Here is a 57,046-nt window from a genome sequence, read left to right as displayed (position 1 = left end):
ACCTGATGGGTGATGGCGCGGATATCCTTGAAAGGCTGCCAGGGGTCTATCAGTTCGGGAAGCTTTGTCGCCTCCACGCTGCCGTCCGTATGCTCGACCTTGACCGGGCTGCCGGCGAGGTCGGCGATCGGGTGAAGGATGCAGAAGCCGCAGCGGTTGGTTTCGAAATCGCTCTCGGGAAGGGCGCTGACCTCGAAGACCAGACGGCCATCGGCGGAGCCTTTGATGGTGGCGCGGAAGCCGAGCCGGGTTCCATCGGGGGCCAGGCAGCTTGCCGAATAGCTGACCGAAAAAGCGTCGGCAGCCTGGTCGATGATCAGGTCCATCAAATTTGGCTCATAGGTGCCCCAGTCGCGGTCACGCACGATATAGGCGACGGCGCGCAGCACTTCGGTGCCGCCATGGCGGATGGTGCGCAGGTTGCCGTTGACGAAGTCGGCGCTAAGCGCGCCCGCGCGCAGCCTGACCGGCTCGGCTTCGACCGTACGCGTGCCGTAGAGCAGGAAGGCGTCGTCGGTCATTTCAGCAAGGCGTCGAGTTGCACCGGTTGCCGGCTCGCGGCACCGGCGTAAGCCGCCTCGACCAGCGCGAACGTTTTGAGATTGTCCGCTCCCGAGGTCGCCGGTTCGATCCCCTTTGCCAGGCAGTCTACCCAGTGCTGCTGGATGGCGACAACGCTTTCCTGGATGTTGTGCCAAGGACGCGACGCCCATGGCAGCAGCGGCGGCGAGACGTCGGTGACGACCGTGCCGTTCTTGCCGGTGACGGTCAGCCGGTATCCCTGCGCCAGGCGGATCGTGCCGTCGCTGCCATCGATCTCGATCAGCGTTTCGGGAAACGGCTCCGTGGCGAGCTTCGTTGCGTAGCTGCAATCGACCACGGAGGTCGCGCCGCTCTTGTGGTCCATCAGCATGGTCGCCACATCCTCGCCCGCGATACTAGGATTGATGCGGGCGGTTCGCGTCGTGATGGTCGAGACGTCGCCGAGCAGGAAACGGGCGATGTCGAGGACATGGATGCCGAGATCCTCGATGATGAAACGCTTTCCGGTCGCCAGATAGGGTTGGCCGGAAAACACGTCATAGGCGGAGCGGAAGGAGATGCGCCCGAAGAAAGACGTGCCGATCTCGCCGCTGTCGAGCACGGCGCGCACCGCTTGGATCGGCGACTGCCAGCGAAAATTCTCATGCACCATCAGCGGCACGCCTGCTTGCGCGCATGCCCGGACCATGGCCTTGGCGTCGGCCAGCGTCGGCGCGAACGGCTTTTGGCAGATCACCGGAACGCCGTGGGCGGCCGCCATTTCGACCAGCGGACGATGGCTGGGCGCGGTGGTGGCGATATCGACGAAGTCGAGGCTTTCGCCGGCAAAAAGTTCCGCCGCATCGGTATAGCGCTTCGCAATGCCGAATTGGTCGTCGACGATCCGCAACCGTTCCGGGTCACGGTCGCAGATGGCGACGATCGAGGCGCCCGCTATGTCGCGCCAGGCATGCATCTGGTTGACGGCAAAGAAGCCGCAGCCGATCAGCGCTCCCCGCAGCTCCGCCATGCTCAGCCTGCCTTTGCCATCTGCATCAGCGTCACCCGGCTTTGCAGCCGGCGCTGCGCCTGGTCGACGACGACGGCAACGATGATGACGAGACCCTTGATGACCATTTGCCAGAACGAACTCACACCCATCATCACCAACCCGTCCGAAAGAATGCCGATGACGAACGCGCCGACGATAGTGCCGCCGATCGTGCCGCGCCCACCCGACATCGAGGTACCGCCGAGCACCGCCGCCGCAATGGCGTTGAGCTCGAAACTTTCGCCTGTCGCCGGATGCGAAGCCATCAGCTCGGACGAGATGATCAGGCCGACGATCGCCGCGCAGAAACCGGAGAACATATAGACGAACATCTTCACCATGTTGACACGGACGCCCGAAATCCGCGACGCCCGTTCATTGCCGCCGACAGCGAAGATGTGGCGGCCGAGCGGCGTGTATTTGGCGAGATAGGCGGCTCCCAGCGCAACGACGATCAGGATCCAGATCGCCACCGGCAGGCCGAGCAGCCGGCCGGCGCCGAGGAAACCGAAGCCGGTGGTTCCCAGTTCCGGCTTGCCGACTAGGTTGGGGAACGTGCGGCCATCCGACGACAGCAGCGCCAGCCCGCGCGCGACATAGAGCACGCCGAGCGTGGCGATGAACGGTGCAACGTTCAGCCTGGTGATCAGCAATCCGTTGACGGCGCCGATCAATATGCCGACGGCCAGTGTGATCAGCGCGATCTCGAAGACGTTGAAATAGATGGTGTAGCCGATCTGCAGGTCGATGCCGTTGAGCACGAGATAGCCGGCCACCATACCGCACAGGCCGACGATCGAGCCGACCGAAAGGTCGATGCCGCCAGTGATGATGACGAAGGTCATGCCCATCGCCAGGAATGCGTTCAGCGCCACGTGCTTCGACATCAGGATCAGATTGGCGGTCGACAGGAAATTCGGCGCCGCGATCGAGAAGAAGATCAGCACGGCGATCAGCGCGATGAACGTCCGAAGCTTCATCACGGTCAGCAGCACCGAGCCGCTGGAAGTGGAGGGAGCGGCCGCCTTGGCTGGGATGTCAGTCATGGGCGGTGCTCTCCGTGCGTGGGGCCGGTCCGTGGCCAAGCGCGGATGCAGCCACGAGTGCCGCCTCCGTCGCTTCGGCGCGGTCGAACATGCCGGTCAGTTTTCCGTTGCTCATCACCGCGATGCGGTCGGACAGCGCCATGACCTCGTCGAGATCCGAGGTCGCGAACAAAATCCCCAAACCGTCGCGGGACAGTTTGCGCATGGTGCGGAAGACGTCGGCCTTGGCGCCGACATCGATGCCTCGGCTGGGCTCGTCCATCAGCAGCACCTTGGGTTCGGTGAGCAGCGCCTTGCCGATCACCACTTTCTGCTGGTTGCCACCCGACAGCGACGACACCTCCTGCGCCGGGTCGGCGACCTTGATCGCCAGCTCCCGCACCGTCTGCGTCACCGCCTGCCTTTCGTCGGCGCCACGGATATGGAACAGGCGGGCAAATCGCAACAGGCTGGCCAGCGTCAAATTGCTGGCGACCGAGAGGATCGAGACCAGCCCTTCGCGCTGACGGTCTTCGGGGATCAATGCCAGGCCACGCCGGATGCGCCGCGTCGTATCGCGCTCCTTGACCTTTATACCGCCAATGAAGATCTCGCCCGTCGAATGGCCGTGACGGCCCATGATGCAGTCGAACAGCTCGCTGCGCCCGGCGCCCATCAGGCCGTAAATGCCGAGGATCTCGCCGGCACGCAGCGACAGTGAGACATGGTCGACGGCAAGTCCGCCGGTGGCGCGGGGCAGGCAGATCTCCTCGGCACGAAAAATCTCTTCTCCCGGAAGATGGCCGTCGGCCTTGGCGAAGTCCTTGGCGTCGGAGCCGATCATCTGGCGAACGATCCATTGCGTGTCGACGTTCTTCATCTCTTCCTGGCCGGTGATGCGGCCGTCACGCAGCACGGTGATGTAGTCGCCGATGCGGATCAGCTCTTCGAGCCGGTGCGAGATATAAACGATCGCCACGCCGCGTGCCTTGAGGTCGGCGATCACCTTGAACAGGATCTCGACTTCCGCAGCGCTCAGCGCCGAGGTCGGCTCGTCCATGATCAGGATGCGCGCGTCGAGCGAGACCGCCTTGGCGATCTCGACCAGCTGCTGCTGACCGATGCGCAGATCCTCAACCAGCATGTCTGGCCGTATGCCGGCTTGCAGGCGTTCCAGAAATTCCGCAGCGCGGTTTTCCTGTTGCTCGCGGTCGATCTTGCCGAAGCGGTTGGTGATCTCCCGGGTGGCGAAAATATTCTCGGCGACGCTCATATTGCCGAACAGGTTCAGCTCCTGGAACACCATGCCGATGCCGCGGTTCACCGCGTCCGCGGACGAGGAGAAGGAAACCTCTTTACCTTCCAGCAGGATGCGGCCGGCGGTCGGCCGTTCGACACCGGCGATGATCTTCATCAGCGTCGACTTGCCGGCGCCGTTTTCACCGACCAGCACGTTGACCGCGCCCTTGCGCACCTCGAAATTGGCGCGCTTGACCGCAACGGTGCCGGAATAGACCTTGGAGACGTCCTCGAGCTTCAGGATGATTTCGCGCTCAGTTGTCGCGCTCATGGCTTCGGCCCGATCTCTGCCTCCGCCGGCGTCACCAGCGGCAGGTCCTGGCCGCTCCCCAGCGTATAGGCGCCGAGCACCTTGGCGCTGCGGCCTTGCAGCGCATCGCGTGGCAGCTTGGAGAGCACCGTCTTGTCGGCATAAGCGTTGAACGCCTTGCCGAACTGGGCGAAGTCGATCTGGTTGGTGAAGTCGTTGAACTGGATGAAGTCCAGGCTGTCGCGCAGCGCGGTACCGCGCACCGCCGGTCCGATCTGCACTCGTGCATCGGCTTTGCCGTCGCCGTCGACATCGACGTCGACGGTTGCTGCCCGCGACTGCGTGTTGGCCGCGACGATCTTGCCTTCCAGGCGAACCGCGAAAGTCCAAGGCGAATTCGCCTGCTTGTTCGGATTGCCGTATTTGGCGCCGGCAGCCGATGGATCGGTTGTCGCCAGGGTGTGAACCTGCGCAAACGGTCCGGCTTTCTGCTGGAGATAGGGCACGACCTTTGCCGCCCATGTCTCTTCGACCATCTTGTCTGGATTGAAGGCGGGAGCGTTGTCTCCGGCTTCCGATTTCGTAGGCAGGATCTTGCAGGCGGTCAGGCTGATGCCGACCATTACGGTAAGGGTCGGCCAGTTCGGCTTGGTGTTCAGCATGGCGGCCTGTCGTTCAGCATCGTGGGCGGCCCACGGAAAATGGCGGCGAGGGGCGAAAACCGATGTTCGCCCCTCGCTATTGAAATCACGCTGGCTCAGTTCGTCAGCGCGAAGGTCTCCAGCTTGGCGGCATTGTCGCCATTGATCAGAACGCAGTCCATCAACTGCTTTTCCTTGGCCGGCGACTTCTTGTTCTTGATGAAGTCGTTGGCCTGCTCGACCGCCATCTGCGCCTGCGCGAAGGCCGGCTGCAGCACGGTTGCCTTGATACCGCCCGACGCGATGGAGTCCCGTACGTCGTTCGATCCGTCGAAGCCGACGACGATGACGTCCTTGCGGTTCGCCGCGGCAAGTGCCGCATAGGCGCCCATCGCCATCGTATCGTTGCCGGAGATCACGCCCTTGATGTCGGGGTTGGCCTGCAGGATCGATTCCATCTTGGAATAGGCTTCCGTCTGGCTCCAGTTGGCCGACTGCTGGGCAACCATCTTCAGGTCCGGATAGTCATCGATGACGTCGTGATAACCCTTGGAACGAATGCCGGCATTGGTGTCGGATTCCTTGCCGACCAGTTCGACGAAATTGCCCTTCTCGCCCATCAGCTTGACGAATTCCTGCGCGCCGAGCTGGGCGCCCTGGTAGTTGTTGGAGACGATCTGCGCCACGGCCACGCCGGTGGCGTTGATCTCGCGGTCGATCAGGAAGGACGGAATGCCCGCATCCTTGGCCTTCTGCACGGCGGCGACGGTGGCGTCCGCGCCGGCATTGTCGAGGATGATCGCCTTGGCACCGCGGCCGATCGCGGTGTCGATCAGCTCGGACTGCTTGTTGGCGTCGTCGTCATGGACCAGCACCAGCGCCTCATAGCCGAGTTCCTTGGCCTTGGCTTCCGCGCCGACGGCTTCCGCCTTGAAGAACGGATTGTCGTGTGAGGGCGTGATAATGGCGATGAGATCCGCCGCATAGGCGGGCACTGCCGTGCCAAGCGCCAGCATGCCGGCGAAAGCCGCAAGCGTCATTCTGCGTGTGAGTTTCATGAAGTCCTCCCGTTTGAAAAATTGCCTTGATCGGCCAATGGCTTTGTCTGCATCCGAATTCGTCAGGCAGCCCGGGCCGCGGATCGCTTGGGTCGAAAACCGTTGCCGGCTTACCCAGGACGGATCGTTGCTCCCCAGCCATCCTCCACTTGCCCAGGCATCGTGCTCCCTGCGAAACCTTGTCGATCCGAGCCATGAACAGCTAAGCCAACTGGTATGATGAGTCAACCACAAATTCAGGTGACATGTACCTGATGAGCTACCAAAACCGAGGATCGGCAATGGCATGCCGGGCCCTTGAGGTGCTGCGTCAAGCACCTGTCGTCTCTCAGGTGATCCGCTGAATGCTGGCGGCGATCTCTTCGGGCTCGAACACGCGCTTCCAGTCGTCACGCATCAGCACCGGCTTGCCGAACTCGATCGCCTTGTTGCAGGCGTCCGAGAAAACGCCCTTGGTCTCGCCGAAAATGACGGCACCGAGCACGTTCATATGGCCGAGCAGGAAGTCGAGTGCCGCCTGCTGGTCGACGCCGCGCGCCACGACCTCGTCGACGGCTTCCTTCATGACGACCAGCAACGAGGCGCACACCGTCTCTGAAAGGCCAGGCTCGAGGAGCGCCATCTGGTCGACGGTGACGCGGTGCGAGCGCATGACCGGCGCCCAGATGATTTTCGCAATCGCCTCGCCCTTGGCGTAATCCTCTTCCGGCCCCTGCATCAGGGCGCTGACCATATGTTGCTTGGCCTTGACGCCGCCGAAATAGTCCTTCTTGGCGGCCATGTCGGTCTCGTCATTGAAGATCGGCGGATGGCAGGGGTGGGTAACGAAATAGGTGAGGTCCGGCCGCTTCGGCAGATGGCCGGCAAAGGGTGCCGCCGCGTCGAGCACCACCACCATCGTGCCTGGCGCCAGCTTGCTCTCGATGCTGGCCGCGACCTTGCCGATATGCGTGTCGGGGACGGCCAGGATCACCACATCGGCGTCCTTGAGCGCCTCGTCGGCACTGACCGTATCGAAACCCAGTCCGGTCTTCAGCCGTTCGCGGCCGGCATCGCTGACCTCGACATGGCGTATCGTGTAGGGCGACCCGCGAAAATTGGTCGACAGGCGGTAGCCCATTTTCCCGCCAGCCCCGAACAGCGCAATCGTTGTCATCTGGTCACCACTCCTGTTCTTCGCCGACGGCACCGCCCGTCGTCAACTGATCAACTGGTATAATCACGCTACCAGATTTTGGCAATCCGATAATGACCATGCGTGCGTTCGCCGCGTCATCGGCTGCCGCCGGCAAGCTCCAGCGCGCTTGCCCGCTGAGTGCGCATGAGTGCTGCTCTGCCATCCCCAGAAATAGGAGGCATGTGATAGGGGTCGGAGGCCGGGCCGGGCGCTACTTCAAAAGATCGACCAGCATGTCGAAAGCCGCATCGATATCGCCGCGAACCGCCGCCTGAACTGCCTGCTCGTCCCGGTCGCGCAGGGCCGCAAACATCTGTTGATGGTATGTGTTCGCGGTCGAGTAGGACCCATGCAGCATATTGAAATAGGGGCTGATCTGCAGCCATAGATCCTTGATGATCTTGAGCAGGGTTTCGGATCCCGCTGCTCGGTAGATTGCGAAGTGGAAGGTGTAATTCGCTCTGAGATAGGCCTTTACGTCGTCCGCGCCATTCGCGCGTTCCAGCGAGTCCAGATCGCGCGCGAAAATCGCAAGATCCGCATCACTCCGGTTCTGTGAGGCCCAGCCGGCGGCGATGGCCTCTATCTCAAAACGTACATTGCGCAAATCGGTGAGCCGCTCGCGGCTGAGCGCCGGAATACCAATGGAGCGTCCGGATACCACAGTGAGCGCGTTGGCTGCCGTCAGGCGCCGCAGCGCTTCCCTGACCGGCATCGGGCTGACGCCAAAGGCGTCGGCGAGGCTCTGAACCGTGACCATCTCGCCCGGTACGATGCTGCCGTCGAGGATCAGTTCGGTGACCTGATTGTAGACCCGGTCCTGCAGAGTTTCCTTGGACAGTGGAATGATCTCGACACCAGGCTTCCTGAACGCCGATCCAGCCATCTCCGGTCAACCTTCCCGCCCAAGGGCGACACTATTGCTTGTCTGGGAATGCAAGGTTCGTGGTGCCACGTCAAGCCGCCGACATAGCCCGTTTTGATATAAACGATTTCATCATTGATATTTGATCGAACCATGTTACGGTCGCTGGCATCGAATGGCAAGGGTTACGTTTTGTGCCCTTGGGAGGCATTCGGTCGTTCTGTTTGGGAGGAGTTTCACATGGGTATCGGATCGAAAGTCCGGCGGCTCGCGCTGCTGGCTGGGATGGCTGCATGCGCCTTCGGCCTGTCCGCCGCGCAGGCAGCCGAGAAGCACAAGATCTTTCTCAGCATGAGCTACATCGGCAATGATTGGCAGGCGGAGGCGGCCAACATGGTCAAGGCCATGGCCGCCCACAAGAGCCTGGCCGACAAGGTCGACCTGCAGGTCCAGGTCGCTGGCCCCAACGCGCAACGCCAGATTCAGCAGATCAACGCAATGGTGCAAAGCGGCGCCGAGGCCATCGTCGTATATCCGATCTCGCCGACCGCGCTCAACCAGGTCGTCAAGAATGCCTGCGACAAGGGCGTGAAGGTCTTTGCCTACGACGCCGAGATCACCGAGCCTTGCGCCTACAACGTCCACATCGACCAGCTGGAAGCCGGCAGGGTGACCGCCGAATGGCTGGTCAAGAAGCTCAACGGCAAGGGCAACATCATCGCCATCACGGGTGTCCCGGGAACATCCGTTGACGATCAGCGGACAAAAGCCGCCAAGGAAGTCTTCGCCAAATATCCTGATATCAAGATCGTCGGTGAGGCTGTCGGCATGTGGAGCCAGGCGGTCGCCCGCACCGAGCTTTCGAAAATCCTGGCCACCCGCAATTGGGACGACATCAACGGGCTGTGGATGCAGGTCGGCTGCTTCACCGCCAACTCGATGCAGCTCGAGGCCGGCAAGAAGACCAGCGAACTCCTGCCTTGTGCCGGTGAGGGCTCCAATGGCGGCCGCATCCAGATGCTGCCGGAGGGCACCGCAGTCGAAGGTGCGGCCCCGCCCTACGCGCCGGCCGGCGCACAACGCATTTCCTATGCCTCGCCGCCTTATTCGGGTGCGCTGGCGCTGAAGCTTGCCGTCGAGGCGATCGAAGGCAAGGACGTGCCGAAAACCACCATCCTGCCGCTGCCGGTCGTCACCAATGAGACGATCAAGCTGTGCGACGAAGGCACATGGGCGGAGATGAAGGCCGGCTGCAACGCCTTCAAGCCGTCGCTGGTCTCCAATCCGGGCTGGTTTGCCTCGATCTTCTCGGACCAGACACCCGAGGTCGGCCTTAATGCTGCCCTCGTCGGACAACCGGAGAACTAAGCCTCCCAAGGCGCGTGTGACGATGCACGGACAGTTGTCCGTGCATCGTCAATCCATGCCAAGCCGGCGATCGAGGACAATGACAGAACATTCCGAGCTCCCCGCCATCGAGATCGACGGCATCAGCAAGGCGTTCGGCCCGACCGTCGCGCTGGACGGCGTGTCGTTTGCGATCGCGCCCGGCAGCGTCCATGCCCTGCTCGGTGAAAACGGAGCCGGCAAGTCGACACTTGTGAAGCTGCTGTCCGGGCTGGTCCGGCCGAGCCAAGGCCATGTCCGTGTCTTCGGCAAGGAGATCGCTTACGGCGCACCGCGCGCAGCACATGCACTCGGCATGCAGACTGCATTCCAGGAGATGACCCTGGTGCGCGACCTCTCCGTCCTCGACAACATGATGCTGCCTTACGCCCCCGTGGGCGTCTCCGGCCTGATCCGCCGCGGTGCTGCCCGCAAGGCCGTCCGTCGCCATATCGAAGATCTCGGTTTTTCCGTCGATCTCGATGCCGAGGTGGGTGAACTTGAGCTTTCGGTGCGCCAGAAGATCGAAATCGCCCGTGCCGTCTACCGTAAGCCGCGCATCCTTTTGCTTGACGAACCGACCTCGACGCTCGCCGGCCGCGACGTCGACTGGCTGGGCGCGATCATCGCCAGGCTGAAGACGGCGGGCACCACCATCGTCTTCATCACCCATCGCATGCGCGAAGTCCGCGCCTTTTGCGACACGCTGACGATCCTGAGAAACGGCCGCCACATCGTCACCGCGCCGGTCGCCGATGTCTCGGATGCCGACGTCATCGAAAAGATCATCGGCCGCAGCATCGAACAGACCTTCCCGCCTAAGCCGGACAGCGCCCAGGCTTTCGGGCCGCCGGTTCTGGGCGTGCGCGACCTCAAGGTCGGGCGCAAGCTCGACGGCGCCGACTTCGATCTGCGCAAAGGCGAGATCCTCGGCGTCGCCGGGTTGCAAGGCATGGGCCAGCAGGACCTGTTCCTGGCCTGTTTTGGCATGGCCGAGATCGAGCGCGGCCACATACTCGTCGACGGCCGCAAGGTCTGGCTCGGTTCGCCGGCCGATGCTTTGCGCCCCAACATGGCCATCGGCCTGGTGCCGGAAGACCGTAAATCCGAAGGCCTGTTCCTGAAACTGTCGGGCAGCCAGAATGCCACTCTGCCGGTGATATCGCGCTTCACTCGGCTAGGCCTTGTCGACGCGCAAGCCGAGACCCGCTCCGTCGAGGCGGCATTCGACACTGTCGAGGTCGACCGCCGCGCGCTTTGGACGCGGGCCGGTGCGTTTTCCGGCGGCAACCAGCAAAAAATCGCCATTGCAAAATGGCTGGTGGCGCAGAGCCGCATCCTTCTGTTGTTCGATCCCACCCGAGGCATCGACGTCGGCACCAAGCACGAGCTTTATGTGATGATGCGAAACTATGTGGGTTCGGGCGGTTCGATCCTGCTGCACTCGACGGAGATCCCCGAACTCGTTCACCAATGCGACAGGGTCCTGGTCCTCTATGACGGGCGCATCGCGGCCGAACTCGAAGGCGACGCCATCACCGAACCGGCCATCATGCGCCCGGCGCTCGGGCAAGCCGGGGAAGCCGCCGCATGAGCAGCGCAGCATCCTCATCCCCTGTTCCCGGCCGCTTCGGACTGCGCCATGCGCTGGTGCGCAATCGCGGCGCGCTGATCGCCGCGGCCGTCCTGGCGATCCTGCTCTTCGTCGTCGACTGGATCAGCGCCGGGCCGCTGACCTATTTCGACGTGTCGTTCCTGTCGAGCGGCGGCGCCACCTCGGCGCTCGCGGCGATCGGTCAGACCATCGTCATCCTGTCGGGCGGCTTCGACCTGTCCGCCGGGGCGGTGATATCGCTAGTCAATGCCGTGCTGGCATCGAGCATGGACCCGATGGCGCCAGGCGCCAGCATCATCCTGTGGACCGCCGTCGGCATCGGCGTCGGCATGGCGGTGGGCGCCTTCAACGGCTTCTTCATCGCCGTGCTGCGCATGCAGCCCATCGTGGTGACGCTGTCGACCATGTTCATCCTGCAAGGCGTGACGCTGCTGGTGATGGACAAGCCCGGCGGCTTCGTGTCGCCCGATCTTGGCACGTTTTATCTCGGCGACGCGATCACCGGCTGGCTGCCGATGCCGCTGGTGGTGATCGGCGTCGTCCTGCTCGCCTGGTTCTGGCTGAAGGGAACCCGCTTCGGCACAGCACTTTATGCGGTCGGCAGCGATCCGGACTCGGCCGCTTCCGTCGGCATCAATGTCGTGCTGGTGCGCTTTGCCGTCTATGTCATCGCCGGCGGTTGCTATGGCCTTGCCGGCGTGTTCATCAGCGCCCAGACCGGCAGCGGCGATCCGCTGGTCGGCAATCCGCTGCTCTTGTCAATGTTCGCGGCGGTCGTCGTCGGCGGCACGCGCCTCGGTGGCGGGCAGGGCGGCCCGGTGGGCTCTGTCTTCGGCGCCTACATCCTGATGATCGTGGTGAACATCCTGCTGGTGCTCAACGTATCGGCCTATTATTCGACCATTGCCGAAGGCACGATTCTGGTGCTGGCGGCACTTGCCGGCTCGATCTCGCATGCATCGGTGCTTGCCGTGCAATTGCGCGCCGCGCGCGCCCGGCTTGCCGCCTGGCGCGCCGGCATATTGCCCTCGCAACTCGAGCGCGTGGACCGGCGTCTCAAGATCGCCGAGCCAGCCCATGCCCAGCGCAGTCCGGCATCGCCGCGCCCTGCCTTCCATCTGCGCAATGCGGAAACGCTGCGCTATGCGCTGCCCGCCTATGTCTGCCTGCTGCTCATCGTGGTCGTCACGCAGGTCTGGCTCGGCCGCGCCATCCTCAATCCGGGGTACTGGAATTCGCTGCTGGTGCTGTCGTCCTTCCTAGCCGTCCTGGCGCTCGGGCAGGGAACCGTCATTCTGACCGGAGGCCTCGACCTCTCCGTGCCGTGGACGATCGGCATCTCCGGCATCATCCTGGCAGGCATGGTCAACGGCTCCGACGCCGCCCTTGTCTACGCCTTGCCGGTCGTCCTGGTGATGGCCTGCGCCATTGGCTTCGCCAATGGTTTCGGCATCGTCTATCTCGGCATCTCGCCGATCGTCATGACGCTCGCCACCAACGGTATTCTGCAAGGCTGTGCGCTGCTCTATTCGCAGGGAACGCCGGCCGGGTTTTCCTCGCCGATGCTGCGCTGGGTCATGACGGCCAAGCTTGCCGGCCTGCTGACCCCAATCGTCCTGCTGATGGTCGTCTTTGTCGTCACGGCGGTACTGCTGCTTGGCCGCACCCCATTCGGACGACGCGTCTACGGCATCGGCAATGGGCTGCGCGCGGCGCGCTTGTCGGGCATCGGCGTCGAGCGCACGCTGATCCTGGTCTATATGCTTTCGGCCGTCTGCGCGGCTGTTGTCGGCATCATGCTGACCGGCTTTTCGGGTCAGGCAAGCCTTGGCATGGGCGACGACTATCTGTTGCCGTCGATCGCCGTGGTGGTGGTCGGCGGCGCGCTGATCACCGGCGGACGCGGCCACTATCTCGGCATGCTCGGCGGCGTGTTGTTGCTGACCGCACTGCAGATGCTGCTCGCCGGCACCACGCTTCCCTATGCCACGAGGGCAATTCTTTACGGACTGGTCGTTCTGGGCGCCGTCATGGCGTTGCGCGAACGGCGGCTGCAATGAAAAGGACAGGACCATGAGCACAAGGGCGCCGGCATCGGCGGACGAATTTCTGACCGGGCTGAAAGGCCAGCGCGTGCTGGTCACGGCGGGCGCCGGCGGCATCGGGTTTGCCATAGCCGACACGCTGTCACGCCTCGGCGCTCGCATCGTCGTCTGCGATGTTTCCGACGAGGCGTTGGCCGCTGCTCCCGGCAAGATCGACCTGGTCGCTGCGGTCAAGGCCGATGTCTCGCGCGACGAGGATGTCGACCGCCTGTTCGAGGCGGTCGAGAAAAAACTCGGCGGGCTCGATGCGTTGATCAACAATGCCGGCATTGCCGGGCCGACCGGCGGTGTCGACGAGATCGACCCTTCCGATTGGCGGCGCTGCATCGACATCTGCCTGACCGGCCAGTTCCTGTGCGCCCGTCGCGCAGTGCCACTGATCAAGGCGGCGGGCGGTGGTTCGATCGTCTCGATGTCGTCTGCCGCCGGCCGCCATGGCTACGCGTTCCGCACACCCTATTCGGCGGCCAAGTTCGGTGTCATCGGTTTCACGCAGAGTCTCGCCAAGGAGCTCGGGCCGCACGCCATCAGGGTCAACGCCATCCTGCCCGGCATCATCGAGGGGCCCCGCATCGAAGGTGTCATCTCGGCGCGCGCCAAGCAGGTCGGTATCAGCCACGAGGAGATGACCGGACGCTATCTGCAGAACATCTCGCTGCGCCGCATGACCAGCCCCTATGATGTCGCGTCGATGGTCGCCTTCCTGCTCTCCGATGCGGGGATCAACATTTCCGGCCAGTCGCTCGGCGTCGACGGCAATGTCGAAACACTTTGAGGAGCCTATCCATGGCCAATGTCGCAATTGTCGGAAGCGGGTTCATCGGGCGGGCCTGGGCGATCAGCTTTGCCCGCGCCGGCCATGATGTGCGGATGTGGGACCAGTCGCCCACTGCCACCGGCGGCGCCCGCGACTACATCGCCGGCGTGCTCGGCGATCTCGCCCAGAACGACCTGTTGCGGGGACAGGCGGTCGACACCGTGCTCGGCCGGATCACCATTGTCGCCGAGCTGGCAGAGGCGCTGGCTGGTGCCGTCCATATCCAGGAGAACACGCCTGAAAACCTCGAGGTGAAGCGGGAGGTGTTCTCGCTGATCGACAGCCTTGCCGATCCGCAAACAGTCATCGCCAGTTCCACCTCGGCGCTGTTGCCGTCGAAATTCACCGACCATCTGCAAGGGCGGCAGCGCTGCCTGGTCGTGCATCCGATCAATCCGCCCTATCTCATTCCGGCGGCCGAAGTCGTGCCGGCGCCATGGACCTCCGCCGAGACGGTCGAGAGAACCCGCGCCTTCCTCATCGACGCCGGTCATGCGCCCCTGGTGATGAACCGCGAACTCGACGGCTTCATCATGAACCGCCTGCAAGGCGCATTGCTGGAGGAGGCTTTCCGGCTTGTCGCCGACGGCTACGCCAGTGTCGAGGATGTCGACATCGGCATCCGCGACGGGCTGGCGCTGCGCTGGTCGTTCATGGGTCCATTCGAGACCATCGATCTCAATGCGCCTGGCGGCGTGCGCGACTATGTCGAGCGTTATCAGGGCATCTATTCCAACATCTTTCCCCAGACGCAGCGACGCGTCGACTGGGCCGGCAAGGTCATCGACACGGTCGAGGCTGATCGCCGCAAGCGACTGCCACAGCAAAGCCTGGGCGACCGGCAGGTGTGGCGTGACCGCCGGCTCATGGCGCTCGCCGCCCACAAGAAAAAATCGGACCAGGAGTACGGACAATGACCGAAACGAGCCGCAAGCCGGGTGCTGCGCAGACCAGGGGCAAGGTCATCATCACCTGCGCGGTGACAGGTGCCATCCACACGCCGACGATGTCGCCTTATCTGCCGATCACGCCAGACCAGATCGCTTCGGAGGCGATCGCGGCTGCCGAAGCCGGTGCCGCAATCCTGCATCTGCATGCGCGCGATCCGGAAACCGGCAAGCCCGACCAGACGCCGGAGGCCTTCGCTCGCTTCCTGCCGCGCGTCAAGCAAGGCACCAACGCCGCCATCAACATCACCACCGGTGGCAGCCCGTACATGAAGGTCGAGGAGCGCGTGCGCCCGGCCGCCCAGTTCAAACCGGAAGTCGCCTCGCTCAACATGGGCTCGATCAATTTCGGGCTCTATCACCTCGCCGACAAATACGAGACCTTCAAGTTCGACTGGGAAAAGCCGCATCTGGAAGCGACCCGCGACCTCGTCTTTCGCAACTCGTTCAAGGACATCGAGTACATCCTGGCGACCTGCTACGACAACGGCACGCGTTTCGAGTTCGAGTGCTACGACATCGCCCATCTCTACAACCTTTCCCACTTCGCCGACCGCGGGTTGGTGAAGCCGCCTTTCTTCGTGCAGTCGGTGTTCGGACTGCTCGGTGGTATCGGCACCCATCCCGAAGACGTCGCCCACATGAAGCGCACTGCCGACCGGCTGTTCGGCGACCAGTTCCGCTGGTCGGTTCTCGGCGCTGGCGCCAGCCAGCTCCGCATCGCCGCGCAATCGGCAGCGCTTGGCGGCAACATCCGCGTCGGGCTGGAGGACAGTCTGTGGGCTGGCAAAGGCAAGCTTGCCAAATCGAACGCTGAGCAGGTCTTGCTGGCCCGCAAGATCATCGAAGGGCTCGGCATGGAGGTCGCGACGCCCGACGAGGCACGCGAGATCCTGTCATTGAAAGGCGGCGACAAGGTCGCTTTCTGAGGCGGCCCGAGCAATCGCCGCGAGACGCAAAAACGGAGGAGGACGGCATGGAGATCGAAGTCGTGGTGGACGTGAAGACCACACTGGGCGAGGGGCCGCTGTGGGACGTCGAACAGGAACGACTCTACTGGATCGACAGCTTCGACGGGCGCGTGTTTCGGGCGACCGCCGACGGACGCGAGATCCGGTCATGGGACGTGCCGATGAAGATCGGCTCGATGGCGCTGCGTAAGGATGGCAGCGGCGCCGTGGTGTCGCTGCAGCGCGGCTTCCATCTGCTCGATTTCGCCTCCGGCGATGTGACGCTGATCCACGATCCCGAGCCGGACAAGCCGATGAACCGGCTCAACGACGGCAAGGTCGACCGGTACGGCCGTTTCTTCGCCGGCTCCATGGATACGATGGAAGAGGGGCCGTCCGGCGGGCTCTACAGGCTCGATCCGGACTTCTCCGTCACCCGGATCGATTCCGGCATCATCTGTTCCAATGGTCCATGCTGGAGCCCCGACGACCGCACCTTCTATTTCGCCGACACCTGGACCGGCGAGATATGGGCCTACGACTACGACATCGCGACCGGTGCCGCCACCAACAGGCGCACCTTCGTGCGCGTCGACACCAGCCGGGGCGGTGCGGCGGACGGCTCGACCGTCGATGCCGAGGGCTATCTGTGGAATGCGCTGGTCTATGACGGAAGACTGGTGCGCTATGCGCCCGATGGCAGCATCGACCGTGTCATCGACATGCCGGTCAAGAAGATCACCAGCGTCATGTTCGGCGGGCCGAAGCTGGACACCCTTTACGTCACCTCGATGGCCAAGCCGCCGCTGCCGCGTTTTCCCGGCGACGGCGTTTTGCGCGGCAGTCTGTTCGCCATCACGGGCCTTGGCATCACGGGCGTCGCGGAGCCGCGCTTCGGCGGTTGACGCCAGGCAAGCGAAGCGCCCGTAGCATACGCGGATCAGGCCTTGGCACCAGGAATTCCTCATCAAAAATGTGGCAGCACGCCCGCGGCGCTGCTCTTCACCCAATGAGCGGTCAATGGATCATTGGCCAAAGAGGTCCGGGCGGGCCACGTTGAGCCGTTGAACCGTGCGAAGCACTTCGCGCAGATGCGCCGCCATACGCGCGCCTGCCTGCTTTGCCTCGCCGGTCTCCACAGCCTCGAAGATCGCCACATGCTGAGCGAGCAGCGTTTCAAGGTGGCCGGGTTCGGGCAGGCTCAGATAGCGCACACGGTCCATCTGCAGCTTGACCACTTGGATGACCCGCCAGCTCTTGGGCAGGCCGGCCTCTTCGCAAAGGCTGCGATGGAAGCCCTCGTCGAGCTCGAGAAAAAGCTCGCGGTCGCCCTCGGCCACTGCCTTGGCCTGCTGGGCAAGGTTCACCCTGCCTGCCGCGATGAAGGCGCTCGAACCGTGTCCGGCCAGCTTCTGCACGACGGAGACTTCGAGCGCCTCGCGAATGAACTGCGCTTCCTCGACGTCACTCAGCCGGATCGGCGCGACGAAGCTGCCGCGTTGCGGCAGGATGTCGATCAGCCCTTCATCGGCAAGCCGGATCAGCGCCTCGCGCACGGGTGTACGGCTGACACCGAGCTGCTGGGCAAGGTCCTGTTCGCTGAGCGCTTCCGACGGCAACATCGCCAGCGTCGTGATGGCGCGGCGCAGGCGCTCGTAGATCTGCGGCGAGATCGGCATGCGATTGTTGACCGGCTCCAGCACCCGCGAGGGGTCGCGCTGACCGGCGTTTTTCAGCCTGGCAGCATTGCCTGAAAACCTGGTCGCCCCCGAAAGCTTGGTCCCCATGACGAATCCGTTGCTGTGAATGGCGCTGCACTGCTCCGGTCATGACACCACGCACGTCCCAACTCAAGCGGCAAGCAGGATTGACGCTGTATTGACATACTACCATGGTAGTGTGTATGACGCCAGCAGGCTAGGGGGAGAGGAGCCGGCATGAAGATCACGGACATCAAGGCGACCACCATCACCGTTCCGCTGGAAGCAGCATTGCGGCACAGCAACGGTACGCATTGGGGACGCTTTGTCCGCACCGTGGTCGAGGTCGAGACCGACGAAGGCATTGTTGGGCTCGGCGAGATGGGCGGCGGCGGCGCCGGCGCCGAACTCGCTTTCGCCGGGCTGAAATCCTACCTTGTCGGCCACGATCCCTTCGATCTCAACCGCATGCGCTACGCCATCTGCAATCCGACGGCGTCGCTCTACAACAATCGCACGCAGCTCCACGCAGCGCTGGAATTCGCCTGTCTCGACATTATCGGCAAGAAGCTCGGCGTGCCGGTCTACCAACTGCTTGGCGGGCGTGTGCGCGACCGGATCGGCTTTGCTTCCTATCTGTTCTTTCGCTATGCCGACCGCCGCAGCGGCAAGGGCGAGGTCCGCACCATCGATCAATTGCTCGAACATGCCCGCGCGCTCAAGGCCGAGCATGGTTTTCACGCCCACAAGCTCAAGGCCGGCGTGTTTCACCCCGACTACGAGTTGGAATGTTTCAGGGCGCTCGCCGCCGAATTTCCTGCCGACACGCTGCGCTATGATCCGAACGCAGCCCTGTCGGTCGAAGAGGCGCTGCGTTTCGGCCAGGCCATCTCCGATCTCAGGAACGACTATTTCGAGGACCCGACCTGGGGCCTTGCCGGCATGCGCCGCTTGCGCGAGAAGCTCTCCATCCCGCTGGCCACCAACACCATCGTCATCGATTTCGAACAGCTCGCCACCAATGTGCGCGATCCTGCGGTCGACGTGATCCTGCTCGACACCACCTTCTGGGGCGGCATCCGCGCCTGCGTGCGCGCGGCGCAGATCTGCGACACGTTCGGCCTCGGCATTGCCGTGCATTCCTCTGGCGAACTCGGCATCCAGCTCGCCACCATGCTGCATCTTGGCGCTGTGCTGCCCAACCTGGTCTTCACCGCCGACGCGCATTATCACCACCTTGCCGACGACATCATCGTCGGCGGCAAGATGCGCTACGAGAATGGTGCGATCGCGGTGCCGGAGGCACCGGGCCTCGGTGTCGAGCTCGATCGCGACAAACTCGCCACCTATGCCGAGCTCTATCGCTCGCTGGGCGGCTATGCCTACGACCGCGATCCCGGCCGTCCGGGCTGGTATCCGCTGCTGCCCAACACGAATTTCGCCGACCATTTGAATGATGCCGTGCCCGATCTCGGGCTGGGCTGACATTTTTCGTTCGAAAGGATCGGCGGGAGGACGCTATGACTTTCAACCGGAGGAGAACAACAATGAGCAGGACCACAGCCTTATTCCTTGCAGCCATGCTCGGCTGCACCAGCTTTGCAACGCTGGACGCGCGCGCCGATGACGGCGTCGCCAAGGGCGACACTTCGGCCAAGAAGATCGCCTTCAGCAATTCCTACGCCGGCAATTCCTTCCGCCAGGTGATGATAAAGAGCTTCGAGGAAATGGGCGCCAAGGCCGTGGCCGACAAGCAGGTCGCCGCAACAGCCGTCGTCAGCTCGAACAATTCGGTGACCGAACAGGCCAGCCAGATCGAGAACCTGATCCTGCAGGGCTACGACGCGATCATCGTCCTTGCCGGCTCCGACACCGCACTCAACGGCGCCATCAAGGATGCCTGCAATGCCGGTATCACGGTCGTTGCCTTCGCCAGCGGCGTCACCGAGCCTTGCGCCTATGTCGTCGACTACAACCTTGACTCCTATGCCAAGGCAGAACTGGATTTCATCTCCAGCAAGCTCGGCGACAAACCGGCCAACATCCTCGAGATCCGCGGTATGGCCGGCGACGGTTTCGACAAGCGCCTGCATGAGGGCGTCGAGAAGGCGATGAAGGCGCACGCCAGCTACAAGGCTGTCGGCGAGGTCTATGGCCAGTGGACGGCGACCGTGGCACAAAAGGAAGTGTCGGGCATCCTGCCGTCGCTGCCTCAGGTCGATGCGGTGCTGACGCAGGGCGGCGACGGCTATGGCGCGGCGCAGGCATTCAAGGCCGCCAACCGGCCGCTGCCGATCATCATCATGGGCAACCGCCAGGACGAATTGGCGCTGTGGAAGCAGGAGCATGATGCCGGCGGCTACGAAACTTTCTCGCTGGGCGCCACGCCCAGCGTCTCGCAGGTCGCGTTCTGGGTCGCGCAGCAGATCCTGGCCGGCAAGCAGGTGCCGAAATTCGTCGAGGTGCCGCTCCTGCAGATCAATCAGCCTGACCTCGACGCCTGGCTGAAGACGGTTCCCGCAGGCGGCGTTGTCAATGCCGAATATCCGCAGGAGCTGGTGGCCAAGATCATCGACGCCAACGTAAAGAAAGAACCTCTGCCCGGCGTACCCGCGCCGAAATGAGCAGCATGGCCGAATGATGAACGATCCCACGTCGCCCAAAAAGGACGCAGCAGAGAGAGGCGATGCTGACAGCCCTCTTGTCGAGGTAGGCAATGTCCGCAAGAGCTATGATGCCGTGCATGCCTTGGGCGGCGTGGATTTTCATCTGAACCCCGGCGAGGTCGTTGGCCTGGTCGGTCACAACGGCGCCGGCAAGTCGACGCTGATGAACGTGCTGGCCGGCACCATCGAGCGCAGCAGCGGCAGCTTTCGCGTCGGCGGACGTGAGATCGGTGCCTGGAGTGCGGCCAGTGCCCAGCAGGCCGGTCTGCGCTGTATCTTTCAGGAACTGTCGCTCTGCGCCAATTTGACGTCGGCGGAAAACACCCGCATCGTGCACAGGTCCTTGCGTGGGTTGGGCTGGCGGCGGCGCGCGCGCCAGGTAATCGGTCCGGTGCTGGACGAGATCTTCCCTGGCCACGGAATCGACCTCGACAGGAAGGTCGCCGACCTGCCGATCGGCGAGCGACAGATGGTCGAGATCGCTCGCGCCTTCACGCAGACCAGCATCAAATTGCGCGCCGTCATTCTCGATGAGCCAACCTCGGCGCTCGGCCATGAGGCGACGGAGCAACTGCTCACCCACATTCGTCGTGCCGCCGGACGTGGTATCGCCTGCATCCTGATCACCCATCGACTGAACGAGATCCTCGCCGTCTGCGACCGCACCGTCGTCATGGTCGACGGCAAGGTCGTCGCCGAGCGGGCGACCGCCGGCCTGTCGCGCGCCGCGCTTGTCGAATTGATGGGCAGCATCGAGCGGCCCCGCGATCGCTCCGCAGGCAAGGCGTCGTCGGTGCAAGCTCCGGTTATCCGGCATGCCGGCCGCGACACCGCTGATCTGACCATCGAAGTCGGCAAGGGCGAGATCATCGGTTTCGCCGGGCTCGACGGCCACGGCCAGCGCGAGCGGCTGCGCGCGATGTTCTATGCCGCGCGCCGGCAGCGCGAGGCCTTGCCGGGTGCCTATGTTGCCGGCGACCGCGGCTCTGAAGGCGTGTTCTCACTGTGGTCTATCGCCGACAATCTGACCATCCGCAGCCTGAATGCGCTGACGCGGGGCGGCATGATTTCAGGCGCCGCCGCTCGCAAGCTGGCCGAGACCTGGTCGGAGCGGCTCAAGGTAAAGGCGCCTTCGATCGACACGCCGATCATGTCGCTGTCCGGCGGCAACCAGCAGAAGGTGCTGTTCGCTCGTGCGCTGGCGTCGGACGCCGAGGTGATCTTCCTCGACGATCCGATGCGCGGCGTCGATGTCGGCACCAAGCAGGAGGTCTACCGGCTGATCCGCGCGGAGGCCGAGAACGGACGCGCCTTCGTCTGGTACACAACCGAACTCGAAGAGCTGACCAATTGCGAGCGCATCTATGTCTTCCGCGAGGGCCGCGCCGTGACCAGGCTGGAAGATGAGGCCATCGAGACCGGCCGTATCCTGCAGGCGTCGTTCGGAGGCGAGCATGTCTGACGCCGTAGCCCGTCCTCCCGCCCGATCGTCCTCCAAGGCGCGCCCGGCCTTGCTCAATGCGCTGCAGGTCGGCCTGCCGGCGATCGCGCTGCTGGTTATGCTGGCCATCATCTTCAGCATCCGCCCGGCGGCGATGAGCTATTTCGGCTTCCATCTGCTGTTCAAGCTCTCGGTGCCGCTGGTCTTTGCCGCGCTGGCGCAGATGATGGTGATCATGCTGGGCGACATCGACCTGTCGAACGGCGCCTTTGTCGGGCTGATCACCTGCGTCACGGCGCTCTATCTCGGGGACGCGCCGGCAATCGCGGCGCTGTGCTACATCGTCCTGATCGCCGCCTATGCCGGTTTCGGCCTGCTTATTCATGCCCGGCAATTGCCCTCGATCATCGTGACGCTGGGCATGTCCTTCATCTGGCTCGGCATCGCCGTCATCCTGTTGCCGGCACCGGGTGGCTCGGCACCTGCATGGCTTGCCGCCTTCATGAGCTGGCAGCCGCCTTTGCTGCCGCTGTCGATCTGGCTGGCGGCACTGGCGGCACTCGCCGGCCATCTCGTCATCTCACGCTCCTCCTACGGGGTGGTGCTGCGCGGCGCAGGCGGCAATCCGCGCGCCGTCGAGCGCGCCGGCTGGTCCGTTATCGGCATCCGGGTCGCGGTCTATGCGGTCGCCGGCCTGCTCGCCTGTCTGGCCGGGCTGACGCTGACCGGCCTCACCACATCGGGCGACGCCAATGTCGCGCCGGCCTATACGCTGCTCGGCGTCGGCGCGGTGATCCTCGGCGGCGGCGCTTTCACCGGTGGCGTCGTCTCGCCGGTCGGCACGGTGATCGGCGCTCTGACGCTGTCGCTCGCGGGCTCGCTTCTGTCTTTCCTGCAGGTGCCGCCGACATGGCAGATCGGCGCCCAGGGCGTCATCCTGTTTCTCGTGCTGGCCGGGCGCGTGCTTTTGTCGGAGCGGACGCGATGACCCGAAGATTGAGCCTCGCCCCGTGGACCTACGGCTTCATCGTGGCGCTCGCAATGTGGCTGGCGACGACAGCCTATTCGGGCATCGGCAGTGCCGGCGCCACGCTGTCGGGCGCGCTCGCCTTCGGTGCCTTCAGCGTGGTGGTGGGAACCGGGCAGATGTTCGTGGTCGCCTCCGGGCCGGGCAATATCGACCTGTCCGTGCCATCCGTGCTGACGCTGGCCGCCTATGTGTCGATGACGGTCATGCAAGGGTCCGACGGCATGCTGCTGCCTGGCCTGCTTGCAGCACTTGCCGTCGGCGCTGTCGCGGGTGCCGCGAACTTCCTTGCCATCGTCGCGCTCAGGCTGCCGCCGATCATCGCGACGCTCGCCTGGAGCTTCGTCTTTCAGTCGCTTGCCTTCAATTTCGGCGGCCAGGCGACGCTGAAGCCGCCGGCAGGCCTTTCCCGGTTCACCTCGATGAGCCTTGGCGGTGTGCAATTCATGCCGATCGCGGTGATGCTGCTGACGCTGGCCGCCATGATCGCTCTCAAACGCACGGTCTGGGGCCGGCAAGTGCTGGCCACCGGCCAGAGCGAACCGGCGGCACGGCTTGCCGGCATCAACGTCGCACGGGTGCGGTTGATTGCCTATATGCTGTGCGGCACGGCGGCGGCGCTCGCCGGCTTCCTGCTTGCCGGCTTCAGTGGCGGGGCAGCACTCAACATGGGTGACGCCTATCTGATGGAATCGATCGCCGTGGTGGTGCTTGGCGGCACCAGCGTCGCTGGTGGGCAGGCCAACGCGGTCGGCATATGGGGGGCTGCGTTGTTCTTCAACCTGATGTCCACCATGCTCAACACCTTTGGCATCCAGGCAGGCGTGCGCTTCCTTTTGACCGGCGTGCTGATCATCCTGATCGTCGCTCTCGTGCCGAGGCCTCGCGTCAGATGACATCCGCCACTGACACGCTCGCCAAGCTGTTCGAAACAGAGGCGGTTTCCTTCGTCGATCTGACGCATCCGATGAAGCCCGGCATGCCGGTGTGGCCGACGCACCCGCATTACTGCCAGGAGATGGTGGAATCCTATGACCGCGGCGACGTCGCCTGCAACCATGCGTTGGCTATGAGCGAGCACACCGGCACGCATTTCGACGCGCCGGTCCATTTCATCCGCGGCGGTGCTGCCATCTCCGGCATTCCGGTCGAGCGTTTCTTCGGCCGCATGGTGACGATCGATGCGCGTGGCTGTCGTCCCCGGCAGGCGGTCGAGCCGGATGCTATCTTCGCTTTCGAGGCCGAACAGGGCCGCGTACGGCAGGGCGACGCCGTGTTCTTCCATTTCGGCTGGGACCGGTTCTGGGACGATCCGGCCACGTTTCTCGCCGACTGGCCCGGCCTGTCGCGGCAGGCAAGCGAATTGCTGGTCGAGCGCGGTGCGCGCATCGTCGGCTCGGACTGCCTGTCGATCGATTGTTTCGGCAGCGAGGATTTCCCGGCGCACAATACGTTGCTTTCAGCCGGCATCCTGATCGGCGAGAATTTCGCACGGCTTGGTGACTTGCCGCCTTGGTGCTTCCTGATCAGCTTGCCGCTGGCGATCGAAGGCGGTACCGGATCACCGCTGCGCGCCGTCGCGCTGGTCGAGGGCTAATTCCGGCTTACGAGAAGTCCAGCTGAACCTTGAGCGTTCGCTCCGGTTCCTTCTCGATCAAGTCGAAGGCTGCGCGTGCATCGGCCGCCGCGAACACCTGCGTGATCATGCCTTGCGGATCGAGCCGCTTGTCGGCCAGCCATTCGACGACGCGCGGCAACAGCCGGCGGTTCAGGCGCGAGCCGACGATGGTCAGTTCCTTGCGCACCACTTCCTGCTGGCTGAGGTTGGATGGGGCGTCCGAAAAGCCGAGCAGGCCGATGCGGCCCGCCGGGCTGGCCAGCCGGCAAGCCTCGTCGAGAAGTGCGGGAATGCCGGCGCCGTCAATGACCAGCGTCGGGCCAAGACCGTCATTTTCACCGCGCACCGCGGCCGGCACGGGATCGCGCACGGAGTGGATCACCCTGTCGGCACCGAAGCTGAGCGCTCGCTCCAGGCGGGCTTCGTCGATATCGGCAACGATGCACCGTGCGCCCTTGAGCTTGGCGACCTGCAGGACAGTGACGCCGACCGTGCCGGCGCCATAGATCAGCGCTGTGTCCTCGGGTCCGCAACCGGTACGATCGAGCACATTGGCGGCGATGGAAAACGGCTCGGCCAGTGCCGCCAGCCCAAACGGCATATCCCTTGGAACCGGTATGACATTTGCCGCCGGCACCGCGACGAAGGCGCGAAAACCGCCGTCGCGGTGAACGCCCATCACTTCGAGGTTGGCGCAGACATTGGAGCGGCCGACCCGGCAGGGATAGCAGTGGCCGCACGACACCACGGGATCGACCACCACACGGTCTCCCGTCGCAATGCCGGTCACATTGCGTCCGAGCGCTGTTACGGTGCCGGCGAATTCATGGCCGATGATACGTGGATAGACGGCGAACGGATTGGAGCCATGCAGGATGTGAATGTCGGAGCCGCAGATGCCGGCACGGCTGACATGAACGACGACTTCGCCTGCCCCGGGCTGGGGTATCGTGCCCTGCCGGACTTCCAGCGACTGCGGCGCGCGAACGAGAACTTCAAGCATGGCCTCACCACTTGTATACTAGTCGACAAGTGGCTCAATCTCGCTGCTTCGTCAAGCGCTCATGGCGGCTGTTAGACAGCCTCTTACCCGACACGTTGCGACACGAAATCGGAACTGGCGTTCACTGAAACGCAAATGCCCTGGCGTCCGCAGTTTGGACGCTCAATGCGCTGTCTTGCCGGTCTCCTCTCGAAGGGGGGCAGTCAAAATTTGTTGACTTCCATCAAGGAGGAAATGACTACCGCTTGCCTATCCGTCGGACCATAAGACAGGCTGTGCGATCGGGGCCTCGGCCGGCTTGCCGCACGGAAGGCGACCTTGCCTTTGAACGCGGACGCGCCATCTGGAATGGGGCAGCCGCCTGCATGACGGAATGGCAACAGCATTGGAACAGCCTCAATTTGCCACCGAGCGCGACCCGAGGCTGAGACTGATTATTCCAATCATCGTCGCCATCGCCTTTCTGATGGAGCAGCTCGATTCCACCATCATCACCACCGCGATCCCCGCCATCGCGCGCAGCCTCGACACGACGCCGGTCAGGCTGAACCTGGCGATCACCACCTACATCCTGACGCTGGCCGTATTCATTCCCGTCAGCGGCTGGTTCGCCGACAGGTTCGGCGCACGAAAAGTGTTTGCGCTGGCACTTTTCACCTTCACCCTCGGCTCGGCGCTGTGCGGCATGGCCAACAGTTTCGGCATGCTTTTGGCGATGCGCGCCCTGCAGGGGCTGGGCGGCGCCATGATGACGCCGGTCGGGCGGCTGATCCTGCTGCGCAGCTTTCCGCGCAGCGGGTTGATCACCGCCATGACCTACATGACCTTGCCCGCCATCATGGGGCCTGTGATCGGGCCGCTGCTCGGCGGCCTGTTGACCACCTATGCATCGTGGCGCTGGATATTCTATGTCAACGTGCCTTTCGGTTGTCTCGGCATTCTGGCGGCGCTGCGCTTCGTCGACGATTTCCGCGAGGAAGCGATGCAACGCTTCGACTTCGCCGGGTTCCTGATGGTCGGATGCGGAGTCGCGCTGCTGCAGTTCGGACTGGAAAGCATCGGTAGGCCGATCATCTCCGTTTCGGCGACAGCGTTGGTGTTGGCCGCGGCGATCCTGCTGCTGCTCGCCTTCGGGCGCTATGCGCGCCGCGTCGTTGCACCGGCAGTCGATCTGACACTGTTTCGATTTCGCTCGTTCTGGGCCGGTACGCTCGCAGGCGGCCTGTGCCGCGTTGGCCTCAATGGCGTGCCTTTCCTGTTGCCGCTGATGCTGCAGGTCGGCTTTGGCATGAGCCCGGTCACCTCGGGCTCGCTGACATTCGTCGGCAGCTTCGGCGCCTTGCTCATTCGGCCGCTGCTGTCGCCGCTGTTGCGGCGCTTTGGCTTCAATGTCGTGCTCATCGGCAGCGCGGTGGTCGGCTCCGCCGCTGTCGGGGGCTTCGCCTTGATCGAAGCCGATACGCCGCACTGGATGATCGGCCTTTACGTCTTTGTCTTCGGGGTCATCCGGTCGGCGCAGTTCATGACCTCCAACACGCTGTCCTATGCCGACCTGCCGGACGACAAGCTCAGCCGCGCCACCAGTCTCGGCGGCGTCCTGCAGCAACTCAGCGTTTCCCTGGGCGTTTCGATCGCCGCCATGGTGCTGGGCCTTGTCGCAGGAGAAACCCACATCGTGACAGCGGAACGCTTCCACCAGGTGTTCCTGCTGACCGCGGTCATCCCGCTGCTGTCCGTCCCCGGCTTCCTGTACCTGCGTGCCGAGGACGGCGTGCAGGTCAGCGGCCATGTTCGACCGGAAAAATCTCTCAAATGAAGCAGAATGTGTGCGTATACGGGCATACATATATCCACATGGGGAGTCTTCAATTAGGCTGGCACCATGTGAGCGGGAGCTTCGATTGCAAAGATTTGCGGAAAGCGTGATGCAGGGGCCGCGAACCGTGGCCGAACAGGTCGCCAATGTCCTGCGCGAAGCGATTGCCAGTGGGACCATCAAGGCGGGCACTTCGCTGCGCCAGGATGAATTGGCCGAGCAGTTTGGCTTCAGCCGCATGCCAATCCGTGACGCCCTTCGCCAATTGGAAGCCGAAGGCGTTGTTTCCATCCATCCGACAAAAGGCGCGCAGGTCGCCCGGATGGACGGCGCCGAGATCGGTGAAATCTACGCACTGCGCGAACTGCTTGAATGCGAGGCGGTGCGGCTTTCGCTTCCCAACCTCGCCGGCGCGAAGCTCGACGAGGCGGAACAGGTGCTCGACCAGATCGACGCGGAGCGCAATGTCGGCCGATGGGGTGCGCTGAACCGTGCCTTTCATCTGGCTCTCTACGACGCCTGCGGTAACCGTCGATTGCTCGGCCTGATCGAGGCGCACCACAATGCCGCAGATCGCTACGTCCGCATCCTCCTGTCGAACCTGGATTATCGCAGCCGCTCGCAGACGGAGCACCGCGACCTGCTGGCCGCCTGCAGGGCGCGCAAGGAGGACAAGGCCATAAGCATTCTGAGGCAGCATCTTCGCGAGGGAAGCGAGACGCTGGTCAGCGCGATCAGGGAAGATGGCCTGTCGCGAAAATCCTGACGGCGTGGCTTGAGCTCCGGTTGCCTCTGCGCGCGATCACTGCCACATGTTGCAACATCGATACTCGATCCAGGATCATCATGTCCCCCGACAGCAGCCTGCCGGCGCGCGCCCTTGCTCCACGTCGCCACGAAGAGATCCTGCGGCGGCTGGGCGCTCACGGGTCTGTCAGTGTCGCCGAGCTGGCCGGGTTCTTCGATGTCTCACGCGAAACCATCCGCCGCGACCTGAAACTGCTGTCGGATAAGGGGCAGCTCGGCATCGTCCATGGCGGCGCTGCCCGTTTCGAGCCGAGCGAACCGGCAATGAGCCTGCGCAGCCAGGAGAATGCCCGGGGCAAGGCTGCGATCGGCAGGATAGCTGCCGGTCTTGTGAAGGACGGCATGGTGGTGTTCCTCGATTCCGGCACCACCACATTGGCCGTCGCACAAGCCATGACCGACCTGCGCGATCTCACCATCTGCACGGCGAGCCTGAAGATTGCGCTTCTGCTGTGCCACGTCTCAGGCATGCGCGTACATATGCTGGGTGGCGAAGTCGATCCCGGCGAAGAAGCAGCCTCCGGCATCGACATGCTGGAAGCCATGTCGCGCTTTCGCGTCGACGTCGCCTTCCTTGGCGGGGGCGCTCTGTCGCCCGACGGCGAGGTCACCGATTTCACCCGCGCCGGCGCCGAACAGCGCAGCCGCATGATCGCGCTTGCCGCCAAAACCTACTTCGTTCTCGACAGCAGCAAGTTCGCAAAGCTGACGCCGCTCAGGATCCCGAATTTTCAACGCGCCGCCGGCGTGATCGTCGATGCGAAGCCGCAGGCCGACATCGCCGAAGCGCTTGCGCGCAAGGGGCCTGAGCTGATGGTTGCATCTTGATGTGATATTTTGTGGCATTTTGTGTTGATATTTGGAATTCGACTGCTATGATCCGGCTCGTGTCAAAACGGCAGGATCTCCCATGACAAACCAATTCCCCACGCAGGCGCGCGTCGTCATTGTCGGCGGCGGCATCATCGGCTGCTCGGTCGCATATCATCTGACGAAGCTCGGCTGGACCGATGTCGTGCTGCTCGAGCAGGGGCAACTCAGCGGCGGCACCACCTGGCACGCCGCAGGGCTTGTCGGCCAGTTGCGCAGTCATTCCAACATGACCAGCCTGATCAAATACTCCACGCAGCTCTATGGCGAGCTGGAAGCCGAGACCGGGCTTGCCACCGGCTGGAAGAATTGCGGCTCGCTGTCGGTGGCGCGCACCGCCGACCGCATGACGGTGCTGAAGCGCACGGCCGCATCGGCACGCGCCCAGGGCGTCGACATCGATGTGATTTCGCCCAAGGAGGCGGCTGATCTCTGGCCGGTCATGGCGACCGACGATCTGGTCGGCGCCGTCTGGCTGCCGGGCGACGGCAAGGCCAATCCGACCGACCTTACGCAATCTCTGGCCAAGGGCGCGCGCAATGGCGGCGCGAAAATTATCGAGCGGGTCAGGGTCACCGGTATCAGCCAGAGGAATGGTGTCGCCTGCGGTGTCGAGACGGATCGCGGCAACATTGCCGCCGAGATCGTCGTCAATTGCGCCGGCCAGTGGGCGCGCAAGGTCGGGCTGATGTGCGGTGTCTCGGTGCCGCTGCATTCGGCCGAGCACATGTACATCGTTACCGGCAGGATCGAGGGCGTGCACCCGGACCTGCCCGTGATGCGCGACCCCGACGGTTTCATCTATTTCAAGGAAGAGGTCGGCGGCCTGGTCATGGGCGGCTTTGAGCCGCACGCCAAGCCGTGGGGCATGAATGGCATTCCCGAAAATTTCGAGTTCGCGCTGTTGCCGGACGATTGGGATCAGTTCGAAATCCTGATGGAAAACGCGCTGGTCCGCGTGCCGCAATTGGCCGAGGCCGAGGTCAAGAAATTCTACAACGGTCCCGAGAGCTTCACGCCGGACAACAATTTTCTCCTTGGCGAGGCGCCGGAGTTGAAGAATTTCTATGTCGGCGCCGGCTTCAATTCGATGGGCATCGCCAGCGCCGGCGGTGCGGGTAGGGCGCTGGCGGAATGGATCGTCAACGCCGCGCCGACCATGGATCTATGGCCGGTCGATATCAGGCGTTTCGCCCCCTTCAACAACAATCCGCGCTGGCTGCATGACCGTGTCAAGGAAACGCTCGGCCTGCACTACGCCATGCCGTGGCCGAACCGCGAACTGGATACCGCACGGCCGTTCCGCCGGTCGCCGCTCTACGACCGGCTCGCCGCCAGGGGCGCCTGCTTCGGTTCCAAAATGGGCTGGGAGCGCGCCAACTGGTTCGCGGCACCGGGAGAAAAAGCCGAAAACGACTATGCCTTCGGCCGTCAGAACTGGCACGAGGCGGTCAAGCGCGAGATGAAGGCGACACGCGAAGCCGTCGCCGTCTTCGACCAGACCTCTTTCGCCAAGCTCCTCGTGCAAGGCCACGATGCCTGCGCCGCGCTCAACTGGATCTGCGCCGGAAATATCGACGTACCGGTCGGTACATCTGTTTATACGGGCGTGCTCAATGCACGTGGCGGCTATGAAAGCGATTTCACCGTGATGCGGCTTGGCGTGGAGAAATTCCTTATCGTCACCGGTTCGGCGCAAGCCATCCACGATGCCGACTGGATCGTCAAAAACATCCCGTCCGACGCGCATGCAATCTTGACCGATGTCACCTCGTCCTACGCGGTACTGGCATTGATGGGGCCGCGCTCGCGCGATCTGCTGGGCAAACTCTCCTCGGCCGATCTCTCCAACGCCGGCTTTCCCTTCGCCACCATCCGCGAGATCGATATCGGCTATGCCACCGCCTATGCCAACCGCATGACCTATGTCGGCGAACTGGGCTGGGAACTGATCGTGCCGACCGAATTCGCCGTCGGTGTCTATGAGGCACTGCATGAGGCTGGCAGCGAGTTTGGCCTGATCGATGCCGGTTACTACGCGCTCGACGCCTTGCGTATCGAAAAGGGTTTTCGCGCCTGGGGTCGTGAACTGACGCCAGATATCAGCCCTTGGCAGGCTGGGCTTGGCTTTGCTGTGGCGATGGACAAGCCGGGTGGCTTTATCGGCCGCGACGCGCTGGTTGAGACGAAGCCATCAGCACCGGCAAGACGCGTCGTGCTGTGCACGCTCGATGATGCCGAGCCGATGCTGGGGGGCGGCGAACTGATCCTGCGCGACGGCAAGCCGGTCGGCGAAGTCCGCTCGGCCGCCTACGGCCACACGCTTGGCCGCTCGGTGGCGCTCGGGCTGATCGAGAACGAGGCGGGCGTCGATGCTGCGTTTCTCACCGGTGGTCGTTTCGAGATCGACCTTGCCGGCGTTCGCCATGCCGCGACAGCACATCTGCGCAGCCCCTACGATCCGAAGTCGGAGCGGGTGAAGGCTGATGTGGTGGAGGTTCGCGCTGCCGCCTAATCCGCCGACATGGACCTTGCCATATCCAGGAACGCCCGCACCAGTTTGCCGCCGCTGCGTTCACGCAGGCAGATCAGCGCTTCGTCCATCAGGGTCTCGGGAGCATCGATGCTGATCGGCACCAGCCGCGAATCCTGGCCGAATTCGGCCGCCGAGACAAAGCCGATGCCGGCGCCCGATGCGACGATCTCGCGGACCGCTTCGCGGCCCTCGGCTTCGATCGCCGGCCTGAGTTCGATTTTCGAGACGGCTGCGAGATCTTCGAGTTTCTGACGCGTCTTCGAACCGCGCTCGCGCATGACCAGCGATTCCTGCGCGAGTTGCTTGAGGGTGAGCGACTTTTTCGCGGCCAGCGGGTGGTCGACGGATGCAAACGCGATGATCGGCGTCGAGTTGAGTTTCAGCACCTCGAAATCGCGCCCTGTCGGCACCTCGCCCAGCACGCCGATGTCGGCATCGTAGCTGTAGAGGCTGCTGATCACCGTCTCGGTGTTGCCGGCGCGCACCGAAACCTGGACGCCGGGGTAGCGAGCCCGGAAGCTGCCGAGAATGTGAAGCAGATGATGTGCAGCATCGGCGACGATGCGCAGCGTGCCGGAACGCAGGGCGCGGGACTCCGTCAGGAGTTCGAGCGCCTGTTGCTCGGTATCGAACATGCGGTGGGTTATTTCGAGCAATTTCTGGCCCGAATGCGTCAGCGTGACCTGCTTCTTGTTCCGATTGAACAGCAGCACATCATACTCTTCCTCGAGCTTGCGCACCTGGTCCGAGATCGCCGGCTGGGTCAGGAAGAGCGCCTCGGCGGCGCGAGAAAAGCCACCGCAGATGGCCACCTGGTGAAAGGCTCGCAACTGGACGTAGCGCATCTCCCGTGCCTCCGACACTCCTGAAATCGCCGGCATCTTATCATAAGGATTGCTTAGGAAAAGATCGAAAGGAACGATTTGACTTATGTTTTGCCGACCCTCAGCCTGAGCATGGGTCGACATCCCTGCCGGCCGTTGGCACCGGAGGCGTCGCCATGCAATTTTCCATCATCCTGCTGCATCTGGCGGGTGCGGTCATGCTGCTGCTCTGGGCCGTGCATATGGTGCGTACGGGTGTCGAGCGGGCCTGCGGCCCCGCTTTGCGTGATGCCCTGAGGCAAGCCCGGGGTGCACGGATCAGGTCGGCGGGCGTCGGCACCGTGCTTGCCGTGCTGCTGCAAAGCTCGACCGCAGTCGCGATCCTGGCGGCCGGGTTTGCCGCCAGCGGCATGGTTTCGGTGTCATCAGGGCTGGCGATCCTGCTGGGCGCCGATCTCGGTTCCGCCCTGGTCGTGCAGGTGCTGTCGTTCGATCTCAGCTGGCTGGTGCCGGCGCTGATCCTGGTCGGCGGCGCGATGGTCCTGAAGTTCGAGGTGGCTGGCATCAGGCAGAGCGGGCGAATCCTGATGGGGGTCGCCTTCGTCCTGTTGTCGCTGCATATGATCGGCGAGGCGACCGCTCCGATGCGGCAGAGCAATTTGCTGCCACTGGTGATTTCCTATCTGCGCACGGACTATTTCACCGCCTTTGCCGCAGCTGCCCTGTTCACATGGCTGATCCACTCCAGCGTCGCGGCGATCCTGCTGTTCGTCACGCTTGCCGCGCAAGGCGTCTTGCCGGTCGAGGTCGGCCTGCTCTTCATCCTCGGCGCCAATTGCGGTGGTGCGCTGATTGCGGTGTGGCTGACACGCGGCGATGCCGTCGAGGCGCGCCGTGTCCCGCTTGGCAATCTGATCTTTCGCGGCACGACGGCGCTCGCCGCCTTGTTTGCGCTTCAGGCCGTGACCTTCCCGGCGCATCTGTTCGGCGCAACCGAAGGCCGCCAACTGGTCAACCTGCACCTTGCCTTCAATATGGTGCTGGTCATCTGCTGCTTGCCGTTCACCGGCACGATGGAAAAGCTCGCCACCTTGCTGATCCCCGACAGGCCAGCGGCAAAGGCAGGGGAGGCTGGGGACCTGATGTCACGCCGCACCAGCGCGCTCGACCGCACCGTCATGCGCACACCCGGTCTCGCTCTGGCCAGTGCGACCCGCGAGTTGCTGCGCGTGGGCGAAGTCGTCGAGGTGATGCTGCGCCCGGTGATGGATTTCTTCGACGCCGGCACCGCCGACCAGATACGCCAAGCCCAAAAACTTGATGAGGAGGTCAACCGCGCCCACACCGAGATCAAGCTCTACATTGCCGAAGTCAATCGCGGCAGCATGAGCGCGGCCGAGGCGCAGCGCGGCATAGAACTCACCGACTTCGCCATCAATCTCGAACGCGCCGGCGATATCGTCGCCAAGAACCTGCTCGTGCTCACCCAGGAGCTGCGTGACAAGAACCTGCGCTTTTCACGCGACGGCTGGAGCGAACTGGCCGGGCTTCACAACCGTGTCATGGCCAACATGCAGCTTGCACTCAATGTGCTGGTGTCGAGCGATCTCGAGTCGGCGCGGCAACTCGTCGTCGAGAAGGAGCGGATGCGCAGACTGGAACGCATGAGCCATGACCGTCACCTCAAGCGCCTGCAATCAGGAATGCCGCAGAGCATCGACACCAGCGACATCCACCTGGAGGCGGTGCGGGCGCTGAAGGAGATCAACTCGCTGATGGCCTCGGTCGCCTATCCCTTGCTGACGCAGAGCGGTGATCTGCTCGAAAGCCGGCTGGCGAGAGGGGCAGCGGAAGCGATGGCTCCGGCGCTCGCCTGACGGGCGACATTCTCCGCTGGCGAGTGGCAATCCTTGCCATCGTTAGAATCGATACATCGATACAAAATAACGATTTTACAAATAGATCATTCAGGCCAAGAATAAGGCCACATCGAACGCAGATCGAGCGGAGGACAACATGCTCGCCGAGACGAAATTTGCCGCGGAGCCGCTGGCCAGTCCGGCGCTGGGCGAGCCGTATCTTCTGACCCCAGGGCCGCTTACCACGGCCTATTCGGTCAAGGAGGCGATGTTGCGCGACTGGGGATCGTGGGACGGCGACTTCCGCGCCATGACATCGGATATGCGTCGCCGCCTGCTGGCGCTGACCGGGGACAGGAACGATGAGTTCGACTGCGTGCCGATGCAAGGCAGCGGTTCCTTCTGCGTTGAAGCGATGCTGGGTTCGTTTGTGCCCAGAGATGGCAAGGTTCTGGTGCTGGCCAACGGCGCCTACGGCCTGCGCGCCGCGCAGACCATGCAGTATCTCGGCCGCGCCTACACGCTGATCGACAAGGGCGACTATCTGCCGCCGCGCGGCGACGAGGTGGCGGCGGCCCTCGCGGCCGACCCTGATATCACCCATGTCATCGCCATCCATTGCGAGACCAGCTCCGGCATCCTCAATCCGGTCGCCGAGATTGCGCAAGCCGTCCATGCCAAGGGTCGCAAGCTGCTGGTCGATTCCATGAGCGCGTTCGGCGCCGTAGCGCTCGACGTCAACGATATCCGCTATGAGGCGATGGTCTCGTCCGCCAACAAGTGCATTGAGGGCGTTCCGGGCTTCGGCTTCATCATCGCCCGCAAGAGCGAGCTGGAGGCTGCCAAAGGCAGGAGCCATTCGCTGTCGCTCGATGTCCACGCCCAGTGGGCGCACCTCAACAAAACCGGCCAGTGGCGCTACACGCCGCCGACGCACGTCGTCGCTGCCTTCCTCGAAGCACTGCGCCAGCACGAGGCCGAAGGCGGCGTCGCCGGCCGTGGCGCTCGCTATACGAGGAACCGCGACGTCATGGTGGCCGGCATGCGCGACCTCGGTTTCGAGACACTGCTCGGGGATCGCTGGCTGTCGCCGATCATCGTCACCTTCTTCAACCCGGCCCATGCCAGTTTCGCCTTCGACCGCTTCTACGATCTGATGAAGGACAAGGGCTTCATCATCTATCCGGGCAAGCTGACCGCCGTCGATAGCTTCCGCGTCGGCTGCATCGGCCAGATGGACGAACATGTCATGCGCCGCGTCGTCGAGGCGGCGGCCTTCTCGCTTCATGAAATGGGCGTCGACACCGCCGCCCCACCCGCCGCGGCACTCGCCGAACGCGCCAAACTCGCCGCCTGAAGCGGCCGATCTCGAGGATATCAGATGAACCAGATGTCTCCCATCAACGTCGCGGTCAACGGCCGCACCTACGCCTGGCCGCGTGTGCCGGCCATCGCCATCTGCCTTGACGGCTGCGAGCCTGCCTATCTCGACGAGGCGATCGAGGCCGGGCTGATGCCGGCTCTGGTCAGGATCAAGCAGAAGGGCACGGTGCGTTTTGCGCACTCGGTCATTCCGAGCTTCACCAATCCCAACAATCTGTCGATCGCCACCGGCCGGCCGCCGTCGGTGCACGGCATCTGTGGCAACTATCTCTATGAGCGCGAGACCGGCAAGGAAGTGATGATGAACGACCCGCGCTTCCTGCGCGCGCCGACCATCTTCCAGGCCTTCTATGATGCCGGCGCCAAGGTCGCCGTGGTCACCGCCAAGGACAAGCTGCGTGCTTTGCTTGGCAAGGGCCTTGCCTTCGATGAAGGCCGCGCGCTGTGCTTCTCGGCGGAAAAATCCGACACCACCACCAGGGCCGAGCACGGCATCGACAATGCCTCGAAACATTTTGGGCTGCCCGTGCCGGAGGTCTATTCGGCCGAACTTTCGGAATTCGTCTTTGCCGCCGGTGTGCAGCTGCTGAAGGAGTTCCGTCCCGACATCATGTACCTGACGACCACAGACTATGTGCAGCACAAATACGCGCCGGGCGTGCCGCAGGCCAACGCCTTCTACGAGATGTTCGACAAATACCTGACCGAGCTTGATGCGCTGGGCGCGGCGATCGTCGTCACCGCCGACCATGGCATGAAGCCCAAGCACAAGGCGGACGGTTCGCCCGACGTCGTCTATGTCCAGGACCTTCTCGACGAGTGGCTGGGCAAGGACGCCGCCCGCGTCATCCTGCCGATCACCGACCCCTATGTCGTGCATCACGGCGCGCTCGGCTCGTTTGCCACCGCCTATCTGCCTGATGGCGCAGATCAGGCCGGCATCATGGCCCGGCTGGCGAAGATCGACGGCATCATGCTGGTCGTCGACAGCCCGACGGCGTGCGAGCGCTTTGAGCTGCCGGCAGATCGCATCGGCGACATCGTGCTGATCTCGACCGAGAACAAGACGATCGGCACCTCAGAACATCGCCATGACCTGGCGGCTCTGAACGAACCGCTACGGTCGCATGGTGGGCTGACCGAGCAGGAGGTGCCGTTCATCGTCAATCGTGTGCTGCCGGAATTGCCTGATGAACCTGTGTTGAGAAACTTCGACGCCTTTTACTACGCCACAATGGCGGCGGCACTGGCGGGCTGAGCGCTAGTGTGGACCCCCCACTCCGCCTCGCTACGCTCGGCACCTCTCCCCCGATCGACGGGGGAGAGGAAGGCGCCAGGGTTAGCCGCGGCTTAGCCGGGAAACGTGGGGGCGCCGACTTCGCCTGATTTCCTCTCCCCCGTCGATCGGGGGAGAGGTGGCCCGGAGGGCCGGAGTGGGGGTCGACCCCGCGACGTACCCAAGAATCTGCTGGAGCAGAACCCATGACCAAGCTCGACCCAGCCATCACAGTCCGCCACGAGCCGATGCGCATTGCCGGCAAGAAAGTTGATGCCGACGGCGTCGTCGAGGTGCGCTACCCCTGGAACGACACCGTCATCGGCACCGTGCCGGCCGGGCGTGCCGAGCACGCGCGAAAAGCATTCGAGATCGCCGCCAGCTACAAATCGAAGCTGACGCGCTACGAGCGTCAGCAGATCCTGTTCCGCGCCGCCGAGGCATTGGCGTCGCGCCGCGAAGAAATCTCCGATCTCATCACGCTCGAGCTCGGCATCTCCAAGACGGACTCGCTCTATGAGGTCGGCCGTGCCTATGACGTGTTCACGCTGTCGGCGCAGATGTGCATCCAGGACGACGGCCAGATCTTCTCCTGCGACCTCACCCCGCACGGCAAGGCGCGCAAGATCTTCACCACCCGCGAGCCGTTGAAGGCGATCTCGGCGATCACGCCGTTCAACCACCCGCTCAACATGGTCTCGCACAAGGTGGCGCCGGCGATCGCCACCAACAATTGCGTGGTGGTCAAGCCGACCGAATTGACGCCGATGACGGCGCTTCTCCTGGCCGACATTCTCTATGAAGCCGGTCTGCCGCCCGAAATGCTGTCGGTGGTGACCGGCTGGCCCGCAGACATCGGCAACGAGATGATCACCAACGACAATATCGACCTGATCACTTTCACCGGCGGCGTGCCGGTCGGCAAGATGATCGCCCGCACCGCCGGCTACAAGCGCCAGGTGCTGGAACTCGGCGGCAACGACCCGCTGATCATCCTCAACGATCTCTCCGACGAGGATCTGGCCAGAGCCGCGGATCTGGCCGTCGCCGGCGCGACAAAGAACTCCGGCCAGCGCTGCACCGCGGTCAAGCGCATCCTGGTTCAGGAAAGCGTCGCCGACCGCTTCGTGCCGCTGGTGCTGGAGCGGGCGAAAAAAATCCGCTTCGGCGATCCGATGGACCGCTCGACCGACCTTGGCACCGTCGTGCACGAGAAGGCGGCGGCGCTGTTCGAAGCCCGCGTCCACATGGCCGCCGAGCAGGGCGCCGAAATCCTCTACAATCCGGGTCGTCAGGGCGCGTTGCTGCCGCCGATCGTCGTCGATCGCGTTCCTCACACATCCGAATTGGTGATGGAGGAGACGTTCGGCCCGATCATCCCGATCGTTCGCGCGCCGGACGACGATGATGCGCTGATCGCACTGTCCAACTCGACCGCCTTCGGCCTGTCGTCGGGCGTCTGCACCAACTCTTTTCCGCGCATGCAGAAATACATCGCCGGCCTTCAGGTCGGCACCGTCAACATCTGGGAAGTGCCGGGCTACCGCATCGAGATGTCGCCCTTCGGCGGCATCAAGGATTCGGGCAATGGCTACAAGGAAGGCGTCATCGAGGCGATGAAGAGCTACACCAATGTGAAGACATTTTCGCTGCCCTGGTCCTGACCGGGCGGCATTGACGGATAAACAATGGAGGGAGCGTTCGCCGCTCCCTCATTCGCGTTTCGGAGACCATGATGGCCGCGATCAAAGAGCTTGTGCACACCGAAGGCGATTCCAACACCACAGCGGCTCGCGGCCGATGGGATGCCGGGCAGGACGATCCGCGGATCCGCGGCTTGCTCGATCGCGACGCGGCTGCCTTCATGCACCAGAGTCTGTCCAGCCCCTGCCTTTCGACCATCGCGAAGGCGCAAGGCATCTGGATCGAGGACACCGCTGGCCGCCGCTTCATGGATTTCCACGGCAACAGCGTGCATCACCTCGGCTACGGCCATCCAAGGCTGGTCACGGCGATCAAAAAGCAGCTCGATGAGCTCTGCTTTGCGCCGCGCCGCTTTACCTGCGAGCCCGCCGTCGAGCTGGCGGAGAAGCTGGCGGCATTGGCGCCCGGCGATCTCGGCAAGGTGCTGTTCACCACCGGTGGTTCGGATGCCATCGAGGTCGCGCTGAAGATCGCCCGCGCCGCGACCGGCCGCTTCAAGACGGTGTCGTTCTGGGATGCGTTCCACGGGGCCGGCTTCGGCGCTGCAAGCGTCGGCGGCGAGGCGACCTTCCGCTCGCACATATCAGGCCCGATGATGACCGGCACCGAGCACGTCGCACCCTGGGACGGCTATCGCTGTCCCTATGGCCACGATTCCCTCGAAACCTCGGGGCTCGCTTGCGCCAACATGATCGCCTATGTGCTCGGCCGCGAACAGGACGTGGCGGCGGTCGTCGCAGAACCGATGCGGGCGACGCCCAACCCGCCGCCGCCCGGTTTCTGGAAGCGGGTTCGCGAAGCCTGCGACCGGCACGGCACGCTGCTGATCTTCGACGAGATCCCGACCGGGCTGGGCAAGACGGGAAAATTCTTCGCCCACGAGCATGATGATGTGACGCCCGACATCGTCGTCCTCGGCAAGTCGCTCGGCGGCGGCATCCTGCCGATCGCCGCCGTCATCGCGCGCCGCGACCTCGACGTCACCGGTGGCTTCGCGATCGGCCACTACACCCACGAGAAGAACCCGGTGACGACCCGCGCCGCACTGACGACGATCGACATCATCCTGGAGGAAGGATTGGTCGAACGCGCGGCCGAACTTGGCCGGCACATGCTGGAGCGTATGCAGCACCTGATGGCGCGCTCGCCCCATGTCGGCGACGTCAGGGGCAGGGGACTGATGGTCGGCGTCGAGCTCGTCGAGGATCGCGATACGCGCGAGCCGGCGCGCGATCTCGCCGAACGCGTCTTCTATGCTTGCCTGGGGCAGGGGCTGAGCTTCAAGGTCAGCCAGGGCAATGTGCTGACGCTGTCGCCGCCGCTGGTCATTTCGAAAGCTGATCTCGATCGTGCGCTCGACATCCTCGAGACCGCCGTGCTGGCGGCCTGACCATGAAGGCCGTGCGCACCGACCGCGAGCTCGCATGCCCCGGCATCGACGCGGGCTTACGGGCAAGGGGCGTCGATCTGGTGGTGACTGTCCGCTCGTCCGACCCGCGTTTGCGGGCACAGACAACGGGCGTTTCGTTCGGCTGACCATAACCGTCTCCGTTGCCAATCGTGGGCTTTCGCAGCGCGAAATCGCGGCCGCAACAGGTATGCGACAGTTCCATGACAACTATCAGGAGAAGTTTGCCTGTCATAAAATAAATAGATTTTACTTATCGATCACCAATCCCCAGAGTTGACCCAACGACGACATTCACAAGCGCTACAGGGTCGCAAGGTCCACCGGCGAGATCGTCACAGTGCATCGCAGAATGTGCCAACAATCAAAGGGGAACTGAGCATGAAATCGCGCAACGCAACTATCGCAATGGCCTTCGCCGCGGCATTGATGTCATCCGCCGCCTTTGCCGAAACCTCCGAACTGACAGTCTATACCGCCATTGAAGCCGAAGATCTCGCCCGCTACGCCGAGACTTTCACAAAGAGCCATCCCGACATCAAACTGAACTTTGTCCGCGACTCCACGGGTGTCGTTACCGCCAAGCTGTTGGCCGAAAAGGACAATCCGCAGGCCGACGTTGTCTGGGGCCTTGCCGCTACATCGCTTCTGGTGCTGAAGACCGAAGGCATGCTTGAGCCCTACGCGCCAAAAGGCGTCGAATTGCTCAAGCCGAAGTTTGTCGACAAGGACACGCCACCGGCCTGGGTTGGCATGGACGCCTGGGCGGCTTCGATCTGCTTCAACACCGTGGAGGGCAAAAAGCTTGGCCTCACCGAGCCGACCAGCTGGAAAGATCTTACCAAGCCGGAATACAAGGGTCACATCGTGATGCCGAACCCGGCCTCGTCCGGCACCGGCTTCCTCGATGTATCGAGCTGGCTGCAGTTGTTCGGCGAGAAGGATGGTTGGGCCTATATGGACGCCCTGCATCAGAATATTGATGCCTACACGCATTCTGGTTCGAAGCCGTGCAAAATGGCCGCCGCCGGTGAAACCGTAATCGGCATCTCGTTCGAGTTCCGCGCCGCGAAATCGAAGAAGGAGGGCGCCCCCCTCGATATCGTCATCCCGTCCGAAGGCATCGGCTGGGACATGGAGGCATCCGCGATCGTTGCGGGAACGAAAAATCTCGAAGCCGCCAAAACGCTGCTCGACTGGTCGATCAGCAAGGAGGCCAACGAGATGTACAATGTAGGTTATGCGGTTCTGGCTATGCCGAATGTCGCCAAGCCGGTCGAATTCCTGCCCGCAGATATCGAGTCCAAGATGATCGATAATGACTTCGAGTGGGCGGCCAACCACCGCAAGGCCATTCTCGACGAGTGGACGAAGCGCTACGACGCCAAGTCTGAGCCCAAGAGCTAGACGCAGAGCATTTCGACAGGGCGCCGTCAGAGCGGCGCCCTTCTCGTAACTCTTCCCGGATGGTCAAAATGAGACACGAACCCGTCGCTGATCTATCGGCAACGCTGGCCGAGGTGCATCCCATGACCGCTGCCGGCAACACGGCTTACCTGCGGATCGAACATCTCTGGAAGGCCTTCGGCGAGTTCCATGCGCTGAAGGACATCTCGCTCGACATCAACGAAGGCGAATTCATCTGCTTTCTCGGCCCTTCGGGTTGCGGCAAGACCACGCTGCTGCGCGCCGTCGCCGGCCTCGACCTGCAGACCAGAGGCGTCGTCCGCCAGGGGGGCACGGATATCTCAACGCTGCCGCCGTCAAAACGCGACTACGGCATCGTGTTTCAGTCCTACGCGCTGTTTCCCAATCTGACGATTGAAAGGAACATCGCCTTTGGCCTGGAAAACACCAAACGGCCGCGCGCCGAGATCGATGCCCGCGTCAAGGAATTGCTCATGCTGGTCGGCTTGCCCGATCAGGCGAAGAAATACCCAGCGCAGCTTTCCGGCGGGCAGCAGCAGCGCATCGCGCTCGCCCGGGCCATCGCCACCTCGCCCGGCCTGCTTCTGCTCGACGAGCCGCTGTCGGCGCTCGACGCCAAGGTGCGTGTGCACTTGCGCCACGAGATCAAGGGGCTGCAGCGCAAGCTCGGCGTCACCACGATCATGGTTACGCACGACCAGGAAGAAGCATTGTCGTTGGCCGACCGCATTGTAGTCATGAACCATGGCGTCATCGAGCAGGTCGGCAGCCCGACTGAAATCTATCGCCATCCCAGGACGCTGTTCGTCGCCGATTTCATCGGCGAGACCAACAAGTTCGATGCGACGGTAGGAGCAGATTCGGTAGGCTTCGGGACGAAGGCTTTCAGATGCGCGCCGCACAGCTTTGCGAACGGCGAAGCAGTCGTCGCCGCCATTCGGCCGGAAGACGTGATTCCACACGGGCCGGGCTCGCGCTCGCCTGGAGCACCCGATGTGGTGAAGACTTCGGAAAACCTGATCGAAGTGACCGTCGGTGAAATGGAATTCCTGGGTTCGTTCTGGCGCACCCGGCTGCGCGGCGGAGAGCTTGGAGACGAGATTCTGATCGCCGATTTCTCGGTCAACGCCACGCGGCGTCTCGGCCTCGCCGAAGGCGGAGCGCTAACGGTGGAACTGCCCGCCGACCGACTGCTTGTCTTCCCGCAAGGAGAGCGCCATGGCGGCGGCAACTGATATCCTGATGCCGTCCGGTCGGGCGCTCCGACAGTCGCTCGACAAGGACGAGTTGATCAAGCGCGGCCTGCTGGTCGTCATCTCGTTCTATCTGGTCCTGTCGCTGGCAGCCCCGCTCTACGTGATGCTGTCGAAATCGTTCTCGACCTACAGCTTCGATCTTGGCGCGTTCGAATTCCAGGTCAGCGACAAGCTCGGCAATTTCGGCGAGCCAGTGACGGCCGCCGCTCTGAACGAGAAACTCGCCGCGGTCCCGCCAGAAAAGCTTGCGACCAGTTCCGATGGTCGGTTGCCGGCCACCAGCTTCTTTCCGGATTTCAGTTTCCGCAGCCCGGTCAAATACAAGGTCCGCGGCACGACCGATGACGCTTATTTCCTGATCGGCACGCAACTCCACCGCGGCACCGAATGGCAGGAAGTCGATTCGAACACCTTTCGGCGCATTATGCTGAGGCCCGCGCGCGAGCTTGGGTTGGACAACTACACAACCTACTTCTCGACGCCAACGCTGTTCCGCTCGATCCAGAACTCCTTCCTGATCGCGCTGATCAGCACCATCATCACGGTCGGCATAGCCTTCGGCTTCGCCTACGCTTTGAACCGAAGCAAGATGCGCTTCAAGGGCCTATTCAGGCTCATCGCCATGGCTCCCATCCTGGTGCCGTCGCTACTGCCCGGCATCGCCCTCATCTATCTGTTCGGCAACCAGGGCCTGTTGAAAAGCCTGCTTGGCGGCATATCGATCTACGGTCCGTTGGGGATTGTCGTCGGCTCGATATTCTTCACCTTTCCCCATGCTCTGATCATTGTCTCGACGGCACTGGCGATCTCCGACCAGCGCCAATATGAAGCCGCCGCTTCGCTGCGCGCCAGCAAGTGGCGGACGTTCTGGGTCGTTACCATTCCGGGCGCGCGCTACGGTTTGATCTCCGCGGCGTTTGTCGTGTTTACGCTCGTCATCACCGATTTCGGCTTGCCGAAGGTCATCGGCGGCCAGTTCAACGTGCTCGCCGTCGATATCTACAAGCAAGTGATTGGTCAGCAGAATTTCGAGATGGGGGCGGTGGTCTCGGTCATCTTGCTGATCCCGGCCATCGCCGCCTTCGTCGTCGACCGCCTGGTCCAGCGCAGGCAGGTTTCGCTCCTGTCGGCCCGCTCGGTGCCTTACGAGGCAAAACCCAATCGCCGCTTCGACCTGGTCTGTCTGGCTTATTGCAGCCTGGTCGCGTTGTTCATCGCCGGCATCATCGGCATTTGCCAGTACGCAGCGCTGGTCAAGTTCTGGCCCTACGACCTCAGTCTCAGCCTGAAGAATTTCGCGTTCGGTCGCATGGATGGCGGGGGCTGGGCCTCTTACTACAACTCGATCACGCTCTCATTGCTCACTGCTGTGTTTGGAACCGTCATCGTCTTCGTCGGCGCTTACATCGTCGAAAAGACCGAAGGCTTCAGGACCGGACGGGCAGCCTTCCACTTCCTCGCCATGCTGCCGATGGCGGTGCCGGGGCTTGTGCTTGGCCTGGCCTATATTTTCTTCTTCAACAATCCGGCCAATCCGCTGCACGCGATCTACGGCACAATGGCGATCCTGGTCGTCTGCACCGTGACGCACTTTTACACGGTCGGTCATTTGACGGCCCTGACGGCGCTGAAGCAGATCGATCGTGAGTTCGAGCCGGTCGCGGCCTCGCTGAAGCAGCCTTTCTATCGCCTGTTCACGCGGGTGACAGTGCCGATCTGTCTGCCGGCAATCCTTGACATCTCGATCTATCTTTTCGTCAACGCCATGACGACGGTTTCCGCGGTGGTCTTCATCTATACAACACACACGGCGCTCGCCTCGGTTGCAGTGCTCAACATGGACGACGCTGGCGACACCGCGCCTGCTGCTGCCATGGGCATGATGATCTTCTACACCAACGCATTCGCGCGGATCATTCACTTGGCTGTTTCGAAAGGTATCCTGAAAAGAACTCAGGGTTGGCGGGTACGATAATGAAATGCTCTAGGACTTTCCCAAGTCTCAGCCCTGCGTCGGCCTGCGTTCGACGATGTAGATGTGGTCGGCCGCCAGCACCACTTCCCCGCGCTGGTTGATCACCTCGCAGCGTTCGATCACCCGTCCCGACCCCGGCCTCTTCGGGTCGTCTTCCCTGGCCGTAATTGTGGTGCGCGTCCGGATCGTGTCGCCGATGAACACCGGCTTGATGAAGCGCAACCGGTCGTAGCCATAGGAAAAGGCGACAGGGTTGATGACGGTTGCCGTCAGCCCGATGCCGACCGAGAACACCAGCGTGCCGTGCGCGATGCGCTGGCCGAATGGCGTCGTCTTCATGAACTCGGCGTCCATGTGGTGCGGGAAGAAATCGCCGGTGTGGCCGGCATGGACGATGAAGTCGGTCTCGGTGATGGTGCGGCCGCTGGTCAGGCGCGACGCGCCAATCTCATAGTCTTCGAAATACTGGATCTGTTCCATCAGGGTCTTTCCGCAATCGGCGTCGCCGGTGCCGCACTCGACTGATACGCCGCCTCGACCAGAGCCATCGTGCTCCAGGCATCCTCGACCGGACTGATCAGCATAGCATCTTCTCCGGTGGCAAAACGCTGGACATTGGCCATGCGGCCGACGAAGGCGTCTGGAAACCACTCGCCGGCCAAGGGCACCGCGACCCAGTCCGTTCCACCCTTGGGGTAAATCTCCAGCACATCCGGTTCACCTGTGGGATAATCGAGGTTGAGACCCAGCTTGAGATAGGCGGCACCTTCTGTGCCGCAGATGCGGAACTCGCAGGCCTGGTGCCGGCGGCCGAACTTATGGTCGTGGTTGATCGACAGCGCGCAGCGCACGGTGTCGCCATAGTCGAGAATGGCGCTGGTGCGTGTCTGCGCCACGCCATGGTTGGGATGGCCGAGCGTCTTGGCGTTCACACCCCTGGGGTCGCCGAGCAATTGCCTGATCAGGTCGAGATAGTGGATCGAATGCATGGCGATCTCGACGCGCGGCGCCTTGAGCAGGAATTCCCAAAGCTGCCACGGTGTCGCCAGCGCCAGCCAGGCATCGAAGTCGACGATCTCGCCGAGCCAGCCCTTGCCGACGGCATCCTTGAGCGCCAGCATCATCGGCGCGAAGCGCAATTGGAAGTTCACCGCTGCGTGCAGCTTCCGGGCGCGGCAGATCTCGAGGATCGCGGTCGCCTCGGCAAGATTGCTGCCCATCGGCTTCTGGATCAGCGCCACCGCGCCATCAGGCAAGGACTTCAGCACATCGGCATGACGCGACGGCGGGGTGGCAAGATCGAAGATCGCGCCCTCGACGGCAGCAGCTTCTTCGACCGAGCCAAAGGCCGTCACGCCCCATTGGCTGGCCAGCTTTTCAGCCCTGGCATGATCAGGATCATAAAGCCCGGCTACTGGAAAGCCGGCCTTCCTGTAGGCCGGGAAATGCGCGTCGCCGACGATCGATCCGGCGCCGAAAGTGACGATCGGCCGGGGTTTTGAGGGTTTTGGCCAGGATTGAACGAGCAAGGCAGGGTCGAAACCGCCTTCAATCATGATGGAAGACCTCGTCCATCTCGGCCCACCACTCGCCCTCCTTGCGCGTCGCCAGCGGCTCCTGGCATGGCATGCAGACCGCCCACCATTCCTGCGTCTTCGGATCGGCCGCCATCTTCGCCATGTCGGCCTCGTAGTCGCTGCCGTGGTATTCGAAGGTGCTGAACAGCAGGTTCTCCGGCCGCTTCAGGTAGATCGAATAATTCTTGATGTTGCAGGCGGAGATCATGGCCAGCACGTCGGGCCAGACGGCGGCATGGAGGCGGACATACTCATCGACCTTTTCCGGCTTCAGTCCCAGAACCATCCCCATCCGCTGCATATCAGTCTCCTATTTCGTGATCGCCGTGGTGAATTCGGCGATGCTCATGGCCTTGACCGCGTCCCAGTCCCAGTCGATGCCGATGCCCGGTTCGTCGGGCGCCAGCGCCTGGCCATCCTCGATGCGGAGGCGCTTGCCGGTCAACTGGTCGAGCTGCGGAATGTACTCGACATATCGGCCGTTCTGAACAGCGCAGGTCAGGCTGACATGCAGTTCCATCAGGAAATGCGGGCAGACCGGAATGTCGAAGGCCTCCGCCGCGTGCGCGATCTTGAGCCAAGGCGTGATGCCGCCGATGCGGCCGACATCGACCTGCACGATCGAGCAGGCGCCTTTCTGCATGTATTCGCGAAAATGGCGAATGGAGTAGAGCGACTCGCCGATCGCGATCGGCGTCGGTGTCGAGTTCGACAACCGCACATGCCCGTCAATATCGTCGGCCGGCAGCGGCTCCTCGATCCAGGCGAGGTCGAGTTCGCGCAACCTCGCGGCGCGCCGGATCGCCTCGTCGACCGAAAATCCCTGATTGGCGTCGGTCATGATCTCGTAGCCGTCGCCGACCGCCTTGCGAACCGCCGACAGGCGGGCAAGATCTTCCGACCCGTGCGGCTTGCCGATCTTCACCTTCGAGCCGCGAAATCCCTTGGCCTTGGCGGCCAGCGCATCGTCGACAAGTGCTGCCGTCTCGATGTGCAGCCAGCCGCCTTCGGTCGTGTAGAGCGGGCAGCGATCCTTGGCGCCACCGGCCAGCTTCCACAACGGCAGGCCCTGCTTCTTTGCCCGTAGGTCCCACAGTGCTGTATCGATGGCCGCGATGGCGATGGCGGTGATGGCGCCGATGGTCGTGGCATGCGTGGCGAATTCGAGATCGTGCCAGATCGCCTCGATCATGTCGGGGTCGCGGCCGATCAGGCGCGGCACCAGATGGTCGGACAACAGCCGCATCACCGACGAGCCGCCGGTGCCGATCGTGTAGCTGTAGCCGGTGCCGACCGCACCGTCGGAATCGGTGATGGTGACGATCGGCGTTTCCTGGCTGACGAAGCTCTGGATCGCGTCGGTGCGTTTGACCTTGGGTACAAGGTCCACCATGCAAAGGTCGACTTTCTCGATTCTGGTCATGCCGATCAGCTCCGCAATGTCTTTCCGGTCTCAGTGGCAAACAGATGCGCCTGCGACATGTCGAGGCTCATGGCGACGCGCTCGCCCGGCCGGAGTGGCCTCGGGTTCAGCATGCGCGACACCCAGTCCGTACCGTTGAATTCGACGAACACCAGCGTCTCGTTGCCGAGCGGTTCGGTAACGGTGATCGGCAGCTCGACCTGGTGGACGTCTGCCGCGCCACCGGAACTGATGCCATGGCCGGTTGGATAGATGTCGTCCGGCCGTAGCCCGAACACAACCTTGTCGCCGGTCGTGACATTGGCCTTGAACTGAGCGGGCAGCGGCAGCTTTTCGCCGTTGGCGAAAACCATCTGGCCGTCATCGATCGTGGCCTCGTGCAAATTCATCGGCGGCGAGCCGATGAAGCCGGCAACGAAGCGGGTTGCCGGCCGCCGAAAGACCTCGTCGGGCGTGCCGACCTGTTCGATATGGCCGTCGCGCATGATAACGATGCGGTCGGCCAGCGTCATCGCTTCGACCTGGTCGTGGGTGACGTAGATCACCGTCGACTGCACCTTGGCATGCAGCTTCTTGATCTCGGTGCGCATCTGCGTGCGCAATTTGGCGTCGAGATTCGAAAGCGGCTCGTCAAACAGGAAGACGTCAGGATCACGCACGATGGCGCGGCCCATGGCGACGCGCTGGCGCTGACCGCCGGACAGTTGTGAGGGGCGGCGATCGAGCAACGTGTCGAGGCCGAGGATGGCCGAGGCTTCGGCGACACGGCGCTCCATGTCTTCCTTGGCGGCACCTGCGATCTTCAGAGAGAAGCCGAGATTTTCGCGCACCGTCATGTGCGGATAGAGCGCGTAGGACTGGAACACCATCGAAATGTTGCGCGAGCGTGGCGGCAAATCGTTGACGATGCGCCCGCCGATCTTGATCGAGCCGGCGCTGATCTCTTCCAGTCCGGCGATCATGCGCAGCGTCGTCGACTTGCCGCAGCCGGACGGGCCGACCAGCGCGATGAACTCGCGGTCGGCGATGTCGAGATCGATGCCGTGCACGATCCCGACAGTGCCGTAGCGCTTGGTCAGCTTGGTGAGGGTAACGGTTGCCATGGTATCAGCCTTTCACCGCGCCGGAGGTCAGGCCGCCGACAAGGTGTTTCTGGACGACGTAGGTGAGGGTGAGCGCCGGGATGATCATCACCACGGCCAGCGCGCACATGCCGCGCCAGTCGATGGTGAACTCGGCCGTGTAATCGAGCAGGCCGACCGGCAGCGTCTTGGCGCTCACCGAACGGGTCAGCTGCGAGGCCAGAGCGAACTCATTCCAGCAGGTCAGGAAGGCGAAGATCGCGGCCGACGCGATGCCCGGCCCGGCAAGCGGGAACTCGACCTGCCAGAACGCCTGCCAGCGCGTGCAGCCATCGATCTGCGCGGCCTCCGCGAGGTCCTTGGGCACCTGACGGAAGAAGCCGTCGATCAGCCAGATCGTGAACGGCACGTTGAGCGCGACGTAGGCAAGGATCAGTCCGAAATGCGTGTCGATGATGCCGAGCCGCACATAGAGGAAGAACAGCGGCAGCGAGAGTGCAATGCCCGGCACGGTGCGCGTCAGCATCAGCCCGAGGAAGACGCTCGATTTGCCGCGGAAGCGGTAGCGCGCGAACGCATAGCCGCCGGCCATGCCGATGGCCACCGCAATGACCGTCGAGGTCACCGAGATGATCAACGAGTTGCGGAAATATTCGATCACTGGAATGCCGCCTTTGCCGATACCGCTGAACATGGCGACATAGGCGTCGAACGAAATCTCCTGCGGGATCCAGACCGGCGGCTTGGCCATGATTTCGACCGCCGGCCGCAGCGACGAGAGGACGATCCACAGGCCCGGCAGGCAGATCGTCAGCATCGCCAGGAACAGGCCAATGCGATAGACGATGCCCAGCAGCCGGCGCTTCAGGCGGGCGGAAGAATTCTCGTCCATCTTCACCACTCCGCACCAATCTGCGTGCGCGCCGCGGCGAGCTTGTTGAAGAAGTAGACGGTGAAGGCGATCGACAGCAGGATCGAGAAATAGGCCATGGCGTTGGCCATGCCCATGCGCCCGTCGCTGTAGGCGGTGCGGGCCACCAGGGTCCATAGCAGTTCGGTGCGGCCCGCCGGTCCGCCATCGGTCATGATCTTGACGATGTCGTAGGCGCGCGCCACGTCGAGCGAACGGATAGTCATGGCTATGTAGGCGAAAGGCATGACGAACGGCCACGTCACATAGCGGAATGTCTGCCACGGCGTGCAGCCGTCGACACGCGCCGCCTCGATCGGCTCCTTGGGCATGGCGAGCAGGCCGGCGAGGATCAGGATGGCGAAGATCGCCGTCGACGACCAGATCTCGGCGATCGAAATGGCGATGAAGGCGAGATGGCTCTCGATCAGCCACGGTATGGCGTCTTGCGTAATGCCGAGCGACTGCAGCGCATTGTTCACCAGGCCGATATTGTCGTTGAACATGAACTTGAACTGGAAGCCGACCAGGATCGGCGAGAACATCATCGGAAACATCATCAGCGTGCGCAGGATGCGCTGGCCGCGTGTCGCTTTCTCGACCAGCATGGCAAGCCCAAGGCCGAGCAGCATTTCGAGATTGAGCGCGATGGTCAGCAGCAGCACCGTGCGGCCGAACGCCCACCAGAAATCGGTGTTGGACAGGATCGAAAGATAGTTCCGGATGCCGATGAAGACGTAGAACGTTTCGGGCCGCGTCAGGCGGAACGGCGTGAAGCTGGAGTAAAGGGACAACAGCAACGGCACAACGACAACCGCCGCCAGCACGATCATGGCCGGAAGCAGCAGCAGGAATGGCGCGGATGGCTTGAAGCCCTTCATCAGAATCCTTGAGGTGTTTGCATTTGGACGGCGGTGCGTGGGCCGGGGGCGATGGGTTAGCGCAAACCGCTGGCCGCGAAACGCGATCGCCTCCCCCATTACCAATGGGGGAGGCAGCCCTGGGAGCCCGTTTCTAGAGCTTGCCGGCGTCCTGGAGGATTTGCGTCGCCTTGGCGGCCGCACCGTCCAGTGCCTGCTTGGAGGTCTTGTCGCCGAGGATCGCCGCCTGCAACTCGGGATAGACGGCGTTCGAGATCTCGATCCATTCAGGCGTCTGCGGCACGGCAAAGGCGTGCTTGGCCTCTTCCTGGAAGGCGGTAAGAACCTCCTTCTTGTAAGGATCGTTTTCGGCCTGCTTCAAATCCCAGTCCCACACCGCGGTGCGGGTCGGCAGCGGGCCGGCGGCGGCCTCGAGCTTCTGGCTGTCTTCGTTGGTCAGCCACCACACCAGGGAAGCTGCGGCCTCCTTGTTGGGGCAATTCTCGGTCACCGAGAAGCCATGGAAACCGGACCAGCCGGTGCGCTTGCCGGACGAGCCCTTCGGCGCAACCTTGACGCCGACATTGCCCGCGACCTTCGACGACTTCGGGTCGTTGAAGAAACCGGCCCAGCCCGGCCAGTCGAGGTTGATGGCGACGGTGCCGGAGGCAAAGCCCTGGCCGAGATCGTCCCAGAGGTAGTTGGTGGTGCCGGCCGGCACGGCCTTGGCCTTGTAGAGGTTGACGAACCAGTCGAGCGCCCGAATGCCGGCCTCGGAGTTGAAGACCGGCTTGCCGTCCTTGTCGAGGTATTCGCCGCCCTCGGCGACCACCATCTCGTAGAAGCGGCCGTTGATCGCCTCTTCCTTGCCGGCGAACTGCGTGCCGTAGAAATTGGGCGGGTTGGCGAAGAACTCAGCCTGGTCGGTGACTTCCTTCCAGGTATCCGGCGGCACCAGATCATAGCCGTATTTCGCCTTGAACTTGGTCTTGTTGTCGGCGTTCTCGTACAGGCTCTTCTGGTAGTAGAGCGCCGAAACGTCGAACTGCGCGCGCGGCAGCATCTCCAGCTTGCCGTCGATCGTCGCCGACTTGATGGTCGACGGAACGAAGGCGTCGATCTCTTCCTTTGGCAGCAATTTGCTGAGGTCGGTGTAAAGGCCCGTATATTGCGGCGCGAAGGACGAGTGGTTCCAGCCGACGCACCAGTTGGTGCTGCCGGAGGCGATGTCGGACTTGAGTTCCTTGTCGATGTCGAAGCCGTTCTTCTTGGTCAGGATGTTGACCTTGGCGCCGGTCGCCCTCTCCCATTCGGGAATGCGCTCGTAGAGCTTTTCATACTGCTGGCCGCCGATCAGCTTCACGTCGACGGTCACGCCTTCGAACTTGCCGGGCAGGTCGCCGGCAAGGGCAGCGCCCGTACCTGACGCGAGCAACAATGCACCGGCGCACACGCCGGAAAGCAGTCTGTTCATTGGTATCCTCCCTTGGTGCCGCCTCCGCGGCGACCGCAACTCGTCTGATGACAAGAAGTGCTACATTCATATACAAACAAAACATTCATAGACACGTCAAGGCGAAATTTGTTTCCGCCGCGCACGTTCCTGCGTATATGAAGGGTGAAATTCACTGGAGATGAGCCCATGGACGACAGCGAAGACGAGCGCTATCGCGCGCCGGCGCTCGACAAGGGGCTCGATATCCTCGAACTGCTGGCGGGCGTCGACGGCGGCCTGACCCAGGCCGAAATCGCCAAGAAACTCGACCGCAGTCCCAACGAATTCTATCGCATGCTCGACCGGCTGGTGCGGCGCGGCTACGTCACGCGCCTCGACGGCGACCGCTATTCGCTGACGCTCAAGCTGTTCGGCCTGGCACAGTTGCATGCGCCGGTACGGCGGCTGGTCTCCTATGCGACGCCGCTGATGCGTGAGCTTGCCGAGACATCGCAGCAGGCCAACCAACTGGTTGTTTTTGATCGCGGTTCTGCCGTCGTCATCGGCCAGCAGGAAGCACCGAACTACTGGGGCATATCGATCCGGGTCGGCTCCCATATCAGTTTGTTCGACACCGGATCGGGACATGTGCTGCTCGCCTTCCGCTCACCGGAAGAGCGCCAGATGATGATTTCCGAACACGTCCGCAGCACCGACAAGACGGCGCAATCGACCGAGTTCTTCACTCGTCTCGACCAGATCCGCGACCGTGGCTACGAGATGATGGCCTCGATGCAGACAGCCGGCGTCTTCAACCTGTCGGCCCCGGTGCGAAGCTCCGACGGCAAGGCGATCGCCGCGCTGTCGATTCCCTACATCACGGTGGTCAACGCGCCTTCCGCGCCCGACATCACCAGGACGATCGAACTGTTGCTGGCGACGTGTGAAAAGCTGTCGCACCTCGCTGGATCAGCAGTCGGCTCATCGGCATGAATTCTTATTTGAATGAAGAATTCCCCCGTGAGATGATTTAAAAAGCCAGAGGGAGGAGCCTCACCATGATCATCGATACCCATCTTCACCTGATCGATCGCTCGGCCCTGCGCTATCCCTGGCTCGCCGGCGTGCCGGCGCTCAACCGCGATTTCTCTTATGAAGACTACGCGACGGAGGCGCAGCGTGTCGGCGTCGGGCGTGTGCTGCATATGGAGGTCGATGTCGATGCGGCCGACATCGAAGCCGAGACCGCTCGTGTGGAAGGACTGTCACGGCAGTCCGGCAGCATGCTGGCCGGGGTGATCGCGTCCTGCCGCCCTGAGGAAGGGGACTTCGCGGCCTATCTCGAACGGCAGCGGGCAAACCCGTTCGTAAAAGGCTTTCGCCGCGTCCTCCATGTCGTGCCCGACGATCTCTCGGAAGGTGCGGTGTTTCGCGACAGCATAAAGCGGCTTGGCGGCACCGGCCTGACCTTCGATCTCGTCGTGCTGCCGCACCAGATCCCCAAGGCGATCGCGCTGGCCGATCTGGCACCCGATGTGACGTTCATCCTCGACCATTGCGGCGTCCCCGACATCAAAGGCAAGAGCGAACATCCATGGCGCGAGCATATGAGCGACATCGCCCGGCGCCCGAATGTCATGGCCAAGATTTCCGGTGTCGTCGCCTATGCCGATGCCGGCAGCTGGACGGTTGAGACGTTGCGGCCGTACGTCGAGCATACCATCAATTCATTCGGCTGGGACCGCGTCGTCTGGGGCAGCGACTGGCCGGTCTGCACGCTAGGCGGCGGCCTGTCGACCTGGGTGGCGGCGACCCATGCATTGCTCTCGGGCTGCAGCATTGCCGAGCGCGACAGGCTGTTGTCCGGCAATGCCCGCAAGCTGTGGCGGCTCGACTGACTGGTCCTTTCAGATGGTTGTCGAGACGTGCCGTTCGCGGCCATAGAGCGAAACCAGCAGCACGATGACGAAGCCGAGCGCGGCCTGCACCGCTGCGGGCTGGAAGCCGAGGCCGATCAGCAGCGTGTTGATCTCGGTCAGCACCAGCACGCCGGCGATCGTGCCGAGATAGCTTCCCCGGCCGCCGACAAGTGCTGCGCCTCCTACGACGACCGCCGCGATGGTCTGGAACAGATAGGGCTGGCCGACATCGCCATAGGCCGAACCGGTGAAGCCGAGCAGCAGCACCCCTGCCACAGCGGCGAAGAAGGCGCTTGCGGCATAGGTGATGACCCACATGCGAACCGGGTCAATCAGCGCCAGTGGCGCCGCGCCCGGATTGCTGCCCAGCGCGTAGAGCCGGCGGCCATAGGGCGTTCGCTCCAGCACCAGCACGACGAGTGCGGCCAGCACGACCAGGCTCGGCACCAGCCACGGCACCGGCAGCGGTCCGGCCGATCCGCCGATCGACACGAAGCTGGAAACCGCTTGCGGCGCGGAGCCCGACGGGAAGCCGGCTGTCCACAGCAGCACCAGCCCTTGCACGACCATGCCGATGCCGAGCGTGACGATCAGCGGCTGGATGTCGAGGCTGCGCGAGATCAGCCCGTTCAGCCCGCCGATGACGAGCGCCAGCACGCCGACAAGGCCGCAGACGAGGACAAAATTCCAGCCATCGCCATAGAGCTGCGCCGCCACGACATTGGCAAAGCCGATGACGAAGGGGATTGAAAGGTCGATGCCGCCCATGATGACGACCAGCGTCTGGCCGATCGAGGCGACGGCAAGCAGCGAGGCGAGCACCAGCATGGCGCGTATGGCAAACGGCGCGGAGTAGCCAGGAATGAGGACCGTGCCGGCGAGATGCAGAAGGGCGGCGACGCAGAAGGCGCCAACCACGCGGGCGTTGGTTGTCGCGAACAGGTTTCGCCCGGTCATGTTAGCGCCCCCTCGTGGCAAGACGTTCCTGCAGCGCTGTCAGCATCACGGCCAGCACCAGGATCGCGCCGTAGGCGATCTGCAGCACGAAGGTCGAGACGTTGAACGTCGTCAGCACGCTTTGCAGCAGGAAGATGTCGATGGCGCCAATGGCTGCACCGGCGACGCCGCCACGCCCACCGGCCAGGCTGACGCCGCCGAGCGCTACGGCGGCGATGGCGATCAGCGTGTAGGTCGGCCCGATGTTAGGGTCGGCGGAGCCGATCAGCGCGGTCAGCATCAGCCCGGCGCAGCCACCGAAGATGCCGGTCATGACATAGGCGATGAAGCGCACGCGCGTGACATCGACGCCGGCGGTGTAGGCGGCCCGATCGTCGCTGCCGACCGCCATCAACTGGTCGTAGTAAGGCGTGCGCCGCACCAGCCACCAAGCGATGAACATCAGTGCCAGCGGAAGCATCGAGAGCGGGCCGGACAAGGCCTTGAGCCAAGCCGGCGCCGGGCCGATCGGCGCCGGCAGGATCGTCAGCGTGACGCCGGCCAGGATCAGATAGGTGCCGAGCGTGGCGACGATCGGCTGGATGCGCACGATTGTCGCGAGAAAGCCGTTCGCAGCACCGACCAGCGCGCCGACGAGCAACGCCGCCGGAACGAGCACCAGGGGTGATGAGATGCCGGCGCCGAGGAACAGCACCTGGATCGCCAAAGCGTTGATGAAGCCCATCAATGACCCGACCGAGATGTCGATACCGCCACGCCCGGCGAGGATGACAGGCGTGGACGCAATGGCCGCGCCGATCAAGGGCGCGGCCAATCCGACCAGCGCGCCCCAGGAACCCGGCTGGAACCGCCCGGGGCTGAGGATGAGATTGACCGCGAGCAGCACGACCAGCAGCACGACCGCGAAGCCAAAATTTCGCCCAAGGGACAGGAGGCGCGCAACAGGGTTCATGCCGCACGTCCGAACATGGCTGATATCACGCTGTCGGTGGTGAGCGCGTCGCCAGAGATCTCGGCCGCGACTTCGTTCTCACGGAACACCAGCACGCGCTGGCACAGGAGAAGAATCTCCTCGATTTCGCTGGATAGGATGACGAGCCCCATGCCGTCGGACGCGAGCCCGCCAAACACGTCGTAGAGCACATGCCGCGTCGCCACGTCGACGCCACGCGTCGGATCGTTGAGGAGCAGGATCGCGGGCTCCAGCGCCAAGGCACGCGCCAACAGCACCTTCTGCTGGTTGCCGCCCGAAAGAGTGGTGATCGGCGCATCGGGCCGGGGTGCGGCGATCGACAGTTTTTCGCGGTAGATGTCGTACCGCGCCTTGCGCGCCGCGGGGCTGATCAGCCCGAGCCGAGTGTCGCGCGACAGAGTCGAAACGGCGAAATTGTCGAGCACCGACTGCGTCGGGAAAATGCCGTTGGCGCGTCGGTCGCGCGGCAAATAGGCGATGCCGCTGGCGACAGCCTTGCGAAACCCGGTAATCTTGCGGGAGGCACCCGATGAACCGAGTTCGATCGAGCCGCCATGGGACTGTTCCAGGCCGGCAAGCATCTTGAGAAACAGCTCCTGGCCATGACCATCGAGACCGGCAAGCCCGACGATCTCACCCGGAGCGATGGCCTGCGTGATCGGGCTGGCGCCGGGCGCGATGACGAGTTCGCGAACGGCAAGACCACCAAAATCGAGAGCAGTGCGATCAGCCATGCGCCAATTCCGCAGCGGTACGTGGCGCCATCGCCTTGAGAAGTTCCGCCGGCGTGGAAGCGCCGCGCTCTTCGGTGCGCACGACGCTGCCGCCCCGCAGGATCGAGATGCGGTCCGAAAGCGACATCACCTCGTCCATGCGATGGGTGATGAACAGGATCAGGCAGCCTTCGCCGGCAAGCGCACGCATCAACGAAAACACCGATTCGCGGTCGGCGAAGTCAAGCGCGGCGGTGACCTCGTCGAGGATCAGGATCTTGGGGTTGCGCACGATCGCGCGAGCAAGGACGACCAGTTGCTGCGCGGCAAGCGGCAGCAGGCCGGCTGGCTTGTCGAGGGGGACGTCGGTGACCGCGAAGCGCTTCAGCGCAGCTTCCGCCCGGTCACGGCGCTCATGGCGGGGAACGGCACGTCGGACCAGTCCGTCGAGGCCGAGCAGGATGTTGTCGGTTACGCTGCGGTCCGGCGCGATCAGCACCTCCTGGAATACCGTGGCGAAGCCTTGCGCCTGGAAGGCCGATGGATTGGCGCCAGGGAATGGCTTGCCGTGCAGCAGGATCACACCGCTGTCCGGCTGGACGATGCCGGACAACAGCTTGACCATGGTGCTCTTGCCCGAACCGTTCTCGCCCAGAATGGTGTGGATGGTCCCCGCCCGGAACGCGATCGATGCGTCCGCGAGCGCGATCGTCTCGCCATAGCGTTTGGATATGGTTTTGATTTCAAGCATGTGTCACAATTCGATGCTGGCAGGGGGGGGGGGGGGGGGGGGGGGGGGGGGGGGGGGGGGGGTTTGGGGGGGGGGGGGGGGGGGGGGGGGGGGGGGGGGGGGGGGGGGGGGGGGGGGGGGGGGGGGGGGGGGGGGGGGGGG

Annotated in this window: 50 protein-coding genes (1 of these 50 cut by a window edge); 27 read left to right on the top strand and 23 right to left on the bottom strand. The window is 63.3% G+C overall.

The features are described 5' to 3' along the window. The 8 genes from apnL to AC0L2U_RS20360 form a co-directional block, all read right to left on the bottom strand. On the bottom strand, window positions 1-521 hold the 5' portion of the coding sequence (gene apnL, locus AC0L2U_RS20395; protein WP_127811160.1) for a D-apionate lactonase. It extends 1,318 nt beyond the left edge of the window; 521 of the gene's 1,839 nt are visible here — the first part of the coding sequence; it begins with the start codon at window positions 519-521; its stop codon lies off the left edge, out of view. Beyond that, window positions 518-1,552: a Gfo/Idh/MocA family protein gene (locus AC0L2U_RS20390; protein WP_128287368.1), complete on the bottom strand. Its 1,035-nt coding sequence runs from the start codon at window positions 1,550-1,552 to the stop codon at window positions 518-520. The genes apnL and AC0L2U_RS20390 overlap by 4 nt, the downstream gene beginning before the upstream one ends. A 2-nt stretch (window positions 1,553-1,554) precedes the next feature. Continuing rightward, window positions 1,555-2,619 carry an ABC transporter permease gene (locus tag AC0L2U_RS20385; protein WP_027036223.1) on the bottom strand — a complete coding sequence of 355 codons (1,065 nt, stop codon included), beginning with the start codon at window positions 2,617-2,619 and terminating at the stop codon, window positions 1,555-1,557. After that, window positions 2,612-4,168 carry a sugar ABC transporter ATP-binding protein gene (locus AC0L2U_RS20380; RefSeq protein WP_128287367.1) on the bottom strand — a complete coding sequence of 519 codons (1,557 nt, stop codon included), beginning with the start codon at window positions 4,166-4,168 and terminating at the stop codon, window positions 2,612-2,614. The genes AC0L2U_RS20385 and AC0L2U_RS20380 overlap by 8 nt, the downstream gene beginning before the upstream one ends. Beyond that, a complete protein-coding gene (locus AC0L2U_RS20375; protein ID WP_127398397.1) occupies window positions 4,165-4,809 on the bottom strand; it encodes a DUF2291 family protein in 645 nt (214 codons plus the stop codon). Before AC0L2U_RS20375 ends, AC0L2U_RS20380 begins: the two co-directional genes overlap by 4 nt. Before the next feature lie 95 nt (window positions 4,810-4,904). Further along, window positions 4,905-5,846 (bottom strand): D-ribose ABC transporter substrate-binding protein, encoded by a 942-nt coding sequence (locus AC0L2U_RS20370; protein ID WP_127269049.1) that lies wholly within the window; start codon window positions 5,844-5,846, stop codon window positions 4,905-4,907. Between the two features lie 328 nt (window positions 5,847-6,174). Continuing rightward, the gene (locus tag AC0L2U_RS20365; protein ID WP_473602560.1) at window positions 6,175-7,002 is read right to left on the bottom strand and encodes a phosphogluconate dehydrogenase C-terminal domain-containing protein; all 828 of its coding nucleotides are present in this window, start codon (window positions 7,000-7,002) and stop codon (window positions 6,175-6,177) included. Between the two features lie 232 nt (window positions 7,003-7,234). Beyond that, a complete protein-coding gene (locus AC0L2U_RS20360) occupies window positions 7,235-7,909 on the bottom strand; it encodes a GntR family transcriptional regulator (RefSeq protein WP_013533053.1) in 675 nt (224 codons plus the stop codon). Window positions 7,910-8,128: 219 nt separating this feature from the next. Here AC0L2U_RS20360 and AC0L2U_RS20355 point away from each other — a divergent pair, with 219 nt between their 5' ends. The 7 genes from AC0L2U_RS20355 (at window position 8,129) to AC0L2U_RS20325 (ending at window position 16,613) form a co-directional block, all read left to right on the top strand. After that, on the top strand, window positions 8,129-9,256 hold the full coding sequence (locus AC0L2U_RS20355) for a sugar ABC transporter substrate-binding protein (protein WP_127398449.1): 1,128 nt from the start codon (window positions 8,129-8,131) through the stop codon (window positions 9,254-9,256). A gap of 79 nt (window positions 9,257-9,335) precedes the next feature. Continuing rightward, window positions 9,336-10,868 carry a sugar ABC transporter ATP-binding protein gene (locus AC0L2U_RS20350; protein ID WP_127811155.1) on the top strand — a complete coding sequence of 511 codons (1,533 nt, stop codon included), beginning with the start codon at window positions 9,336-9,338 and terminating at the stop codon, window positions 10,866-10,868. Further along, window positions 10,865-12,949, top strand: coding sequence for an ABC transporter permease subunit (locus AC0L2U_RS20345; protein WP_473602559.1), 2,085 nt, complete (start codon window positions 10,865-10,867; stop codon window positions 12,947-12,949). Before AC0L2U_RS20350 ends, AC0L2U_RS20345 begins: the two co-directional genes overlap by 4 nt. A gap of 13 nt (window positions 12,950-12,962) precedes the next feature. Further along, entirely contained in the window at window positions 12,963-13,769 is an 807-nt protein-coding gene (locus AC0L2U_RS20340) for an SDR family oxidoreductase (protein ID WP_292694483.1), read from the top strand. Window positions 13,770-13,780: 11 nt separating this feature from the next. Beyond that, window positions 13,781-14,728, top strand: coding sequence for a 3-hydroxyacyl-CoA dehydrogenase (locus tag AC0L2U_RS20335; protein ID WP_292694485.1), 948 nt, complete (start codon window positions 13,781-13,783; stop codon window positions 14,726-14,728). Beyond that, on the top strand, window positions 14,725-15,687 hold the full coding sequence (gene kce / locus AC0L2U_RS20330) for a 3,5-dioxohexanoate:acetyl-CoA acetone transferase (protein WP_256747201.1): 963 nt from the start codon (window positions 14,725-14,727) through the stop codon (window positions 15,685-15,687). Before AC0L2U_RS20335 ends, kce begins: the two co-directional genes overlap by 4 nt. A 47-nt stretch (window positions 15,688-15,734) precedes the next feature. Further along, window positions 15,735-16,613 carry an SMP-30/gluconolactonase/LRE family protein gene (locus AC0L2U_RS20325; RefSeq protein ID WP_473602557.1) on the top strand — a complete coding sequence of 293 codons (879 nt, stop codon included), beginning with the start codon at window positions 15,735-15,737 and terminating at the stop codon, window positions 16,611-16,613. 120 nt (window positions 16,614-16,733) lie between these two features. Here the strand turns inward: AC0L2U_RS20325 and AC0L2U_RS20320 are convergent, their stop codons facing one another. Then, the gene (locus tag AC0L2U_RS20320; RefSeq protein ID WP_127268272.1) at window positions 16,734-17,495 is read right to left on the bottom strand and encodes a GntR family transcriptional regulator; all 762 of its coding nucleotides are present in this window, start codon (window positions 17,493-17,495) and stop codon (window positions 16,734-16,736) included. 150 nt (window positions 17,496-17,645) lie between these two features. Here AC0L2U_RS20320 and AC0L2U_RS20315 point away from each other — a divergent pair, with 150 nt between their 5' ends. The 6 genes from AC0L2U_RS20315 to AC0L2U_RS20290 all read left to right on the top strand — a co-directional run bounded on the left by AC0L2U_RS20315 (window position 17,646) and on the right by AC0L2U_RS20290 (window position 24,139). Continuing rightward, the gene (locus AC0L2U_RS20315) at window positions 17,646-18,893 is read left to right on the top strand and encodes an enolase C-terminal domain-like protein (RefSeq protein ID WP_473602555.1); all 1,248 of its coding nucleotides are present in this window, start codon (window positions 17,646-17,648) and stop codon (window positions 18,891-18,893) included. A gap of 62 nt (window positions 18,894-18,955) precedes the next feature. Further along, window positions 18,956-20,032 carry an ABC transporter substrate-binding protein gene (locus AC0L2U_RS20310; protein ID WP_128364341.1) on the top strand — a complete coding sequence of 359 codons (1,077 nt, stop codon included), beginning with the start codon at window positions 18,956-18,958 and terminating at the stop codon, window positions 20,030-20,032. 13 nt (window positions 20,033-20,045) lie between these two features. Next, the gene (locus AC0L2U_RS20305) at window positions 20,046-21,536 is read left to right on the top strand and encodes a sugar ABC transporter ATP-binding protein (protein WP_473602554.1); all 1,491 of its coding nucleotides are present in this window, start codon (window positions 20,046-20,048) and stop codon (window positions 21,534-21,536) included. A gap of 97 nt (window positions 21,537-21,633) precedes the next feature. Then, entirely contained in the window at window positions 21,634-22,503 is an 870-nt protein-coding gene (locus tag AC0L2U_RS20300; protein ID WP_473563468.1) for an ABC transporter permease, read from the top strand. Then, window positions 22,500-23,438, top strand: coding sequence for an ABC transporter permease (locus AC0L2U_RS20295; protein WP_128287362.1), 939 nt, complete (start codon window positions 22,500-22,502; stop codon window positions 23,436-23,438). The genes AC0L2U_RS20300 and AC0L2U_RS20295 overlap by 4 nt, the downstream gene beginning before the upstream one ends. Next, a complete protein-coding gene (locus AC0L2U_RS20290) occupies window positions 23,435-24,139 on the top strand; it encodes a cyclase family protein (RefSeq protein ID WP_473602552.1) in 705 nt (234 codons plus the stop codon). Before AC0L2U_RS20295 ends, AC0L2U_RS20290 begins: the two co-directional genes overlap by 4 nt. 7 nt (window positions 24,140-24,146) lie before the next feature. Here the strand turns inward: AC0L2U_RS20290 and AC0L2U_RS20285 are convergent, their stop codons facing one another. Beyond that, window positions 24,147-25,163, bottom strand: coding sequence for a Zn-dependent oxidoreductase (locus AC0L2U_RS20285; RefSeq protein ID WP_128364614.1), 1,017 nt, complete (start codon window positions 25,161-25,163; stop codon window positions 24,147-24,149). Between the two features lie 373 nt (window positions 25,164-25,536). Between AC0L2U_RS20285 and AC0L2U_RS20280 the strand changes: the two genes are divergently transcribed. The 4 genes from AC0L2U_RS20280 to AC0L2U_RS20265 all read left to right on the top strand — a co-directional run bounded on the left by AC0L2U_RS20280 (window position 25,537) and on the right by AC0L2U_RS20265 (window position 31,171). Next, window positions 25,537-26,979, top strand: a complete 1,443-nt coding sequence (locus AC0L2U_RS20280) for a DHA2 family efflux MFS transporter permease subunit (RefSeq protein WP_473602551.1) — start codon at window positions 25,537-25,539, stop codon at window positions 26,977-26,979. Further along, entirely contained in the window at window positions 26,951-27,745 is a 795-nt protein-coding gene (locus AC0L2U_RS20275) for a GntR family transcriptional regulator (protein WP_473602550.1), read from the top strand. The genes AC0L2U_RS20280 and AC0L2U_RS20275 overlap by 29 nt, the downstream gene beginning before the upstream one ends. An 80-nt stretch (window positions 27,746-27,825) precedes the next feature. Further along, a complete protein-coding gene (locus tag AC0L2U_RS20270) occupies window positions 27,826-28,614 on the top strand; it encodes a DeoR/GlpR family DNA-binding transcription regulator (protein WP_128363511.1) in 789 nt (262 codons plus the stop codon). Between the two features lie 82 nt (window positions 28,615-28,696). Then, window positions 28,697-31,171, top strand: a complete 2,475-nt coding sequence (locus AC0L2U_RS20265; RefSeq protein ID WP_473602549.1) for a GcvT family protein — start codon at window positions 28,697-28,699, stop codon at window positions 31,169-31,171. Here the strand turns inward: AC0L2U_RS20265 and AC0L2U_RS20260 are convergent. Then, entirely contained in the window at window positions 31,168-32,037 is an 870-nt protein-coding gene (locus tag AC0L2U_RS20260; protein ID WP_473602548.1) for a LysR substrate-binding domain-containing protein, read from the bottom strand. The genes AC0L2U_RS20265 and AC0L2U_RS20260 overlap by 4 nt on opposite strands. A gap of 155 nt (window positions 32,038-32,192) precedes the next feature. Between AC0L2U_RS20260 and AC0L2U_RS20255 the strand changes: the two genes are divergently transcribed. The 8 genes from AC0L2U_RS20255 to AC0L2U_RS20220 all read left to right on the top strand — a co-directional run bounded on the left by AC0L2U_RS20255 (window position 32,193) and on the right by AC0L2U_RS20220 (window position 44,305). Then, a complete protein-coding gene (locus tag AC0L2U_RS20255; protein ID WP_127397263.1) occupies window positions 32,193-33,893 on the top strand; it encodes a Na/Pi cotransporter family protein in 1,701 nt (566 codons plus the stop codon). A gap of 139 nt (window positions 33,894-34,032) precedes the next feature. Beyond that, entirely contained in the window at window positions 34,033-35,232 is a 1,200-nt protein-coding gene (locus AC0L2U_RS20250; RefSeq protein WP_127408609.1) for a 2-aminoethylphosphonate--pyruvate transaminase, read from the top strand. Between the two features lie 24 nt (window positions 35,233-35,256). Further along, window positions 35,257-36,516, top strand: coding sequence for a phosphonoacetate hydrolase (gene phnA, locus AC0L2U_RS20245; protein ID WP_127266988.1), 1,260 nt, complete (start codon window positions 35,257-35,259; stop codon window positions 36,514-36,516). A gap of 224 nt (window positions 36,517-36,740) precedes the next feature. Continuing rightward, window positions 36,741-38,198: a phosphonoacetaldehyde dehydrogenase gene (phnY, locus tag AC0L2U_RS20240; RefSeq protein ID WP_127811141.1), complete on the top strand. Its 1,458-nt coding sequence runs from the start codon at window positions 36,741-36,743 to the stop codon at window positions 38,196-38,198. A 71-nt stretch (window positions 38,199-38,269) separates the two neighbouring features. Continuing rightward, window positions 38,270-39,628: a (R)-1-hydroxy-2-aminoethylphosphonate ammonia-lyase gene (pbfA, locus tag AC0L2U_RS20235; protein ID WP_127266990.1), complete on the top strand. Its 1,359-nt coding sequence runs from the start codon at window positions 38,270-38,272 to the stop codon at window positions 39,626-39,628. Window positions 39,629-40,027: 399 nt separating this feature from the next. Further along, window positions 40,028-41,053, top strand: a complete 1,026-nt coding sequence (locus tag AC0L2U_RS20230) for a putative 2-aminoethylphosphonate ABC transporter substrate-binding protein (RefSeq protein ID WP_127381958.1) — start codon at window positions 40,028-40,030, stop codon at window positions 41,051-41,053. Window positions 41,054-41,175: 122 nt separating this feature from the next. After that, window positions 41,176-42,309, top strand: a complete 1,134-nt coding sequence (locus AC0L2U_RS20225) for a putative 2-aminoethylphosphonate ABC transporter ATP-binding protein (protein ID WP_128288307.1) — start codon at window positions 41,176-41,178, stop codon at window positions 42,307-42,309. Beyond that, window positions 42,293-44,305 carry a putative 2-aminoethylphosphonate ABC transporter permease subunit gene (locus AC0L2U_RS20220; RefSeq protein WP_292678609.1) on the top strand — a complete coding sequence of 671 codons (2,013 nt, stop codon included), beginning with the start codon at window positions 42,293-42,295 and terminating at the stop codon, window positions 44,303-44,305. The genes AC0L2U_RS20225 and AC0L2U_RS20220 overlap by 17 nt, the downstream gene beginning before the upstream one ends. 27 nt (window positions 44,306-44,332) lie before the next feature. Here AC0L2U_RS20220 and AC0L2U_RS20215 read toward each other — a convergent pair whose 3' ends face one another. The 8 genes from AC0L2U_RS20215 to AC0L2U_RS20180 all read right to left on the bottom strand — a co-directional run bounded on the left by AC0L2U_RS20215 (window position 44,333) and on the right by AC0L2U_RS20180 (window position 51,631). After that, the gene (locus tag AC0L2U_RS20215; RefSeq protein ID WP_164781743.1) at window positions 44,333-44,788 is read right to left on the bottom strand and encodes a MaoC/PaaZ C-terminal domain-containing protein; all 456 of its coding nucleotides are present in this window, start codon (window positions 44,786-44,788) and stop codon (window positions 44,333-44,335) included. Further along, window positions 44,785-45,858, bottom strand: a complete 1,074-nt coding sequence (locus AC0L2U_RS20210; protein WP_206622039.1) for a Gfo/Idh/MocA family protein — start codon at window positions 45,856-45,858, stop codon at window positions 44,785-44,787. The genes AC0L2U_RS20215 and AC0L2U_RS20210 overlap by 4 nt, the downstream gene beginning before the upstream one ends. Further along, a complete protein-coding gene (locus tag AC0L2U_RS20205; RefSeq protein WP_128288277.1) occupies window positions 45,854-46,183 on the bottom strand; it encodes an L-rhamnose mutarotase in 330 nt (109 codons plus the stop codon). The genes AC0L2U_RS20210 and AC0L2U_RS20205 overlap by 5 nt, the downstream gene beginning before the upstream one ends. 9 nt (window positions 46,184-46,192) lie before the next feature. After that, on the bottom strand, window positions 46,193-47,305 hold the full coding sequence (locus AC0L2U_RS20200) for a mandelate racemase/muconate lactonizing enzyme family protein (protein WP_473602546.1): 1,113 nt from the start codon (window positions 47,303-47,305) through the stop codon (window positions 46,193-46,195). A 5-nt stretch (window positions 47,306-47,310) separates the two neighbouring features. Beyond that, window positions 47,311-48,408, bottom strand: coding sequence for an ABC transporter ATP-binding protein (locus tag AC0L2U_RS20195; protein ID WP_292561129.1), 1,098 nt, complete (start codon window positions 48,406-48,408; stop codon window positions 47,311-47,313). A gap of 4 nt (window positions 48,409-48,412) precedes the next feature. Continuing rightward, the gene (locus tag AC0L2U_RS20190; RefSeq protein WP_127267476.1) at window positions 48,413-49,279 is read right to left on the bottom strand and encodes a carbohydrate ABC transporter permease; all 867 of its coding nucleotides are present in this window, start codon (window positions 49,277-49,279) and stop codon (window positions 48,413-48,415) included. A 2-nt stretch (window positions 49,280-49,281) separates the two neighbouring features. Next, window positions 49,282-50,178 (bottom strand): carbohydrate ABC transporter permease, encoded by an 897-nt coding sequence (locus AC0L2U_RS20185; RefSeq protein WP_473602544.1) that lies wholly within the window; start codon window positions 50,176-50,178, stop codon window positions 49,282-49,284. A gap of 133 nt (window positions 50,179-50,311) precedes the next feature. Continuing rightward, window positions 50,312-51,631: an ABC transporter substrate-binding protein gene (locus AC0L2U_RS20180; protein WP_473602543.1), complete on the bottom strand. Its 1,320-nt coding sequence runs from the start codon at window positions 51,629-51,631 to the stop codon at window positions 50,312-50,314. 168 nt (window positions 51,632-51,799) lie between these two features. On the opposite strand from AC0L2U_RS20180, the gene AC0L2U_RS20175 reads away from it, so the two are divergent. Both AC0L2U_RS20175 and AC0L2U_RS20170 read left to right on the top strand, forming a co-directional pair. Next, entirely contained in the window at window positions 51,800-52,585 is a 786-nt protein-coding gene (locus AC0L2U_RS20175; protein WP_127267478.1) for an IclR family transcriptional regulator, read from the top strand. Between the two features lie 65 nt (window positions 52,586-52,650). Further along, a complete protein-coding gene (locus AC0L2U_RS20170; protein WP_292138860.1) occupies window positions 52,651-53,490 on the top strand; it encodes an amidohydrolase family protein in 840 nt (279 codons plus the stop codon). 9 nt (window positions 53,491-53,499) lie between these two features. Here AC0L2U_RS20170 and AC0L2U_RS20165 read toward each other — a convergent pair whose 3' ends face one another. Genes AC0L2U_RS20165 through AC0L2U_RS20150 form a run of 4 tightly spaced genes read right to left on the bottom strand, consistent with a single transcriptional unit; the run spans window position 53,500 to window position 56,905 of the window. Continuing rightward, window positions 53,500-54,468, bottom strand: coding sequence for an ABC transporter permease (locus tag AC0L2U_RS20165; protein ID WP_127811133.1), 969 nt, complete (start codon window positions 54,466-54,468; stop codon window positions 53,500-53,502). Between the two features lies 1 nt (window position 54,469). Continuing rightward, window positions 54,470-55,420 (bottom strand): ABC transporter permease, encoded by a 951-nt coding sequence (locus AC0L2U_RS20160; protein WP_292138862.1) that lies wholly within the window; start codon window positions 55,418-55,420, stop codon window positions 54,470-54,472. Further along, a complete protein-coding gene (locus AC0L2U_RS20155; protein ID WP_292138863.1) occupies window positions 55,417-56,175 on the bottom strand; it encodes an ATP-binding cassette domain-containing protein in 759 nt (252 codons plus the stop codon). Before AC0L2U_RS20155 ends, AC0L2U_RS20160 begins: the two co-directional genes overlap by 4 nt. Further along, window positions 56,168-56,905, bottom strand: a complete 738-nt coding sequence (locus AC0L2U_RS20150; RefSeq protein WP_127267483.1) for an ATP-binding cassette domain-containing protein — start codon at window positions 56,903-56,905, stop codon at window positions 56,168-56,170. Before AC0L2U_RS20150 ends, AC0L2U_RS20155 begins: the two co-directional genes overlap by 8 nt. Window positions 56,906-57,046: the final 141 nt, after the last annotated feature.

The organism is Mesorhizobium sp. WSM4808 (assembly GCF_055811675.1).
This window is presented reverse-complemented; position numbering and strand designations above follow the sequence as displayed.

Bases quoted from the DNA above. Each gene is read 5' to 3' on its own strand.
- AC0L2U_RS20390 (WP_128287368.1), bottom strand. From the start codon at position 1,552: ATGGCGGAGCTGCGGGGAGCGCTGATCGGCTGCGGCTTCTTTGCCGTC.
- AC0L2U_RS20385 (WP_027036223.1), bottom strand. From the start codon at position 2,619: ATGACTGACATCCCAGCCAAGGCGGCCGCTCCCTCCACTTCCAGCGGC.
- AC0L2U_RS20380 (WP_128287367.1), bottom strand. From the start codon at position 4,168: ATGAGCGCGACAACTGAGCGCGAAATCATCCTGAAGCTCGAGGACGTC.
- AC0L2U_RS20375 (WP_127398397.1), bottom strand. From the start codon at position 4,809: ATGCTGAACACCAAGCCGAACTGGCCGACCCTTACCGTAATGGTCGGC.
- AC0L2U_RS20370 (WP_127269049.1), bottom strand. From the start codon at position 5,846: ATGAAACTCACACGCAGAATGACGCTTGCGGCTTTCGCCGGCATGCTG.
- AC0L2U_RS20365 (WP_473602560.1), bottom strand. From the start codon at position 7,002: ATGACAACGATTGCGCTGTTCGGGGCTGGCGGGAAAATGGGCTACCGC.
- AC0L2U_RS20360 (WP_013533053.1), bottom strand. From the start codon at position 7,909: ATGGCTGGATCGGCGTTCAGGAAGCCTGGTGTCGAGATCATTCCACTG.
- AC0L2U_RS20355 (WP_127398449.1), top strand. From the start codon at position 8,129: ATGGGTATCGGATCGAAAGTCCGGCGGCTCGCGCTGCTGGCTGGGATG.
- AC0L2U_RS20350 (WP_127811155.1), top strand. From the start codon at position 9,336: ATGACAGAACATTCCGAGCTCCCCGCCATCGAGATCGACGGCATCAGC.
- AC0L2U_RS20345 (WP_473602559.1), top strand. From the start codon at position 10,865: ATGAGCAGCGCAGCATCCTCATCCCCTGTTCCCGGCCGCTTCGGACTG.
- AC0L2U_RS20340 (WP_292694483.1), top strand. From the start codon at position 12,963: ATGAGCACAAGGGCGCCGGCATCGGCGGACGAATTTCTGACCGGGCTG.
- AC0L2U_RS20335 (WP_292694485.1), top strand. From the start codon at position 13,781: ATGGCCAATGTCGCAATTGTCGGAAGCGGGTTCATCGGGCGGGCCTGG.
- kce (WP_256747201.1), top strand. From the start codon at position 14,725: ATGACCGAAACGAGCCGCAAGCCGGGTGCTGCGCAGACCAGGGGCAAG.
- AC0L2U_RS20325 (WP_473602557.1), top strand. From the start codon at position 15,735: ATGGAGATCGAAGTCGTGGTGGACGTGAAGACCACACTGGGCGAGGGG.
- AC0L2U_RS20320 (WP_127268272.1), bottom strand. From the start codon at position 17,495: ATGGGGACCAAGCTTTCGGGGGCGACCAGGTTTTCAGGCAATGCTGCC.
- AC0L2U_RS20315 (WP_473602555.1), top strand. From the start codon at position 17,646: ATGAAGATCACGGACATCAAGGCGACCACCATCACCGTTCCGCTGGAA.
- AC0L2U_RS20310 (WP_128364341.1), top strand. From the start codon at position 18,956: ATGAGCAGGACCACAGCCTTATTCCTTGCAGCCATGCTCGGCTGCACC.
- AC0L2U_RS20305 (WP_473602554.1), top strand. From the start codon at position 20,046: ATGATGAACGATCCCACGTCGCCCAAAAAGGACGCAGCAGAGAGAGGC.
- AC0L2U_RS20300 (WP_473563468.1), top strand. From the start codon at position 21,634: ATGCTGGCCATCATCTTCAGCATCCGCCCGGCGGCGATGAGCTATTTC.
- AC0L2U_RS20295 (WP_128287362.1), top strand. From the start codon at position 22,500: ATGACCCGAAGATTGAGCCTCGCCCCGTGGACCTACGGCTTCATCGTG.
- AC0L2U_RS20290 (WP_473602552.1), top strand. From the start codon at position 23,435: ATGACATCCGCCACTGACACGCTCGCCAAGCTGTTCGAAACAGAGGCG.
- AC0L2U_RS20285 (WP_128364614.1), bottom strand. From the start codon at position 25,163: ATGCTTGAAGTTCTCGTTCGCGCGCCGCAGTCGCTGGAAGTCCGGCAG.
- AC0L2U_RS20280 (WP_473602551.1), top strand. From the start codon at position 25,537: ATGGCAACAGCATTGGAACAGCCTCAATTTGCCACCGAGCGCGACCCG.
- AC0L2U_RS20275 (WP_473602550.1), top strand. From the start codon at position 26,951: ATGTTCGACCGGAAAAATCTCTCAAATGAAGCAGAATGTGTGCGTATA.
- AC0L2U_RS20270 (WP_128363511.1), top strand. From the start codon at position 27,826: ATGTCCCCCGACAGCAGCCTGCCGGCGCGCGCCCTTGCTCCACGTCGC.
- AC0L2U_RS20265 (WP_473602549.1), top strand. From the start codon at position 28,697: ATGACAAACCAATTCCCCACGCAGGCGCGCGTCGTCATTGTCGGCGGC.
- AC0L2U_RS20260 (WP_473602548.1), bottom strand. From the start codon at position 32,037: ATGCGCTACGTCCAGTTGCGAGCCTTTCACCAGGTGGCCATCTGCGGT.
- AC0L2U_RS20255 (WP_127397263.1), top strand. From the start codon at position 32,193: ATGCAATTTTCCATCATCCTGCTGCATCTGGCGGGTGCGGTCATGCTG.
- AC0L2U_RS20250 (WP_127408609.1), top strand. From the start codon at position 34,033: ATGCTCGCCGAGACGAAATTTGCCGCGGAGCCGCTGGCCAGTCCGGCG.
- phnA (WP_127266988.1), top strand. From the start codon at position 35,257: ATGAACCAGATGTCTCCCATCAACGTCGCGGTCAACGGCCGCACCTAC.
- phnY (WP_127811141.1), top strand. From the start codon at position 36,741: ATGACCAAGCTCGACCCAGCCATCACAGTCCGCCACGAGCCGATGCGC.
- pbfA (WP_127266990.1), top strand. From the start codon at position 38,270: ATGGCCGCGATCAAAGAGCTTGTGCACACCGAAGGCGATTCCAACACC.
- AC0L2U_RS20230 (WP_127381958.1), top strand. From the start codon at position 40,028: ATGAAATCGCGCAACGCAACTATCGCAATGGCCTTCGCCGCGGCATTG.
- AC0L2U_RS20225 (WP_128288307.1), top strand. From the start codon at position 41,176: ATGACCGCTGCCGGCAACACGGCTTACCTGCGGATCGAACATCTCTGG.
- AC0L2U_RS20220 (WP_292678609.1), top strand. From the start codon at position 42,293: ATGGCGGCGGCAACTGATATCCTGATGCCGTCCGGTCGGGCGCTCCGA.
- AC0L2U_RS20205 (WP_128288277.1), bottom strand. From the start codon at position 46,183: ATGCAGCGGATGGGGATGGTTCTGGGACTGAAGCCGGAAAAGGTCGAT.
- AC0L2U_RS20200 (WP_473602546.1), bottom strand. From the start codon at position 47,305: ATGACCAGAATCGAGAAAGTCGACCTTTGCATGGTGGACCTTGTACCC.
- AC0L2U_RS20195 (WP_292561129.1), bottom strand. From the start codon at position 48,408: ATGGCAACCGTTACCCTCACCAAGCTGACCAAGCGCTACGGCACTGTC.
- AC0L2U_RS20190 (WP_127267476.1), bottom strand. From the start codon at position 49,279: ATGGACGAGAATTCTTCCGCCCGCCTGAAGCGCCGGCTGCTGGGCATC.
- AC0L2U_RS20185 (WP_473602544.1), bottom strand. From the start codon at position 50,178: ATGAAGGGCTTCAAGCCATCCGCGCCATTCCTGCTGCTGCTTCCGGCC.
- AC0L2U_RS20180 (WP_473602543.1), bottom strand. From the start codon at position 51,631: ATGAACAGACTGCTTTCCGGCGTGTGCGCCGGTGCATTGTTGCTCGCG.
- AC0L2U_RS20175 (WP_127267478.1), top strand. From the start codon at position 51,800: ATGGACGACAGCGAAGACGAGCGCTATCGCGCGCCGGCGCTCGACAAG.
- AC0L2U_RS20170 (WP_292138860.1), top strand. From the start codon at position 52,651: ATGATCATCGATACCCATCTTCACCTGATCGATCGCTCGGCCCTGCGC.
- AC0L2U_RS20165 (WP_127811133.1), bottom strand. From the start codon at position 54,468: ATGACCGGGCGAAACCTGTTCGCGACAACCAACGCCCGCGTGGTTGGC.
- AC0L2U_RS20160 (WP_292138862.1), bottom strand. From the start codon at position 55,420: ATGAACCCTGTTGCGCGCCTCCTGTCCCTTGGGCGAAATTTTGGCTTC.
- AC0L2U_RS20155 (WP_292138863.1), bottom strand. From the start codon at position 56,175: ATGGCTGATCGCACTGCTCTCGATTTTGGTGGTCTTGCCGTTCGCGAA.
- AC0L2U_RS20150 (WP_127267483.1), bottom strand. From the start codon at position 56,905: ATGCTTGAAATCAAAACCATATCCAAACGCTATGGCGAGACGATCGCG.